This is a genomic window from Lawsonibacter sp. LCP25S3_E2, from assembly GCF_052117285.1.
Lineage (GTDB): Bacteria > Bacillota > Clostridia > Oscillospirales > Oscillospiraceae > Lawsonibacter.
In genome coordinates this window covers 56,317-111,429 of the sequence record NZ_JBQKJL010000005.1, presented here as the reverse complement: position 1 = coordinate 111,429, position 55,113 = coordinate 56,317, and the positions used below count along the sequence as shown (strand labels likewise).

Annotated in this window: 57 protein-coding genes and 1 pseudogene (2 of these 58 cut by a window edge); 35 read left to right on the top strand and 23 right to left on the bottom strand. The window is 58.5% G+C overall.

What is annotated here, in order from left to right; translation table 11 throughout:
- The 3 genes in view from ptsP to ACTQ3R_RS06415 are tightly spaced (at most 21 nt apart) and all read right to left on the bottom strand, a layout consistent with a single transcriptional unit that may run on beyond the window.
- Positions 1-1,107: the 5' portion of a phosphoenolpyruvate--protein phosphotransferase gene (ptsP, locus tag ACTQ3R_RS06425; RefSeq protein WP_441778319.1), read on the bottom strand. 507 nt of this gene lie to the left of the window's left edge; 1,107 of the gene's 1,614 nt are visible here — the first part of the coding sequence; the start codon lies at positions 1,105-1,107; its stop codon lies off the left edge, out of view.
- A gap of 21 nt (positions 1,108-1,128) precedes the next feature.
- Positions 1,129-1,386 (bottom strand): HPr family phosphocarrier protein, encoded by a 258-nt coding sequence (locus ACTQ3R_RS06420; RefSeq protein ID WP_441778318.1) that lies wholly within the window; start codon positions 1,384-1,386, stop codon positions 1,129-1,131.
- Positions 1,383-2,351 carry a carbohydrate kinase family protein gene (locus ACTQ3R_RS06415; RefSeq protein ID WP_441778317.1) on the bottom strand — a complete coding sequence of 323 codons (969 nt, stop codon included), beginning with the start codon at positions 2,349-2,351 and terminating at the stop codon, positions 1,383-1,385. The genes ACTQ3R_RS06420 and ACTQ3R_RS06415 overlap by 4 nt, the downstream gene beginning before the upstream one ends.
- Positions 2,352-2,532: 181 nt before the next feature.
- Between ACTQ3R_RS06415 and ACTQ3R_RS06410 the strand changes: the two genes are divergently transcribed.
- On the top strand, positions 2,533-4,083 hold the full coding sequence (locus tag ACTQ3R_RS06410; RefSeq protein ID WP_441778316.1) for a copper amine oxidase N-terminal domain-containing protein: 1,551 nt from the start codon (positions 2,533-2,535) through the stop codon (positions 4,081-4,083).
- 201 nt (positions 4,084-4,284) lie between these two features.
- Here ACTQ3R_RS06410 and ACTQ3R_RS06405 read toward each other — a convergent pair whose 3' ends face one another.
- From ACTQ3R_RS06405 to ACTQ3R_RS06385, 5 genes are all read right to left on the bottom strand, one after another.
- Positions 4,285-7,848 carry an S-layer homology domain-containing protein gene (locus ACTQ3R_RS06405; RefSeq protein ID WP_441778315.1) on the bottom strand — a complete coding sequence of 1,188 codons (3,564 nt, stop codon included), beginning with the start codon at positions 7,846-7,848 and terminating at the stop codon, positions 4,285-4,287.
- Between the two features lie 106 nt (positions 7,849-7,954).
- Complete coding sequence (locus tag ACTQ3R_RS06400; protein WP_441778314.1) at positions 7,955-8,236, bottom strand: hypothetical protein; 282 nt, start codon at positions 8,234-8,236, stop codon at positions 7,955-7,957.
- On the bottom strand, positions 8,233-9,156 hold the full coding sequence (locus ACTQ3R_RS06395) for a zinc-ribbon domain-containing protein (protein ID WP_441778313.1): 924 nt from the start codon (positions 9,154-9,156) through the stop codon (positions 8,233-8,235). Before ACTQ3R_RS06395 ends, ACTQ3R_RS06400 begins: the two co-directional genes overlap by 4 nt.
- A 281-nt stretch (positions 9,157-9,437) precedes the next feature.
- Positions 9,438-10,283 (bottom strand): tyrosine-type recombinase/integrase, encoded by an 846-nt coding sequence (locus ACTQ3R_RS06390; RefSeq protein ID WP_441778312.1) that lies wholly within the window; start codon positions 10,281-10,283, stop codon positions 9,438-9,440.
- A gap of 309 nt (positions 10,284-10,592) precedes the next feature.
- On the bottom strand, positions 10,593-11,303 hold the full coding sequence (locus ACTQ3R_RS06385) for a hypothetical protein (RefSeq protein ID WP_441778311.1): 711 nt from the start codon (positions 11,301-11,303) through the stop codon (positions 10,593-10,595).
- A 228-nt stretch (positions 11,304-11,531) separates the two neighbouring features.
- On the opposite strand from ACTQ3R_RS06385, the gene ACTQ3R_RS06380 reads away from it, so the two are divergent.
- The 20 genes and pseudogenes from ACTQ3R_RS06380 to ACTQ3R_RS06285 all read left to right on the top strand — a co-directional run bounded on the left by ACTQ3R_RS06380 (position 11,532) and on the right by ACTQ3R_RS06285 (position 25,017).
- Complete coding sequence (locus ACTQ3R_RS06380; protein ID WP_441778310.1) at positions 11,532-11,780, top strand: helix-turn-helix domain-containing protein; 249 nt, start codon at positions 11,532-11,534, stop codon at positions 11,778-11,780.
- An 18-nt stretch (positions 11,781-11,798) separates the two neighbouring features.
- A complete protein-coding gene (locus tag ACTQ3R_RS06375) occupies positions 11,799-12,158 on the top strand; it encodes a hypothetical protein (protein ID WP_441778309.1) in 360 nt (119 codons plus the stop codon).
- Between the two features lie 80 nt (positions 12,159-12,238).
- Complete coding sequence (locus ACTQ3R_RS06370; protein WP_441778308.1) at positions 12,239-12,451, top strand: hypothetical protein; 213 nt, start codon at positions 12,239-12,241, stop codon at positions 12,449-12,451.
- Between the two features lie 351 nt (positions 12,452-12,802).
- On the top strand, positions 12,803-13,030 hold the full coding sequence (locus tag ACTQ3R_RS06365) for a hypothetical protein (RefSeq protein ID WP_441778307.1): 228 nt from the start codon (positions 12,803-12,805) through the stop codon (positions 13,028-13,030).
- A gap of 1 nt (position 13,031) precedes the next feature.
- Positions 13,032-13,553: a hypothetical protein gene (locus ACTQ3R_RS06360; RefSeq protein ID WP_441778306.1), complete on the top strand. Its 522-nt coding sequence runs from the start codon at positions 13,032-13,034 to the stop codon at positions 13,551-13,553.
- Positions 13,550-13,687: a hypothetical protein gene (locus tag ACTQ3R_RS06355; RefSeq protein ID WP_441778305.1), complete on the top strand. Its 138-nt coding sequence runs from the start codon at positions 13,550-13,552 to the stop codon at positions 13,685-13,687. Before ACTQ3R_RS06360 ends, ACTQ3R_RS06355 begins: the two co-directional genes overlap by 4 nt.
- A gap of 12 nt (positions 13,688-13,699) precedes the next feature.
- Positions 13,700-14,362, top strand: coding sequence for a hypothetical protein (locus ACTQ3R_RS06350; RefSeq protein WP_441778304.1), 663 nt, complete (start codon positions 13,700-13,702; stop codon positions 14,360-14,362).
- Positions 14,359-14,580 (top strand): hypothetical protein, encoded by a 222-nt coding sequence (locus ACTQ3R_RS06345; RefSeq protein ID WP_441778303.1) that lies wholly within the window; start codon positions 14,359-14,361, stop codon positions 14,578-14,580. The genes ACTQ3R_RS06350 and ACTQ3R_RS06345 overlap by 4 nt, the downstream gene beginning before the upstream one ends.
- Positions 14,558-14,836 (top strand): hypothetical protein, encoded by a 279-nt coding sequence (locus tag ACTQ3R_RS06340; protein WP_441778302.1) that lies wholly within the window; start codon positions 14,558-14,560, stop codon positions 14,834-14,836. The genes ACTQ3R_RS06345 and ACTQ3R_RS06340 overlap by 23 nt, the downstream gene beginning before the upstream one ends.
- 2 nt (positions 14,837-14,838) lie before the next feature.
- Positions 14,839-15,306, top strand: coding sequence for a hypothetical protein (locus ACTQ3R_RS06335; protein WP_441778301.1), 468 nt, complete (start codon positions 14,839-14,841; stop codon positions 15,304-15,306).
- A pseudogene (locus ACTQ3R_RS06330) lies at positions 15,224-15,895 on the top strand (IS30 family transposase); the annotation flags it as partial. The gene ACTQ3R_RS06335 and the pseudogene ACTQ3R_RS06330, both read left to right, overlap by 83 nt.
- A 253-nt stretch (positions 15,896-16,148) precedes the next feature.
- On the top strand, positions 16,149-17,012 hold the full coding sequence (locus ACTQ3R_RS06325) for a class I SAM-dependent methyltransferase (protein ID WP_441778300.1): 864 nt from the start codon (positions 16,149-16,151) through the stop codon (positions 17,010-17,012).
- A gap of 20 nt (positions 17,013-17,032) precedes the next feature.
- Complete coding sequence (locus tag ACTQ3R_RS06320; protein ID WP_441778299.1) at positions 17,033-17,899, top strand: energy-coupling factor transporter ATPase; 867 nt, start codon at positions 17,033-17,035, stop codon at positions 17,897-17,899.
- Positions 17,889-18,140, top strand: coding sequence for a hypothetical protein (locus tag ACTQ3R_RS06315; RefSeq protein ID WP_441778298.1), 252 nt, complete (start codon positions 17,889-17,891; stop codon positions 18,138-18,140). The genes ACTQ3R_RS06320 and ACTQ3R_RS06315 overlap by 11 nt, the downstream gene beginning before the upstream one ends.
- An 86-nt stretch (positions 18,141-18,226) precedes the next feature.
- Positions 18,227-19,090 carry an energy-coupling factor transporter ATPase gene (locus ACTQ3R_RS06310; RefSeq protein WP_441778297.1) on the top strand — a complete coding sequence of 288 codons (864 nt, stop codon included), beginning with the start codon at positions 18,227-18,229 and terminating at the stop codon, positions 19,088-19,090.
- The gene (locus ACTQ3R_RS06305) at positions 19,091-19,900 is read left to right on the top strand and encodes an energy-coupling factor transporter transmembrane component T family protein (RefSeq protein WP_441778296.1); all 810 of its coding nucleotides are present in this window, start codon (positions 19,091-19,093) and stop codon (positions 19,898-19,900) included. It begins immediately after the preceding gene.
- A gap of 10 nt (positions 19,901-19,910) precedes the next feature.
- On the top strand, positions 19,911-20,663 hold the full coding sequence (truA, locus tag ACTQ3R_RS06300) for a tRNA pseudouridine(38-40) synthase TruA (protein WP_441778295.1): 753 nt from the start codon (positions 19,911-19,913) through the stop codon (positions 20,661-20,663).
- Positions 20,664-20,673: 10 nt separating this feature from the next.
- Positions 20,674-21,849 (top strand): DUF5711 family protein, encoded by a 1,176-nt coding sequence (locus tag ACTQ3R_RS06295; protein WP_441778294.1) that lies wholly within the window; start codon positions 20,674-20,676, stop codon positions 21,847-21,849.
- Between the two features lie 30 nt (positions 21,850-21,879).
- Positions 21,880-22,581: a CvpA family protein gene (locus ACTQ3R_RS06290; protein ID WP_441778293.1), complete on the top strand. Its 702-nt coding sequence runs from the start codon at positions 21,880-21,882 to the stop codon at positions 22,579-22,581.
- Positions 22,582-22,713: 132 nt separating this feature from the next.
- A complete protein-coding gene (locus tag ACTQ3R_RS06285; protein WP_441778292.1) occupies positions 22,714-25,017 on the top strand; it encodes an AAA family ATPase in 2,304 nt (767 codons plus the stop codon).
- A gap of 281 nt (positions 25,018-25,298) precedes the next feature.
- On the opposite strand, the gene rbr is transcribed toward ACTQ3R_RS06285, so the two are convergent.
- Positions 25,299-25,835 carry a rubrerythrin gene (gene rbr, locus ACTQ3R_RS06280; protein ID WP_441778291.1) on the bottom strand — a complete coding sequence of 179 codons (537 nt, stop codon included), beginning with the start codon at positions 25,833-25,835 and terminating at the stop codon, positions 25,299-25,301.
- A gap of 342 nt (positions 25,836-26,177) precedes the next feature.
- On the opposite strand from rbr, the gene ACTQ3R_RS06275 reads away from it, so the two are divergent.
- The 4 genes from ACTQ3R_RS06275 (at position 26,178) to ACTQ3R_RS06260 (ending at position 31,642) form a co-directional block, all read left to right on the top strand.
- Entirely contained in the window at positions 26,178-27,482 is a 1,305-nt protein-coding gene (locus ACTQ3R_RS06275) for an adenylosuccinate synthase (protein ID WP_441778290.1), read from the top strand.
- Between the two features lie 77 nt (positions 27,483-27,559).
- Entirely contained in the window at positions 27,560-29,422 is a 1,863-nt protein-coding gene (locus ACTQ3R_RS06270) for a S41 family peptidase (protein WP_441778289.1), read from the top strand.
- Between the two features lie 43 nt (positions 29,423-29,465).
- Positions 29,466-30,683 carry a CobW family GTP-binding protein gene (locus ACTQ3R_RS06265; protein ID WP_441778288.1) on the top strand — a complete coding sequence of 406 codons (1,218 nt, stop codon included), beginning with the start codon at positions 29,466-29,468 and terminating at the stop codon, positions 30,681-30,683.
- Between the two features lie 11 nt (positions 30,684-30,694).
- A complete protein-coding gene (locus ACTQ3R_RS06260; RefSeq protein ID WP_441778287.1) occupies positions 30,695-31,642 on the top strand; it encodes a TIGR03943 family putative permease subunit in 948 nt (315 codons plus the stop codon).
- 228 nt (positions 31,643-31,870) lie between these two features.
- On the opposite strand, the gene ACTQ3R_RS06255 is transcribed toward ACTQ3R_RS06260, so the two are convergent.
- Positions 31,871-33,250, bottom strand: a complete 1,380-nt coding sequence (locus tag ACTQ3R_RS06255) for a sodium-dependent transporter (protein WP_441778286.1) — start codon at positions 33,248-33,250, stop codon at positions 31,871-31,873.
- 191 nt (positions 33,251-33,441) lie between these two features.
- Between ACTQ3R_RS06255 and ACTQ3R_RS06250 the strand changes: the two genes are divergently transcribed.
- The 5 genes from ACTQ3R_RS06250 to ACTQ3R_RS06230 all read left to right on the top strand — a co-directional run bounded on the left by ACTQ3R_RS06250 (position 33,442) and on the right by ACTQ3R_RS06230 (position 37,910).
- Complete coding sequence (locus ACTQ3R_RS06250; protein ID WP_441778285.1) at positions 33,442-34,707, top strand: putative DNA modification/repair radical SAM protein; 1,266 nt, start codon at positions 33,442-33,444, stop codon at positions 34,705-34,707.
- A gap of 12 nt (positions 34,708-34,719) precedes the next feature.
- Positions 34,720-35,529 (top strand): TIGR03915 family putative DNA repair protein, encoded by an 810-nt coding sequence (locus tag ACTQ3R_RS06245; protein WP_441778284.1) that lies wholly within the window; start codon positions 34,720-34,722, stop codon positions 35,527-35,529.
- Between the two features lie 99 nt (positions 35,530-35,628).
- A complete protein-coding gene (locus ACTQ3R_RS06240) occupies positions 35,629-36,897 on the top strand; it encodes a helix-turn-helix domain-containing protein (protein WP_441778283.1) in 1,269 nt (422 codons plus the stop codon).
- 106 nt (positions 36,898-37,003) lie between these two features.
- Positions 37,004-37,459 (top strand): transcriptional regulator NrdR, encoded by a 456-nt coding sequence (gene nrdR, locus ACTQ3R_RS06235; RefSeq protein WP_441778282.1) that lies wholly within the window; start codon positions 37,004-37,006, stop codon positions 37,457-37,459.
- 1 nt (position 37,460) lies between these two features.
- A complete protein-coding gene (locus ACTQ3R_RS06230; protein WP_441778281.1) occupies positions 37,461-37,910 on the top strand; it encodes a YhcH/YjgK/YiaL family protein in 450 nt (149 codons plus the stop codon).
- 55 nt (positions 37,911-37,965) lie between these two features.
- Here ACTQ3R_RS06230 and gluQRS read toward each other — a convergent pair whose 3' ends face one another.
- From gluQRS to mltG, 4 genes are read right to left on the bottom strand one after another with little or no spacing between them, the layout of a single operon-like run.
- On the bottom strand, positions 37,966-38,892 hold the full coding sequence (gluQRS, locus tag ACTQ3R_RS06225; RefSeq protein WP_441778280.1) for a tRNA glutamyl-Q(34) synthetase GluQRS: 927 nt from the start codon (positions 38,890-38,892) through the stop codon (positions 37,966-37,968).
- Positions 38,893-38,911: 19 nt separating this feature from the next.
- Positions 38,912-39,292: a metallopeptidase family protein gene (locus ACTQ3R_RS06220; RefSeq protein WP_441778279.1), complete on the bottom strand. Its 381-nt coding sequence runs from the start codon at positions 39,290-39,292 to the stop codon at positions 38,912-38,914.
- Between the two features lie 12 nt (positions 39,293-39,304).
- On the bottom strand, positions 39,305-40,525 hold the full coding sequence (locus tag ACTQ3R_RS06215; RefSeq protein WP_441778278.1) for a peptidase U32 family protein: 1,221 nt from the start codon (positions 40,523-40,525) through the stop codon (positions 39,305-39,307).
- A gap of 57 nt (positions 40,526-40,582) precedes the next feature.
- Positions 40,583-41,761: an endolytic transglycosylase MltG gene (gene mltG / locus ACTQ3R_RS06210; RefSeq protein WP_441778277.1), complete on the bottom strand. Its 1,179-nt coding sequence runs from the start codon at positions 41,759-41,761 to the stop codon at positions 40,583-40,585.
- A 123-nt stretch (positions 41,762-41,884) separates the two neighbouring features.
- On the opposite strand from mltG, the gene ACTQ3R_RS06205 reads away from it, so the two are divergent.
- Positions 41,885-42,073 carry a hypothetical protein gene (locus tag ACTQ3R_RS06205; RefSeq protein WP_441778276.1) on the top strand — a complete coding sequence of 63 codons (189 nt, stop codon included), beginning with the start codon at positions 41,885-41,887 and terminating at the stop codon, positions 42,071-42,073.
- Between the two features lie 59 nt (positions 42,074-42,132).
- On the opposite strand, the gene ACTQ3R_RS06200 is transcribed toward ACTQ3R_RS06205, so the two are convergent.
- The 3 genes from ACTQ3R_RS06200 to ACTQ3R_RS06190 are packed head-to-tail and all read right to left on the bottom strand — an operon-like array spanning position 42,133 to position 44,002.
- Positions 42,133-42,708, bottom strand: coding sequence for a 5-formyltetrahydrofolate cyclo-ligase (locus tag ACTQ3R_RS06200; protein ID WP_441778275.1), 576 nt, complete (start codon positions 42,706-42,708; stop codon positions 42,133-42,135).
- The gene (locus ACTQ3R_RS06195) at positions 42,692-43,231 is read right to left on the bottom strand and encodes a DJ-1 family glyoxalase III (RefSeq protein WP_441778274.1); all 540 of its coding nucleotides are present in this window, start codon (positions 43,229-43,231) and stop codon (positions 42,692-42,694) included. Before ACTQ3R_RS06195 ends, ACTQ3R_RS06200 begins: the two co-directional genes overlap by 17 nt.
- Before the next feature lie 48 nt (positions 43,232-43,279).
- Complete coding sequence (locus ACTQ3R_RS06190) at positions 43,280-44,002, bottom strand: WecB/TagA/CpsF family glycosyltransferase (protein ID WP_441778273.1); 723 nt, start codon at positions 44,000-44,002, stop codon at positions 43,280-43,282.
- Positions 44,003-44,524: 522 nt separating this feature from the next.
- On the opposite strand from ACTQ3R_RS06190, the gene ACTQ3R_RS06185 reads away from it, so the two are divergent.
- The 4 genes from ACTQ3R_RS06185 to acrA all read left to right on the top strand — a co-directional run bounded on the left by ACTQ3R_RS06185 (position 44,525) and on the right by acrA (position 48,914).
- Positions 44,525-45,364, top strand: a complete 840-nt coding sequence (locus ACTQ3R_RS06185) for a 3-hydroxyacyl-CoA dehydrogenase family protein (RefSeq protein WP_441778272.1) — start codon at positions 44,525-44,527, stop codon at positions 45,362-45,364.
- Positions 45,365-45,820: 456 nt separating this feature from the next.
- The gene (locus tag ACTQ3R_RS06180; protein WP_441778271.1) at positions 45,821-46,963 is read left to right on the top strand and encodes an acyl-CoA dehydrogenase; all 1,143 of its coding nucleotides are present in this window, start codon (positions 45,821-45,823) and stop codon (positions 46,961-46,963) included.
- 18 nt (positions 46,964-46,981) lie between these two features.
- Entirely contained in the window at positions 46,982-47,782 is an 801-nt protein-coding gene (gene acrB, locus ACTQ3R_RS06175; protein WP_441778270.1) for an acryloyl-CoA reductase electron transfer subunit gamma, read from the top strand.
- Between the two features lie 19 nt (positions 47,783-47,801).
- Positions 47,802-48,914 (top strand): acryloyl-CoA reductase electron transfer subunit beta, encoded by a 1,113-nt coding sequence (gene acrA / locus ACTQ3R_RS06170; RefSeq protein ID WP_441778269.1) that lies wholly within the window; start codon positions 47,802-47,804, stop codon positions 48,912-48,914.
- Positions 48,915-49,289: 375 nt separating this feature from the next.
- Here acrA and ACTQ3R_RS06165 read toward each other — a convergent pair whose 3' ends face one another.
- From ACTQ3R_RS06165 to ACTQ3R_RS06140, 6 genes are all read right to left on the bottom strand, one after another.
- Entirely contained in the window at positions 49,290-50,066 is a 777-nt protein-coding gene (locus ACTQ3R_RS06165; RefSeq protein WP_441778268.1) for an enoyl-CoA hydratase/isomerase family protein, read from the bottom strand.
- 25 nt (positions 50,067-50,091) lie between these two features.
- Positions 50,092-50,946, bottom strand: a complete 855-nt coding sequence (locus tag ACTQ3R_RS06160; RefSeq protein ID WP_441778267.1) for a CoA-transferase subunit beta — start codon at positions 50,944-50,946, stop codon at positions 50,092-50,094.
- Position 50,947: 1 nt separating this feature from the next.
- Entirely contained in the window at positions 50,948-51,859 is a 912-nt protein-coding gene (locus ACTQ3R_RS06155) for a CoA transferase subunit A (RefSeq protein ID WP_441778266.1), read from the bottom strand.
- 23 nt (positions 51,860-51,882) lie between these two features.
- Positions 51,883-53,304, bottom strand: a complete 1,422-nt coding sequence (locus ACTQ3R_RS06150; RefSeq protein ID WP_441778265.1) for a TRAP transporter permease — start codon at positions 53,302-53,304, stop codon at positions 51,883-51,885.
- A gap of 36 nt (positions 53,305-53,340) precedes the next feature.
- Positions 53,341-54,963: a DUF4368 domain-containing protein gene (locus ACTQ3R_RS06145; protein WP_437793751.1), complete on the bottom strand. Its 1,623-nt coding sequence runs from the start codon at positions 54,961-54,963 to the stop codon at positions 53,341-53,343.
- 95 nt (positions 54,964-55,058) lie between these two features.
- On the bottom strand, positions 55,059-55,113 hold the 3' end of the coding sequence (locus ACTQ3R_RS06140) for a hypothetical protein (protein WP_032548367.1). Its footprint extends 143 nt past the window's final position; the window shows 55 of its 198 coding nt (coding positions 144-198); its start codon lies off the right edge, out of view — the gene reads right to left on this strand; its stop codon occupies positions 55,059-55,061.

Here is a 55,113-nt window from a genome sequence, read left to right as displayed (position 1 = left end):
CCGCAGCTGGAGCCGGAAGAGCTCCGGCTGCTTCAGCGACAAGCGAATTCCCCGCAGGCCCAGGGCCGGGTTTTCCCCCCGGCCAGCCTCCAGCCACGGGGGGCACTTATCCCCCCCGATGTCCAGGGTGCGGATGACCACCCGCCGCCCCTCCATAGCCTCCAGGGCCCGGCGGTAGAGAGCAATCTGCTCCTCCTCTCCCGGACACTGCTCCTTGTTCAGGCAGAGAAACTCCGTGCGGAACAGTCCCACCCCCTGGGCTCCTTCCCTTCGGGCCAGGGCAGCCTCCTCTGGAGCGGCAATATTGGCGCACACCGACACCACCCGGCCATCCCGTGTACAGGCGGGGCGGTCCCGAAAAGCCACCAGCTCTGTCTGGATTTTGCGCTGCGCCTGCGCCTTTTCCATCAAGCGGTCCCGAACCTTTTCTTCCGGAGTTACATACAGTTCTCCTGTCTCCCCATCCAGGGCGGCAAAAGCCCCCTCCCAGTCCATCTGGGGGACAAGCCCAACTACCGTGGGCAGGGCCATGGCCCGAGTCAGAATGGCGGCGTGGCTGTCGGAAGCCATACGCTCCACCACAAGGCCCAGCACCTTCTCCCGCTCCAGGGCAATGAGCTCCCCTGGAGCGATCTCTCCTGTACACAGGATGGCGGGCTTCCCCAGCTCCAGCCGTCCCAGGTTCCCAGACAGGGCCTCCCGCCATAGGCGGGACACCTCCTCCACATCGGCGGCCCGCTCCCGAAGATAGGGGTCCTCCAGCGCCCGGAAGGCGGCGGCAAAGGTTTCTCCGGCCTCCCGCACGCTGTCCTCAGCGCAGGCTCCCGCCCGGACGGCGCAGCGGACCGTCTCCAACAAATCCCGGTCCTCCAGCATCAGGGCGTGGAGGCGGAAGATATCCGCCTCCTCCTTCCCCAGTTTCTCCAAAGCGGCGGACTGCTGCCCGTTCACCCGGTCCAAAGCCCGCTGCCGCCCCAGCTCCAGCCGCTCCAGCTCCTCCGCCGGTGTGCCTTTCGGGGCGTTTTTTCTCGGTTTCTCAGCCTCCGGGAGCACATGGATGGGCCCCAAGGCCACGCCAGGGCACAGGGGTCTTCCCGCTAGCTTCATCCCGCTCCCCTCCTTACTGTGTCAGAGATGTTCTGCAAAATAAGCCTGCATAACCGCCAGGGCCCGCTCCTCGTCTCCGCCCTCGATGGTGACGGTGACGGTGTCCCCCTGGGCCACCCCTAGGGTCATCAGGGCCATGAGCCGGTCGGCTCCCACGCACCGGTCGTCCTTTCGGACGGTGACGGTACTGTCCAAAGCCTGGGCCGCCGTTACCAGATCGGCGGCAGGCCGGCCATGGAGGCCATTGGGACGGGTCACGGTGTAGGTAAATTTCTTCATGGCAATTCCTCCAGGTATTCCGCCTGGGCAGTCTGGTTCACTTCCTCCAAATTTGGCATGGCGGGGATCGCTCCGCTGCGGGAGCAGGTCAGGGCGGCGGCCCGATTGGCAAAGGCGAGGATCTCTCTCAGCTCCTCCCCCTTCAGTCCCTCCAGAGGGTGCTCCCCCCGGCGGCACAGGCGGGCCAGCAGGGCTCCCAGGAAGGTATCTCCCGCTCCGTTGGTGTCGGCCACCTTGGTCTTGACCCCAGAAACCAGAAAGCTCTCCCCCTGCCAGCGGCAGAAGACACCCTCCGCCCCCAGGGTCACCAGGACAAGGGAGATACCGCCCTCCTCCAGGCGGCGGGTCCCCTCCTCCAGATCTTCCGTCCCGGCGGCCAGGGGCAGCTCCTCCTGGGACAGCTTCAGAATATCTACCAGGGGCAGCACCATGGTGATCCACTGCTCCGCCTGGCTTCGGTCCTGCCAGATCTTTTCCCGGTAGTTGGGGTCAAAGCTCACCAGCACCCCTGCGCGGTGTGCGTGGCGGGCGGCAAAAATGGTGGCACTGCGGGCTCTGCAGGGAGTGAGGCTCACCGAGCCGAAGTGGAGAATTTTCCCCGCCTCCAGCTCCGTTTCTTTTACCTCGTCGGCGGACAGCTCTCCGTCCGCTCCCCGGAGGAAAGAGAAGCTGCGCTCCCCCGTCCCATCTACCGACACTACCGCCAGTGTGGTGGGGCTCTGGCCGGTGATCAGCCCCCGGTCATCCACACCGTTGTCCCGCAGCATCTGACGCAGCTGTTCTCCAAAGGCGTCCGGGCCCACCTTGCCAATAAAGGCCGTACGGGCCCCCAGCCGTGCTGCCGCCACTGCTACGTTGGCCGGGGCTCCTCCAGGGTTAGCGGCGTACAAGGGCACTCCCGCAGGGCTCTTCCCCGTCCAGGTCAGGTCAATGAGCGCCTCTCCAATGCTCGTAATGTCCCTCATATTCACTCCTCTTCTCCGCCAGATGTGGTGTGCATTTTCTGTGTTTTTCTACTATACCATACCCCAGAATAAAAATCTATCATTTTTCACAATACCTTCGTCCGAAATTGACATTTGTCTAAACTAAGTGTATAATATTTTTGCTGAAATTTTGCTGAATTCAGAAAGGAGTCTGCAAACCATGAAAAAGCTTTTACGGCTTTCCCTGTGCGCTGGCCTTCTGGCTGCCCTGCTGTGTGTGCCCTCCCTGGCCGCGGGCCAGATGCCCGAAAAGCAGGGGGAGTTTTATGTGATGATCAACGGGGAGTATGTCACCTTCACCGATGCGGTGCCCCAACTCCGGGAAAGCCGCTCCTGCCTGCCCTTTGCGGCTGTGTTTGAGCAGCTGGGCTTCCCCCAGGAGAGCATGACCTGGGATGCCGATACCCAGACGGTCACCGCAGTCAAGCCCGATGTGCTCTACTCCCCCTCCAACGGCGGGGAGCCTCAGCGCGGGGACCTCACCGTTCAGCTCACCATCGGTTCCAAAGAGATCAAATATTGGTACGAGAATGATCTCACCGCTGGCCCCGGCGGAGAGGTTACCCAGGTCACCAACGTCCTCCAGAGCGAGGTAGCCCCCTATCTCTCCGATGGCCGCACCTATATTCCCTTCGGTCTGCTGGCTGATGCGCTGGGCTATAACGTGGGCTGGGACAGCACGGTGGGCGCCGTCCTTATTGACGATGTCAACGCCATTCTGGCCGCCAACACTGAGACCTATGAGCTGATGGACCAGTATCAGGCCTATAACCGCACCTTCGTGGAGAAAAACCAGAAGGTTACCGGCAAGTACACTATGGACATGTCCATGGCCGAAACCGGCCCCAATGCCGCAAATGACCTCTCCTTCACCGTGAAGGGAGATTACGATATGGTCACCGCCGGTTCCACCGCCTTCCAGTTCAACACCGATATGACCGTGGACGCCTCCGTCCGGATGGATGGAATGGACATGTCCGCCATGCTGGCCTCCCCCGACGGCTCCCCCATGCTGCCCATGAATCTGGGCTTCGATATGCGGGGCGACATGGCCAACGGCACCTTCTACTTCAACCTGGACTCTCAGCAGCTGGCCGCTCTGACCGGGTGGAATTCCGAGACCTGGTACAAGCTGGATATGGCCGCCATTTACGATGAAATGTCTGCCGTGACCGGCATGAATTACCAGCAGCTCCTGGAGCTGTCCACCGCCTCTCTGGAGGAGGATTTCTCCCAGCTTATGCCCTCCATCCTGAACAATATGCCTCTGACCAGTGTGGATTTCACCGCAACGGACTATCTAGCCTTGCTGAACCTGATCTGCGGAGACAGCCACTTTAAGCAGGTGGGCACCCGCTATGAAAATACCTTCCTGAATGAGAGCGGCATCACCGGCACCTTCACCCTCTATACCAGCGCCGGTAAGGTCAATGGCTATGCCATCGAGCTGAAAGCCGATCCCGCCGTTGTGGGCGCGGAGATGACCCTGACCGCCGCCATGCAGGGCTCCAAGATGACTATGGATATGACTGTGGCCGCCTCTCAGGAGCAGGGTGCGGATCTTCCCCAGGTGGAGCTCTCCCTGAACCTGGCCATGGACGGCACCTACCAGTCCACCAGCACCCAGCCTCAGACTGCGCCCCCCGCCGGGGCCCCTGTGGCCGACCTGATGGAGATGTTCGGCGTTGTGGAAGCTCCCACCGCCGCCTGATCTACCCTCCAGTATACAAAAAAGTGCTGTCCCGAGGGACAGCACTTTTTACGCCCTTTCCATTGTCCGCCAGGCAGCGATAGGAGTATGTACGAAAACTGGATCAGCTATAAAAGCAGAGGGGCCGGAAAATTCCGGTCCCTCTGCTTTGCTGCAAGGCTGGTTCAAGCAGGCTATTTATTCCGCTGCCGCTTGCGCCGCTCAAGCAGCGGCCTTCCATATCTCTGTGCTGCCGTCTCTGACATAGGTGTGAGAATTGGCAGCCTCCACAATCGCAAAGTAGGCCCAGTGGCCATCGCTCAGATCGGTAAAGGCAACCAGCTCGTCACTGTTCCGGTGGACGAAACGCTCATCCGCACTGCGTCCCAGCATATTGTTTACAATCACCGACACCTCAGCGCGGGTAATCTTATTGTTGGGACAAAAGCTTCCGTCCGGATAACCGTTCATCCAGCCGTACTTGCTGGCCTGGGCCGCATACTGGTAGAACCAGTCGTTCCGGCTCACATCGGTAAAGGAACAGGAGACGCCGCTGCCGCCGTCGGCAAAGGCCAGAGCCACCACCGCAAATTCGGCACGGGTGATGGCACGGTCTGGCTGGAAGGTGCCGTCAGGGCAGCCGCCCAGCATACCCAGGCTGGCCAGTGTGTTGACCGCCTTGGCGTACCAGGCGTCAGCGGGTACATCAGCAAAGGTCTTGGTGATCTTCACGTCCTTGTCCAGCAGAAGGGCATAGAACATCTGGGCCACCTCGGCACGGGTCATGTTCCGGTCAGCGCCAAAGCTGTGGCCGGGATATCCGCTGAGATAGGCAGTGTGATGGACAGTATCCAGCCAGCGGGAAACACCGGTCGAACCGGCGGTGGTTTTTTCTTCTCCCCACTTAGCATAGAGTACTACAACAGGGTCATCCACCTTCACGTCGCCGCGGACGGGATCAGTCAGGCGGAAGTCCCAGTACCACCCCGCAAAGTTATACCCCTCACGGACAGGCACGGGCAGTTGCTCGTAGTCTTTGGTCCAAACATGGCTTTCCGACTCAACGGACAGATACTTGCCGCCGTTGGTCCGATAATGCAGTTCAAATTCACTCTGTGTGAAATCTCCACCGTCCGAACCACCATGGACGCTATCGCTGTTCTTGATCCACTGGGCATACAGATCCATGTCACCATTCAAGTGAATGGTGCTGCTGGGCATATACGCCGTGCCGGTGCCATCGGGATTAGTGTTCCAGCTGTCAAAGGTATAATCGAACCGGGTGAACAGGCCATCCTTTACTGTAACCACGGGTTCTGTGTAATAATAGGTGAGCGTATCCTCGGAACCATGGTTGGCATGATAGGTTAGTTTTACCGTGGGGACGGGGGGAACATCCTGGGTCTCCCATACCAGCACAAAGGGAGAGAACGAGCTGGTATCAAATTTTACATATTGGTCTCCCTTCACCGCAACAAGCTGGGCCGTTAAGAGGTCCGGGGCATTTTTGGAAAGCTCGTCCTCCAGCTTGCCGTAATTTCGGTCCAGGGCATCAAAGTGCACAACATAGAATGGCTGGTTCCGGTCAAAATCATCTGGGACCTTCCAGTAAATCGTAAGCTTGTCGTTCTCGCCCATAGTCAGGTAAGCGTTGCCGTTTTTGGTGTCCACCAGGTCTAGATACTGCTGTGCATAAGTATAGTCTCCGGCAGGAATTTTCTCTGCCATGTTGGTCTGGATATAATCCACCAGTACATGATCATCCAGAACATCGTCCACCAGCAGCCGCACACCCTCGGTATCATTTAGCTCCACATTGCTGCCATTGACATAATAGGTGACATCTCCGCAGGCCAGCGCGGCAATCCCGCCGCCGGGGAGGTCAGCCTCATCCCGGATAATTTTTGTTGTGGTGTCCCCGCTGGTTAACCCGCGGACCACCAGTGTGCCGGTGCCACGGGTGATGCCGCAGGAAACGGTCTTTCCGCCGCCAAGGTCGACCTCTGCGGTAATGTTGCCCGCCTCCAGGTCACCGGAGTAGATATTTATGGTGTATTCCTGATACTGCGCTTCCAGGTCGGGCGTGAATTCGTCGTTGATTGCGGCATCCCCTTCTGCGTCGGTGAATTGCAGACGAACCGGGATCCTTTGCCCGTTTTCATCCAAACCGGGCAGCATCCGATAGATATAGCGCTGCCGCTGGGTGCCTTCCACATTGCTGCTGTGGGCATCGGTACCGTAAAGCTCCAGTTTCCATTCTCTGGTCCTGCCTTTATCATCTTCATATGTGAATTTGAGGATATCAGACAAGTCCTCCGCATTGGGATTGCCGCCCAAGCTTGCATTGAGTTCGTCCGGCAGAGTGATATAATAGCCCGGTTCCGGCAGGCCGTTGGCTGTGGTGCTTTCGTTGCCGGCATTGTCCACCGCGCCGGTGTAGCCCTTGCCGCCGGTGTAGACAGTGATGTTGGCGGGTGTGATGGTGACATTGCCGTGCGATACTACGGAGAAGGAAGCGGCGACATCCGCTATGACGCCCGTCTGCTCCGTGGTAAAACGGAGGGTGTCCTGATAGGTACCGGCAGTCAGGTCCTGTTTCGGCGTCACTGTAACTGTGGCAGTTTCGTTTGGCGCAAGGGATGCCGTTGCATGGTTCCAGCCGGTACCCGGAGTGATCACAAAGTGCTCAGCGGTGGGCAGCGCTACATTCAGTGTACCCGTGCCGGTATTGGTCAGTGTCACGGTCTGCCCGGAAGGAGGCGTGTATCCCTCGTACAACTCTCCAAATGACAGGGTGGCGGGCGTCGCGGTCATGGTATAGGTCTTAATCAGATAGTCGGCGCTCGACACCGCGCTGTCCTTCATGCCGTCCTTAGCTGCGATGGCCTTGATGGTCATGGACTGATCTACCTGAATTGGGCCAGCATACACTGTACTGTCTGTCGTCGGAGTACTTCCGTCCGTCGTATAATAGATGGCTGCATCTTCTGTTGCGGTGGAAATTTCCACAGACTGTGGCTGCGCATATGTCCCGCCTGCCGGTGAGAAACTTGGAGCCTCTGCTTTGGGCATCGGATGAACGGTAATGTTAAATGTATCGCTGAAGCCGTCTTTTGACACTGTTATGGTGGTATCTCCTGCCGGGAGGGATGCACCATGAGCTGGGGAAGTGGAAATCCCCTTTTCCATAAAATCTTCAAACGCTACGTTTTCGGTGGTGCCATTACTATATGTCAAGGTTACGATCAGACCGTTCAAATCCAGTGTGTCTTGCTCAGTATACTCTGTTTTGATGGGTTTAGTATCTACCTGAATTCCAGTTAGGACCACCCGTGTCATTCGGACATGGATATCCATAGAAGCTTCGCCCAGACGCCGATCGCTGACGGGATTCGGGGACCAACCAGACATCTGATACTTTCTAATGATGACCCGATAACAGCTATTGTCCTCTTCCAGGCGCTCTCCCGTTTCCGTGTTGTTGCGCACGGTGATCTGCTTGTATTTTGAATTAAACCCTGAACGATCATAAACTGTTTCCTGATTAAACGGAGCCCCCCGTGTTTCCTGCACAACCCCGTTTACCACATCCTGAAACTCCCAGGTGTAATAGGTGGTCTCGCCCCAGCCAATAGAGCCGGGCGGATACTGTACCCCTTCAATATAGGGCTTGAGGTACACGCTTTCGTAGAGATCGGTATATGCATACAGCGTGCTCCTGTTTTCAAGTTCCGGCGCTTCCGGCTGTCCGCCTCCAAGTTCTTGCGTTTCTTGCCACCGCACCATGAAACCAACCCGCGGCATATCATCAGCAGCAAGAACCGATGTCGGAAACATGGAGAATGTCATAACAAACAACAGCAAACATGCCACTATCTTTTTTGTCAAAACCTCAGTCCTCCCAATTCAGATTTTTTGAGTTCTTCATACTCCGCCCAGATAAGATTTTTACCAGCTGCTCTCGGGCTGCCGTAGCAGTGGCCGCCGGCGGCGAATCGGTGAGATAGGTCAACACATCGTTCCACTCTCCCATATCCTCCTCTCGGGGTGTCAGCCGGCCAAGCCTTTGTGCCAAATACCGGTACTGCTCCGATGACAAAAAATGCAGATCAGATAAGTACTCGCACTTCATTTGAATGGACAGCAAATCCAGCAGAGATTGTTCCACCCTCACACCCCTATGGCCTCCTTTGCTTCTGCCAGCATGTTTTCGTAGCGTGCACGTCGTTTCCCGTTGACCATTCCGGCACAAACCGGACACCCGCGCTTCTGTTTTCCAGCTCGGGAATATATAGAAGCCTTCCAGATATGGCCCTCAGAGCAGATCCACCAAACCTTTTTATGGGACCCCGCTGTAACCATCTGAGGCGTCAGGGAACCGTTCAGCATGGGATGCCATTGGGCCGCGATTTTTGGCTGCGCCGTAGCCAGGTCGTTGAACCCGGCCAGGACCTTTTTCCCGGCACAGTAGGGACAGCCTGAGTTGCGCTTGGTCCGCATGCCCACCGCCGCCACATATTCGTGTCCCAGGGGGCAGATCCACCAAACCCGCCGTTTGCAGGCGGGTGTGACCTGGGACGGCAGCAGCGGTCCATTTTTTGTGGGATGCCACTGTCGGGCTATCTCCGGAAACTGAGAGGCCATGTCGTTTTCTCCCGGCAGGATCACCCGTCCGGCGCAGACCGGGCAGCCGGTCCCGTCCAATGTGCGGGACTGGATGGAAGCACACCACGCGTGCCCCTTCTCGCACCGCCACCAGACTTTTCGCTTAGTCCCGAAAGTCACCTCCTGGAACGTCAGCGTGCCGTTTTTTGTCGGGTGCCACTCCTGGGCTAGATTGGGAAACTGGCTGGCCAGATCATTGATGCCCAAAGCCACAGTACGGTTGGCACACACCGGGCAGCCGCAGCCGTCCACCCGTGAACGGATTTCCGCCTGCCACTCATGGCCCAGCCCACACCGCCACCAGACCTTTTTGGTGCTGCCGCAGGAAATGGTTTCAGGGGTAAAGGGAAGGTTCGTCTGTGCCACCCATTGATCCAACAATTCCTGCCGCCCTTCCCGAATGCAGAAGTCGTGCAGGCTTTCACGCATGGGCAGTCCCCCCTTCTATGCAGAATCGATATTCTGAATAGAGCTCTTCCCTTCCTTTCCGCTCCATGGAACACACGGGCATAAAAAATCGCCCGTCTTTCCTTTGGAAAGAGGGCGAACGGGCGTAGGAAGCCGGGCCGCACATGCAGACCATGCCTGCGGCCTATGTTTTTGCGCTCAAAATCGGGACGATGCCTTGTCTTTCGTGTTTACGCCTGCTATAATGGCGGTGTATCCTTTGGGTATGTAGTCAATATTGGGACAGAATATCGATTCTGTGACTACCACACAAGCCCCAGCCGATCAATCTCCCGCTGGTGTTCTGTGCCGGAGGTAACCAGATAGATGCGCGTGGTTTCGATGCTGCTGTGGCCCAACAGGTCGGCCAGTTTTGCAATGTCCCGGCAGGCCCGGTAAAAGACCGTGGCAAACAGATGCCGCAGGTTATGGGGGAATACTTTTCCCGGCTCCACCCCTGCGTGCTTGCACAGCCCTTTCAGCTCCGCCCAGATCTGCCGACGGCCAAGTTCCTTTCCGCTTTTGGTGCGAAAGATCGCGCCGGAAGCGGTTTTCTGTTTTTTTGCGTACTTCAGCAGCTTGCGGCGGAGCTTTCCAGGGAGCAAGATAGTACGGATCTTGCCTTTCAGCGCGATCTCCGCTTTGCCCTGCTGAACAGCTTCCACGGTGATATGCTGTACTTCGCTCACCCGGATACCGGTGGCTCCAATGGTTTCCACCAGAAGCCCCAGCCGTTCCCGCCCCAATTGGTAGGCCGTGTTCAGAAGACGCTGGTAGTCATCCTTTGTCAGCTCGCGGTCGGCATCCCGAAACAGGCGGCGCTGGATTTTAAGAAATTTTACCCGGCACTCCCGCAGATCGAGAAACTCCAGCAAGCCGTTCAGGGCCGAGAGCATAGCATTGATTGTAGTCGGGGCGTAGTTCTGGGACAAAAGGTGAGATTTCCACTCCGAGGTCCGCTCCTTGCTGATGTCACGGCCATCCAGCCAGCAGGCAAACGCCCGGATATCCCGCAGATATTTTTCCATGGTTGCGCCGCTCTTTTCCTCCATCTGAAGGTGATGGGCGTATGCCCGAACTTGTTGTTGTGTTAATGGATGATGTTTCATAGAGACCCTCCCATCAGAACTATATCGCTATTGTACAGGAAGTACAGGGACAGCAAAGCCCACAGCGGCAAATACCGCTGCGGGCTTTGTACGCCGTATGGATAGGTTTGCCACTGCCACAGGAAAGTTATACGCTTATCTGGTCCTTTCCGGGACGTGCGTCATATAAAAAATGAGGGCCTGTGGAGCACCACAGGCCCTCATTTCTTCCATACACGGCGTTGAGCCCCATAGGTTCACAATGTGAACCTATGGGGCTCAACGCTTTGGATGGTGCTTTTTTGCACTTTAATCTGTTTTTGGGGCCTCTTATTCCTCGATGGGCATAGGCGCCTCTACCTTAGTGTGGTCCTGCTGGGCGTAGGCCTGAACGATGGCCTCTAATGCCTGGCCCTGCTCCCCCATGATCTCCCCCGCCCGTTCCAGGCAGGCGTCGGCCTTGCGCAGCTCCTCGGCCGCGTGGGAGACGGTGGACTCCACCCGGCTGCACAGCTCCTCGTGCTCCCGGCGCACCCCCTGAAGCCACTGCTCTACCTGGCGGCGGACCTTCCTGGCGTCTCCTTCGGCCTTCTCCTGGATATCCTGGGCCCGGCGGTGGGCCTCCAGCTCCACTCCGGCGGTGCGCTCCTTGAGCTGGGTGTAGGCCTGGGCAGCGGGGGTGAGCTGCTCCAGCTGCTGCTGAAGGCGCTGGTTCTCTTCCCGTGCACTCTCCAGCTCCCTGGCACTCTGGCTGCACTGGGTACGGCTGGCGGACAGCTCCCGGTTGCTCTCCTCCAGGCGGTGCAGCAGACCCGCCTGCTCCTGGTGCAGGGCATCCAAAGACTGCTGGAGCTGTTCCACCTGGGCGCGCAGCTGCTCCCCCTCCCGGCGAAGCTCCTCCTCCCGGGCGGCGGCCTGGCTCAGCCGTCCCTCCAGGTCCTCCCGCTGCTGGGCGGCCTGGCGGGTGTGCTCCTCCAGATAAGTCAATACGTCCTGTCGATGAAAGCCGCCAAAGGCGGCGGTACGGAAGGGATGGTCCATGTGCTGCTCCTCTCTGAAAACAGCCCGGAAGGCTCCGGGCCGGCAACTTTGTCATTTTCTCAGGTATCTTATCACAACTTGCCGTCAATTACAATCCACTTCTCCCCCTTTCCCGGAAATTCCCCGGATTTTCACTGAATATTTAGAATAAATGCGAGAGAACTCGATGCGAGTTTTCCCGCATTTATTTTTTTGTCAAAAATCCTGTGGAAAAGGAGGGCGAGCGGTTTGAGCAAGAGACATTTAACACTGAAAGACCGCATGGAGCTGGAAGCGCTCTATGAAAAAGGACGCGGCGTTGAGCAGATTGCCGCGAAGCTGAAGGTCCATCGGTCTACCGTCTACAATGAATTGAAGCGAGGGGACACCGGAGAGATGGACAAGAACGGACGCATGGGGTACAGCGCGGAGCTGGCCCAGCGGACGGTCATCGAGAACTACCGCCGTAGGCGGACGAACAGGGCCAGCGCCGGGTAAAGAAAGAGAGGTATTCAAATGAAGGCCATGTACTGCGAGGTCGGAAAAAGCCAGGGATGTATCCGAGTGAACATCTATTCCGGGGCGGGGAAAATGGAGCGGATCGAGGAGCGGCGGGAGCGCCGGCGGACGCGGTATGTGGAGAAGCAGCGCAAGCTGGCGCGCGTCCGGGAAACTGCCGGAGCGTTTATCGGGCTTTTTGGATTCATCCTGCTGATGGGAATTGACGGGCAGGAAACCATGTCGGGAATCGCCGCGCTGGGTTGCGCCGGGCTGGCTTTGATGGTGCTGGGAGCATGGATGGGCCATGCGTTCTACGGGCAGGAGAAGCAAGCCGAATGGCTGCGCCGAATGCGGGAGCGGGGCGAGATCGAGTGACGGACGAGCGGGAGGACCTTCACCAGAGGGCGCGTGAACGGACGCGGGCGGAACGGTGGAACGCCCGCGGGAGGAGCCGGGTGGTACATCCGAAGTACGGCGAGGTGGTGGTTCCGCACAGCTCTAACCTGGCCGCTGTGATGAATGCGGCGGAATACTGGGGATGCGACTGGAGCGCGATCACAGATGCGAAAGTGTGGCTGGCTGGTCCGGGAGACGGGCCGGTGGTCGTGCCAAGGGAGTTTTTACGGGAAGGCGGAGCGGCATTCCAGCGTCGGGAATCGAACTGGTAATGGGACGGCCTTACGGCTGCGAAAGAAGGAACGACCAATGAGTAGGTGCAGAGCGTGCGGAGCACAGATCCTATGGCTGCGCATGGACGGAGGCGTGCAGCTTCCACTGGACCCAGTGCCGGTTTTTGTGACAGAAGGCGGAGAGGAACAATTCGTAAACGAAAAGGGCGAGATTTTCAATGGTACAGTCAGCGAGACGGACGAAGGGACGCCGGCGTTTGAAGTTCACTGGTACACGTGCCCGTATGCGAGACTGAATGAAAAACCATCAAGCACAACTGGATCGGCATTGCCGGGGAATCGAACTGACGATGGGTAGGTTTTACCACTATAAAAGGAAGGGTGACGAAAATGATCGCTGCGCTGACGGGGTATAAGGTCATCTACAAAGAAAGGGTTCTGCGGACGCTGGCCCTCATGTCTGTGGAGTTTGAGGACGGGGATTACCCGGATCTCGGGAAGGTCAGCAAGCCAAAGGCCATTGAGGTCCTTGCCATCAACGAGGACGGAAACATTGTGAGCATTATGGATGAAGCGTGGATGTTTCAGTTCATCCCCGAAATCGGAAAGAGAGGATAGTATGGGCAGTATCACGGTAAACGACATCCGGGAAGCGCTCCTGGATGAAAAAATCATCATTAAGCACAATGGGATCGACATTTACATCGAGTGCCCGGAGACCAAGGAGCAGCTGATTATTCCGATGACCCATGGATCGGTCGAGCGGAAGAACAGCCGAGTGGAGCGGATGTTCGGGAAAAAAGAGGACTGGCCCAAGCGGGACCCGGACGAGGGCCAGGGACCGTACAAGGGGTTCCTGCTGGTGGTGTGCGAGGAGTGCGGGGAGATCCGGGCGTTCTGCGCGAAGCGGGAGACTTACAGCTTCCGGTGCGACGAGTGCGGGCACGAAACGGCGCTGGAGAACCTGCGGCCCATGTATATGCACTGTAAGTGCGGAAAGAGTTTCCGATACCGGACCAACGCCACAACGGAGACCATCACCCACACCTGCATCGCGTGCAAGGCTCCGGTGGATATGGAGCTGAACCGGAAAGGAACGGCCTACGTGACCATCGGAACGAGAGGAGGCAAGGCGAGGTGAAGGAGTTTCTGGAGTTCCTTGCCGCGGCGCTGGGCGGCATTATCGGAACACTGGTGGTGGCAGCTTGGGCGGCGGCCCTGATCCTGGCGGGTCCGGCCCTGCTGAAGCTGTGCATTTCATACCTGTTCTTTTAGGGGGACAAGCCGATGAAGATTTCTAAGTTCGTAAAGCTGGTGAAGAACGCAGGGCGCTGCATCGTTGCAGATGTGGAGGATAGCGGAATTTGGCTGGGAAACGGGTACGGGTTCTACCGGGCCACAAACCTGCCAAAGATGTCGGGAAGAGAGCAGGTGCGAACGGTGCTGGACGTGCCGGAGAAGGCATGGGAGAAAGTGCACCTGGAGGAAGAAGAGTTTGAGAGCGTCCGAAATGTGATGGGAATGAACCTGTCGGACTACGACAAAGGTGAAAAGCGGGCGGAGAAAGTACGGGTTGTTGCGGCTCTGGATGGGGTGTGGGCGGCCTGCTGCCGGTGCAACGACGGAGAACTGATTTTCTACCGGGAGAGCCTGCTGTCTCCCATCATGGACGAGGTGGAAAACAGCGACTACATCATGTTCACAGTGCGGCGCATGACGAACGGGCAACGGTATCTTGCGGTACACGACGGGATGAACCTGCTGGCGGCAGTTATGCCCATGCAGGTGGTGAGCCAGGAATACCTCGCCTCCCTGGCGGAGTTCGAGGCGATGTGCACGGAACAGCTCTACCGGGAGCAGGCCCGGACGGGGGATGAACCTGACACGGCGGAACCGGAGGGAGACGACGGGGAGCAAATCGGAATGGAGGACGGAGTGATAGAGCAGTGAAGGATGAAACCGTGGAGGCAAGAGCGGTGAAGATCGCCGCAAAGGTCATGGTGGCGGACGGACTTTGCAGACATGAGGACCCGGAGCGAGAATGTAGCCGGGGTTATCTCGGGAGCGAGATGTGCGAAAGGTGCATCCGGGCGTGGCTAATGACGAAGGCGAGAGTGGAACTGGCGAGGGAGGCGAGAGAAAAACATGGAAATCGAGAGGGCTGTTGAGATCCTGGACCCGGAGCACCGGGAACGTTATGAGAGCATCGAGCCGGTAAACACAGCCTGCAGGATGGGAATGGAGGCCCTGCTACGGATGGTGCCGAAGCAGCCAAACCCGGGCGGAGACGAGCACATCCTGGCGTGCCCCTGTTGTGGGAGCGGAGAATACCTGCACAACGAGGACGGGAACGAGCAGCGGTTCTGCGGCCAGTGCGGGCAGGCCATTGAGTGGGACATGGGAACGAAGAAAGGAGTGCGATAGAAGTGAATGAATGGTACGAGAGGGCGAAACAGAAGCTGGAGGTGGAGCAGAAGGCCGGGAAATATGACCGGTATGCAGCTGCCATGAAGACGGCCGTACTGGAGGCGCTGGACGGATTCTGCCGGCAGGACGGGGAGTTTGCCCAGGCGGTGGTCCAGGGCGGAACCTTCGAGGACTGTATGAAGGCGGTGGCCAAGAACTGTGGGAACGCAATCTCCGACCTGGAGGCATTCCGCAGGGCGGTGCAGTTTTACTTCCCGGGAGCGGATGTACGGTTTCACATGAGCGTCAACCTATGCGCCAGCGTCGAGGACGAAGAAGAGCCCGCAACGACAATGCCGGAGCCGAAGGCAGAGCGCAAGATCCTCTCGCTGGATGATTTTCTGTATCAAAATGGGACTGTTCCTCCATATCACGCAGGTGGACTTGCCCCGCCGAGGGAAGCACAAGCACAGTTACAAAAAAGTTAAGGTGAAGAAGAACCAGGCCAGGGCAAGCGCCGGGGAAAGCATTGAGCGCAGGGATGACGAGGTGGTGGAGCGCAAGGTGTTCGGGCACTGGGAGATGGACACCGTTTACAGCAAGAAGAACACAACCTCAAAGGCGCTGCTGGTACTGACGGAACGGAAGACCCGGAAGGAGATCATCGTCCTAATCCCGAACAGAAAGACAGAAACAATCGTTCGGGCGCTGGACGCCCTGGAGCGGAAGTATGGGGCGGTGAACTTCAGGAAGATCTTCAAGAGCATCACCGTGGACAACGGATCGGAGTTCTCGGCGGCGGAGGAGATGGAGCGGAGCGTCATCAATAAGACTATACCGAGGACGAAGGTGTACTTCTGCCACCCGTATTCCTCCTGGGAGCGAGGAAGCAACGAGAACAACAACATTATGATTCGGAGAAAGCACCCAAAGGGCACTGACTTCTCGAAGGTGAGCGCGGCACAGATCAAGGCAACGGAGGACTGGATAAACAACTATCCGCGGAAGATACTGGGGTACACAAGCAGCGAGGCAGTTTTTAGAGAGTGCCTGCGGGAATTGGGGATCGTAGCGTAAAAGCAGGAGAGGAGGAAGAGCCGAAAAAATACTGGAAGTGGATAGGAAATGAAGGAGGCCAGCGATCAAGTGGGATCGGTGGCCTGGTTGGCGTGCGGTAAAAATAGACAAAATGAAACGGGAAAAACTGTTGCTTCTGCCTATTGAAATTTCGATTCCCCGGATTTTCCCCGGATTTCATTGACGCAGACGGTTAGGAATGATATACTAACTTGATTTCAAGCAACTTTTTGTGACAGGGAGGACAGCGTCCATGTGGTGCTCCGACAAGTGGAAGGATTATGAGCTCATTGACTGCGGCAGAGGGGAAAAGCTGGAGCGCTGGGGGAAGCAGCTGCTGGTGCGGCCTGACCCTCAGGCCATCTGGAATACCCCCAGGACCAATCCAGGCTGGAAGCACAACGCTGGGCGGTACGCCCGCTCCTCCACCGGGGGCGGCCAGTGGCAGAACAAGTCCATGCCCCAGCGCTGGACGGTGTCCTACGGCTCGCTCACCTTTAATATTAAGCCCATGAACTTCAAGCACACAGGCCTGTTCCCCGAGCAGGCCGCCAACTGGGACTTTGCCCAGGAGCAGATCAAAAACGCCGGGCGGCCCGTCAGCGTGCTGAACCTCTTTGCCTACACCGGCGGGGCCACCGTGGCCTGCGCCGCCGCAGGGGCCAGCGTGTGCCATGTGGACGCGGCGAAGGGCATGGTCCAGTGGGCCAGGGAAAACGCCAAGAGCTCCCATTTGGAGGACGCCCCCATCCGCTGGATCGTGGACGACTGCGGCAAGTTTGTGGAGCGGGAGATCCGCCGGGGCCGGCGCTATGACGCCATCATCATGGACCCGCCCTCCTACGGCCGGGGGCCCACCGGCGAGGTGTGGAAGCTGGAGGAGAACCTCTACCCCTTTGTGGAGCTGGTGAGCGGGGTGCTGTCCGACAACCCCCTGTTCATCATTCTGAACTCCTACACCACCGGCCTTGCCCCCAGCGTGGTCACCTACATTCTGGAGAGCATCATCACCAAAAAATTCGGCGGCCACACGGTCTCTGACGAGCTGGGCCTGCCGGTAAGCGAGACGGGCCTGGTCCTCCCCTGCGGAGCCACCGGGCGCTGGACGGCCAAATAAGGCCGGATGGAGGCAAGGATATGAGCAAACCCATCATTGAGGCAAAGGACCTGCGCTTCTCCTACCCCGCCGCCGAGGGGGTCACTCCGGTGGTGCTGGACGGGGTCAGCCTGTCCATTGAGGAGGGCACCTTCGTGGCCATTCTGGGCCACAACGGCTCGGGTAAATCCACCCTGGCCAAGCACTTCAATGCCATTCTTCTGCCTGCAGGAGGCAAGGTCTATGTCAGCGGTATGGACACCGCCGACGAAGGAAAGCTGCTGGACATCCGCCGCACTGTGGGCATGGTCTTTCAGAACCCGGACAACCAGATCGTGGCCAACGTGGTGGAGGAGGACGTGGCCTTTGCCCCGGAGAACCTGGGCGTTCCCCCGGAGGAGATCCGCCGCCGGGTGGACGACGCCCTGAAGGCGGTCAACATGTATGAGTTCCGGGAGCACGCCCCCCACCTGCTCTCCGGCGGCCAGAAGCAGCGCATCGCCATCGCCGGGGTCATCGCCATGCAGCCCCGGTGCATTGTTCTGGACGAGCCCACCGCTATGCTGGACCCCATCGGCCGGGCCGATGTGATCCGCACCATCAAGACCCTTAACCGGGAGCGGGGTGTCAGTGTAGTGCTTATCACCCACCACATGGACGAGGCCGCCCAGGCCGACCGGCTGGTGGTCATGGCTAAGGGCAAGGTCATCTCCGACGGCACCCCCAAGGAGGTTTTCTCCCAGGTGGAGCGGCTGCGGGAGGTGGGCCTCACCGTCCCCCAAACCACCCAGCTTTTATGGGAGCTGCGCCAGGCGGGGCTGAAGGTCCCTCTGGATGCCCTCAGCGATGAGGAGTGCGCCCTGGCTCTGCAGAAGCTGCTGACTGGGGAGACAACCCATGAAGTATAATCGTTTTTCTGAAGTTTATTGGGCCTTCCTGGCGGGACTGATTGCCGCGCTGGTCATCAACTACTTCGCCACACTGTTCTACTGGAACGAGGTAAGGATCTCCCTGGGACTGGACATTTTGGCTGGTCTGATCCTGGCATTTATTGTCTATCTCCGCACCCTTCGAAAGTATGTGGACGAGCTGGAACGTCGGATTGAAACTCTGGAGCACCAGTCCAAAACGATATCACGCTCAAATTAAAAAACATTTCGTAATTATTTTCTTCTATATTTCAGGGCGTGATCACTTTGACACGCACCACTCTATACCATAAGGACGGAAAGCCTATGGAACCAATTATTGAAACCAAGCACCTTACTCACACCTACTCCGCCGGAACCCCCTTTGAACGCACCGCCCTGGACTGTGTGGACTTTGCCGCCTATCCGGGAGAATATCTGGGCATCATCGGGCACACCGGCTCAGGAAAATCCACCCTCATCCAGCACCTGAACGGCCTTTTGAAGCCCACGGACGGGCAGGTCCTGTTCCAGGGCACGGACATCTGGTCGGACTCCAAAATCACCCGCCGCACCCGCTTCCAGGTGGGGCTGGTATTCCAATACCCGGAGTATCAGCTTTTTGAGGAGACGGTCTATAAGGACATCTCCTTCGGCCCGCGGAACATGGGCCTGAGCGAGAAGGAGATCGACCGGCGGGTCCGCTCGGCCGCTTACTTTGTGGGCCTGCGGGACGACCAGCTGGACAAATCTCCCTTTGAGCTCTCCGGCGGTCAAAAACGCCGGGTGGCCATCGCGGGCGTCATCGCCATGGAGCCGAGGGTGCTCATTTTGGACGAGCCCACCGCGGGCCTAGACCCGGAGGGGGTGGAGTCCATTCTGGGCAACATCCGGGACTACCACAAGGCCAACAACGCCACCATCATCCTGGTCTCCCACTCCATGGAGGACATGGCCCGGACGGTGGACCGGCTGGTGGTCATTGACGACGGACACATTCCCTTCCAGGGCGCACCCAGAGAGGTGTTCCAGCACGGAAGCGAGCTGGAGAAGATGGGCCTGGGCGTGCCCCAGCTCACCCGTGTGTTCCACCGGCTGCGGGACCTGGGCGTGGACATTGATCCATCTGTGTACACCGTGGAGCAGGCCAAGGCGGCCATTTTGGAAAAACTAGGGAAGGCGGTGAAGTAAATGGCACTGAAAGACATTACCCTGGGCCAGTACTTCCCCGGCTCCTCCCCCGTCCACAAGCTGGACCCCAGGACCAAGCTTATCGCGGTGCTGCTCTATATTGTAGCCCTGTTTTTGGCAAAGTGGTTTGTCACCTATGCCATTATGTTTGTGGTGCTGGCCGCTTCTGTGGCCATCTCCCGTGTGCCCCTCAAATCCCTGGTCAGCGGCATGAAGCCGGTGGTCTTTATTCTGGTCTTCACGGGTATTCTCAACCTCTTCTATACCCCCGGCGAGCATGTGCTGGCCCAGTTCTGGATCTTCACCATTACCCTGGAGGGCGTGTTCCAGGCGATTTTCATGGTCGTGCGGATTTTGATGCTCATTGCGGGCACCTTCCTGCTCACCTACACCACCTCCCCCATCATGCTCACCGACGGGCTGGAGTCCCTGCTGAATCCCTTAAAGGCCCTGAAGGTCCCTGTCCACGAGCTGGCCATGATGATGTCCATCGCCCTGCGGTTCATCCCCACCCTCATTGAGGAGACGGACAAGATCATGTCCGCCCAGCGGGCCCGTGGGGCCGACTTTGAAAGCGGCAACCTGTTCCAGCGGGCAAAGGCCCTGCTCCCTCTGCTGGTGCCCCTGTTCATCTCCGCTTTCCGCCGGGCCGACGAGCTGGCCACCGCTATGGAGTGCCGGTGCTACCACGGGGGCCAGGGGCGCACCCGCCTCAAGCAGCTGAAGTATCGGGGCCGGGACTATGTGACCCTGGTGCTCTTTATCGCCCTCACCGTGGGAGTGGGCGTGCTGGCTCACTTTGGACTGTAAGGGTGACAACATGGAACGCAACATTGCTCTGAAACTCATGTACAACGGCACCGCCTACCACGGCTGGCAGGTGCAGAAAAATGCTATATCTGTAGCCGAGACCCTGGAGAAGGCCCTGGAGACGGTGGTGGGCCACCGGGTGAAGTGCACCGGCGCCGGGCGCACCGATGCAGGGGTCCATGCGGAGACCTACATCGCCAACTTCCGCACCACTTCCCCCATCCCCTGCGACCGGCTCCCCCTGGCGGTGAACACCCGCCTGCCCAACGACATCGTGGTGGTCAAGGCCACCCAGGTTCCCGACTCCTTCAACGCCATCGGCTCCTGCCTGCGCAAGGAGTACACCTACCGCATCTATAATTCCCGTCTGGGCAACCCCTTCTATGTGGACCGGGCCTGGTTCTATCCCAAACACCTGGATGAGACCATCATGGCCCGTGCTGCGGCGGAGTTTGTGGGCACCCACGATTTCCGGGCGGTGCGCTCGGTGGGCACCGAGACCAAAACAACGGTCCGGACCGTCTATTATTTCGACGTTTCCCGCAGCGGAGATCTGATTGAATGTAAGGTGTGCGCCAACGGCTTTCTCTACAACATGGTCCGGGCCATGGTGGGCACCGTGGTCTATGCCGCCGAGGGAAAGCTTGCCCCGGAAGACATTCCCGCCATTCTGGCCTCGGGCAACCGCACGCTGGCCGGGCCCACCGTCCCGCCGGGCGGGCTCTATATGACGAAACTCTGGTATGATGAAGATGTTTTGTGAGTAAATTACTATGGCAGACAAACATACCGCCCCTGAGGGGGCCAAAAAACCAAATATTCTGGTGCGTATTCTGGCCCTGTTGGTGACGGCAGCCCTGGTGCTGGGGGCGCTGGTCCTGGTGGTCTACCGGGACCGGTTCAACCTGGACGCCCTGAAGCGCTACCTGGCCTACCGCACCATGGAGACCACGGAGACCGGCCAGGCCGTTCCCTTTAACCACGCAGGCGGAAACAAGATGTCCATCTCCCACCTGGGCGGCGGCATTCTCACCGCCTCGTCCACCGGCGCCCGGTACTACGCTCTGGACGGGACCCTCTACGCTGAGGAGGTCCTCCCCCTGGATAACCCGGTGCTCTGCGCCTCCTCCTCCACGGGGGTGGTGTACAACGCGGGCGGACAGTCCCTGTTCGTGTTCCAGAACGGCCAGGAGGTCTCAGACCTCAGTCTGGAGGAGGGAATCAACCTGCTCTCCGTGCGGCCCAACGACAGCGGCTGGCTGGCGGTCACCGCCCAGCAAAGCGGCTACAAGGGCGCGGTCACCGTCTATGACTCCCATCACCAGCCGGTCATCGGCATCAGCCTCTCCTCCACCTTTGTGGTGGACGCCGCCGTCTCCCCCGACTGCAAAACGGTGGCGGTGGTCACCATGGACCAGCGGGGAGGCAGTTTCTACAGCCGCCTGCTCTTCTACCCCGTGGACCAATCCGAGCCCAGCGCCCAGGCGGAGCTGGGAAACATTGTGTGTCTGGACCTGGACTATGAGTCCGGCCGGGTGTGGGTGCTGGGAGAGGACGCCCTGCTCATCGCCGACGACAAAGGGGAGGCGGTGCAGACCTATTCCTTCAGCCGTTCCTATTTAAAGGGCTGCGATTTGCAGGGAGACAACTTCGCCCTGCTGCTCACCGGTCCCTACCGGGCGGGCAGCGCCACCCAGGCGCTGATCCTTGACCGGGAGGGCCAGGTCGTCCAGACCCTGGATCTGTCCGGGCAGGTACTGGACTACTCTGCCGCAGGCAATTACTTCGCCCTGCTCACCGGCTCTGCCCTGACCATTTACACCAGCACCGGACAGGAGCCCTATGCCCTGCTCTCTGACCCCCAGGGGGCCCGTCATGTGGATTTGTCCCACGACGGCTCCGCCCTGATGGCCGACGCTCAGCAGGCCTGGCTCTATCTTCCCAACTAAAGCGTTTTACTGCATTCCCAGGAGGTACCCATGACTTATATTCTTTTTGACATCGCCATCGCCGCCATTCTTTTGTTCTTTTTGTGGCAGGGGTACAAGAAGGGCTTTGTGCTCACCCTGTGCGGCTTTTTAGCCGTCTTTGTGGCCTTTATCGGGGCCACCCTCATTTCCAACGCCCTGGCCAAGCCCGTGGCCCAGGCCATTGTTCCCATGATCGAAAGCGGCATCCACGAAACCCTGGAACAGTCCATGCAGGACTCCGTTCCCAGCACCTCCGCGGAGACTCCATCCGTCCTGCCTGAGGAGCTGCCCCTGTCCGACGTGCTGGAGGCTCTTCAGGATTCCCCCATCTTCCACAGCCTGGCCGAGGCCTTCCAGAAGGCGGTGGACGAGGGCATAGAGACAGTGGCCACCAACGCCGCCCAGGCGCTGGCGGAGTATATCGCCATCCAGATCGCCCGGACGATTCTGTTTATCCTGGCCTTTGCCGCCGTATTGGTGGCCTGGTTTCTCCTCAGCCACGCGCTGGACCTGGCCTTTAAGCTGCCGGTCCTGTCCACCCTCAACCACTGGACAGGGGCCGCGGTGGGCCTTATCAAGGGCGGGCTGCTCCTGTTCATCGCCGCCTGGCTTTTAAAGGGGAGCTTCATTCCCTCCCAGGCCATTGAAAACACCTTTCTGCTGAACTTTTTCTGCACGGTCAGTCCCTTCTCCCTGCTGGCCATGCTGTGAGAACGGGGCAGGACCGGGGAACTGGTAATTTCCGCGGTCTTGCCCTAATCTTGTTAATTTTCACACCCAGTTCACAATTAGGGTGTACCATACCCTCAAACGCAATGTTTCCCAGAGAGGAGTGAGGCTTTTATGCAGCCTACTATGTGCAGCCGCTGCAAAAAAAACGTGGCGGTGATCTTTATCACCAAGCTGGAGGGGGGCACCTCCAAAAACGAGGGACTGTGTCTGAAATGCGCCCGTGAGCTTGGTATTAAGCCCATTGACGACATGATGAAGAAGATGGGCATCACTGACGAGGAACTGGACAATCTTACCAACGAGATGATGTCCGCCTTCGGCGGGGCGGAGGGGATGGAGAGCCTGATGAACCCCACCTCCGAGGAGGACGAGGACGAGGGGCGCACCGCCACCTTCCCCTTCCTCAACCAGCTCTTTGGGGGTGCAGGCAACGCCCAGCCCCAGAAAAACGAAGGGGAAAACGCCCAGCCCCGGACGGAGAAGAGCGCCCCCAACAAGCAGCCCAAACGGAAGTTTTTGGACAGCTACTGCATCTCCCTGACCCGGAAGGCCAAGGACGGCCAGCTGGACCCCCTCATTGGCCGGGACCGGGAGCTGGAGCGGATGATCCAGGTCTTGAACCGCCGGCAGAAAAATAACCCCTGCCTCATCGGTGAGCCCGGTGTGGGCAAGACCGCCATTGCCGAAGGACTGGCCCAGCGCATTTACGAGGGCAATGTGCCCTACAAGCTCCAGGACAAGGAGGTCTATCTGCTGGACCTCACCGCTCTGGTGGCGGGCACTCAGTTCCGTGGCCAGTTTGAGAGCCGGATGAAGGGTCTCATTGAGGAGATCAAGAAGCTGGGCAACATCATCCTGGTCATTGACGAGGTCCACAACATCGTGGGGGCGGGAGACGCTGAGGGCTCCATGAATGCCGCCAACATCTTAAAGCCTGCCCTCAGCCGGGGAGAGCTCCAGGTCATCGGAGCCACTACCCTCAACGAATACCGCAAGCACATTGAGAAGGACACCGCCTTGGAGCGCCGCTTCCAGCCCGTCATCGTGGAGGAGCCCTCCATTGAGGACAGCGTGAAGATCATCGAGGGCATCGCCCCCTACTACTCCGCCTTCCACCAGGTGACCATCTCCCCCAAAATGTGCCGTCTGGCCGTGACCATGAGCGAGCGGTACATCACCGACCGCTATCTCCCCGACAAGGCCATCGACCTCATTGACGAGGCTTGTTCCAACGTCAACCTCCACAACCAGGATCTGGCCCGGCTGAGCCAGGTGGAAAAGGAGCTGGCCGACCTGAATAAGGAGAAGGAGGTCATGATGGCCGCCGCCACCGAGGATGCCTATAAGCGTCTGGCCGACATCAAAAGCATGGAGCTGCGGCTCCAGGACGAGCAGAAGGGCCTGGAGGCACACGCCCAGCGGGAGCTCACCGAGGAGAACCTGGCCAACGTCATCGAGCTGTGGACCAACATCCCCGCCAGCCGCATCCAGGAGCAGGAGTTCCAGCGCCTGGGCAAGCTGGAGGAGCGTCTGTCCGCCCACATCATCGGCCAGGAGGAGGCCGTCAAGGCCGTCTCCGCCGCCATCCGCCGGGGCCGGGCCGGGATCAGCCCCAAGCACAAGCCCGTGTCCTTCATCTTTGTGGGCTCCACCGGCGTGGGCAAGACGGAGCTGGTCAAGCGCCTGGCCGCCGACCTCTTCGACACCCCCGACGCTCTCATCCGTCTGGACATGTCCGAGTTTATGGAGAAGCACGCCGTCTCCCGGCTCATCGGTTCTCCTCCGGGGTATGTGGGCTATGACGAGGCGGGACAGCTGACGGAGAAAATCCGGAGAAAGCCCTACTCCGTGGTCCTCTTTGACGAAATTGAGAAGGCCCACCCGGATGTGCTGAACATCCTGCTCCAGATTTTGGACGACGGGCGCATCACCGATGCCCACGGCCGGGTGGTAAACTTTGAAAACACTGTCATCGTCATGACCTCCAACGCCGGAAGCGGCACCAAAACGGGCAGCGTAGGCTTTGGCCGCACCCTCACCGAGCAGTCTAAGGAGCGGGCCATGAAGGCCCTGCAGGACTTCCTCCGCCCGGAGTTTTTGAACCGGGTGGACGAGATCGTCTGCTTCAACCAGCTCACTGAGGAGAACTTCAAGGCCATCGCCGGCATCATGCTCCAGGAGCTGGCCGAAACACTCAAGGAGAAGGATATCACCTTCACCTGGGAGCAGTCCCTGCTGGACTACCTGGTGAAGAAGTCCTACTCGGCGGTGTACGGGGCCCGGAACCTGCGCCGGCTGCTCCAGAAAGAGCTGGAGGACGCCATCGCCCTGCGGCTCATCGAAAGCTACCAGTTCCCCCCCACCCACCTGAAGGCTCTGTCCGACGGGGAGAAGATCGAGCTGCTCTCTATGTAAACACAAGTAAAAATAAAGCACCGCCCGGTATAAAACCGGGCGGTGCTTTATTTACAAGCCCTCCGCAGGAGTTTCGCCGCCCGCAGGCGGCGAAATCAATTTTAATCTCGTCATTTCCGGCGACATGTGCGTCGGAAATGACACTTCTCACGCAAAATGGGCCGACTTTTCCGCAAGGAATCGAGGCTCTTTTGCGTGCAATCCCACTCGAAAAAGTGGCTGTGACACTTTTTCGATACAATTAAAAAAGGGACTTAAAAAGTCCCTTTTTTGAAGTATTCTTAGTAATTCTCGGCCTTGAGCTGGAAATAATCCTTGGGGTGGGCACACACGGGGCACACCTCGGGGGCCTGCTTGCCCACATGGATGTGGCCGCAGTTGCTGCACTGCCAGATCATGTCGCCGTCGCGGGAGAAGACCAGGCCGCCCTCCACATTGGCCAGCAGCTTCAGGTAGCGCTCCTCGTGCTCCTTCTCGATCTTGGCCACTTCCTCAAACAGGAAGGCAATGTGGTCAAAGCCCTCCTCCTTGGCCTCCTTGGCCATGGTGGCGTACATGTCGGTCCACTCGTAGTTCTCACCAGCGGCGGCAGCCTTCAGGTTCTCGGCGGTGGTGCCGATGCCCTCCAGCAGCTTGAACCAGATCTCGGCGTGCTCCTTCTCATTGGCAGCGGTCTCCTCAAAGATCTTGGAGATCTGGACATAGCCGTCCTTCTTGGCCTTGGAGGCGAAGTAGGTGTACTTGTTCCGGGCCTGGCTCTCCCCGGCAAAGGCGGTCCACAGGTTCTGCTCAGTCTTGCTTCCCTTCAGTTCAGGCATGATAAACTTCCTCGCTTTCCCAAATTTAATTTTCGCTTAACGCGAATTATTCTTAATAGTTACGATAAAAGTATAACAGTCTCTATTGGGTTTGTCAATGGAAAAACACAAATATCATTTCTTAATTTTTCTTAGTTTCCCCCAAAAAGCCCACCGCGTCCCCACAGCCGGGAAAGGGCACATTTACCCGGAGCAAACCCCGGCTTCGGCCCCTGTTTCGTGATTTTTTCAACGATTTCCCCCTTGCGCCCCATAGGAAAAAGCAGTATAATACCGCTGTTACATAGGGCCGGATAAGGCAAACCCAAAGGGTTGCGAATCCCGGTTCTCGGAGGTAACAATATGGTAAAAGCAATTGTAGGAGCCAACTGGGGCGATGAGGGCAAGGGCAAGATTACCGACATGCTGGCCCAACAGTCCGATGTGGTCATCCGCTTTCAGGGCGGCGCCAACGCGGGGCACACCATCATCAACGACTATGGCCGCTTCGCTCTGCACATTCTCCCCTCGGGCATCTTCTATCCCCATGTGACCAATGTTATCGGAAACGGGGTCGCGCTGGACGTATCCAAGTTGGTGGGAGAGCTGGAGAGCATTGTAAGCCAGGGAGTTCCCGCTCCTAAGCTCATCGTCTCCGACCGGGCACAGCTTTTGATGCCCTATCATGTGCTTCAGGATGCCTATGAGGAGGAGCGCCTGGGCGGCAAAGCCTTTGGCTCCACCAAAAGCGGCATCGCCCCCTTCTACTCCGACAAATACGCCAAAACCGGCATTCAGGTGTGTGACCTGTTTGACGAGAAGATCCTCCGGGAGCGGCTCTTTGCCGCTGTGGAGCTGAAAAACGTGCTCTTTGAGCACCTCTATCACAAGCCCCGCCTGGACGCCGAGGAGCTCATGGCCCAGATGCTCCAGCTGCGGGAGCGCATCCGCCCCTATGTGGGCGACACGGTGGCCTTTGTCCACCAGGCCCTGAAAGAGGACAAGACCCTCCTGCTGGAGGGACAGCTGGGCTCTATGAAGGACCCGGACCTGGGCATTTTCCCCATGACCACCTCCTCCCACACGCTGGCAGGATACGGCTGCGTGGGCGCCTCGGTGCCTCCTACCGCCATTGAAGACGTGATCTGCGTCACCAAGGCCTATTCCTCCTGTGTCGGTTCCCAGACGGAGCCCTTCGTCAGCGAGGTCACCGGCGATGCCGGGGACGAGCTGCGCCGCCGTGGCGGCGACAAGGGCGAGTTCGGCGCCACCACCGGCCGGCCCCGCCGGGTGGGCTGGTTTGACGCCGTGGCCACCAAATACGGCTGCATGGTTCAGGGCGCCACCCAGGTGGCCCTCACCTGCCTGGATGTGCTGGGTTATCTGGACGAGATTCCTGTCTGCACCGGCTATGAAATCGACGGCCAGGTCACCGACATGTTCCCCACCACCCCCAGCCTTCTGCGGGCAAAGCCCGTATTCACCACCCTGCCCGGCTGGAAGTGCGACATCCGCGGCTGCAAGAACTACGAGGACCTGCCCCAGCAGGCCCGTGACTATGTGGACTTTTTGGAGGCACACATCGGCTGCCCCATCACGTTCGTTTCCAGCGGTCCCAAGCGGGAGGAAATGACCTACCGCACCACCAAGTTATATCATCACGCCTGATTTGCCCGCGCCGGACGCCCCGCATGGCGTCCGGCGTGTCTCCCATAAGGGCATTTTCCATCGCAAAGGAGCACACTATGAAAAAATTTTTCTCTGCCCTGGCCGCCCTGGCGCTCACCGTGACCCTCTCCGCTCCCGCCGCCTCCGCGCTGGAGCTGGAGGACGCCAAAACGCTCCTGTCTCAGCTCTACTATAACGGGGTGCCGGAAGAGGTGCTGGAGCTGGACTCCCTGGATGAGATCCTGGCCGCACTGGGCGACCCCTACACCTATTACATGAATCCGGAGCAATATGAGTCCTTTTACCAGGCGGTCAACGGACAAGAGGTGGTGGGGATCGGCATCACCGTGGAGAACGCCTTTCACAACGGCTTTCTCATCCTCTCCGTTCTTCCCGACTCTCCCGCGCAGCAGGCAGGGCTTCAGGCCGGTGACCGGCTGATCGCCGTGGACGGTGTCCCCCTTACCGCCGATACAGACCCCCGCGTACCTATCAGCGGAGCGGCTGACACCTCGGTCACCGTCACTGTGGTCCGGGACAGCCAGGAGCTGAGCTTCACCATGATCCGCCAGGCGGTCAGCCTGCCCATTGTCACCTACGCCCTGGAGGACGGGGTGGCTGTCATTGACTGCGTCAGCTTTGGCACCACCACCTCGGAAACCTTTCAGAAGGCCCTGGAAGAGCTGGAGGACCAGACCGCCGTCTGGATCGTAGACCTGCGCGCCAACCCCGGCGGCGACAGTAAGTCCACCGCCGGCTCCGCTTCCTTCTTCACCGGGGGCGGGATCATGCTCTACTTCCGGGACGGGGCCGGAAACTATAACTACACCTACACCTCCCCCAACTACCCTGACCTGACCGACAAGCCGGTGATCGTCCTCACCAGCGAACACTCTGCCAGCGGCTCAGAGCTGTTCTCCGGCATCATCCGGGACTATCAGGCGGGCATTGCCCTGGGGCAGCGCACCTTTGGCAAGGGTACCGCCCAGATCGTTCTCACCAGCAAGAACACCGATATGCTCTCTGAGGGGGAAGCCCTGCGGATCACCATCTACCGCTTTTTCTCCCCCGAGGGTGTCACCAACCACATTGTGGGTGTGCTGCCCACCCTGGTGCTCTCCCCGGAGAACACAGAAACTGCCGCCCTCCTGCTGGGCTCGGACAAGCCCCAGCGCGCCGAAGGGTACGCTAAGCTGGAGCTGGCCGGCCAAACCTTCTACCTGGACCTGGCAAAGGCCGTTGAGCCCGAAAACCAGGCCGTCTTCACCGAGCTTCTGGAGGCTCTGCCCCCTGCCGCCGCACTCTCTCAGGGCTCCGGCACACAGGTTTGGACCACGGTGACCCCCGCCCAGATGGCCCAGAACCTTCAGCTTTCCTTTACCCCCCGCACCTTCTCCGACACACAGCTGAGCCTCTACACACGGGAGATCGACACCCTGGCCGCTTATGGGCTGCTCACCGGAGATGAGAACGGCGCTTTCCACCCCGGAGACATACTCACACGGGGCGACTTCTGCGCCATGGCTGCCCAGGCACTGGGCCTCTACGGTGGGAAGGAGATGACCTTCTCTGATGTGCCCCAGAACGCCGCCTATGCTCAGGCCATCTCCGACATGGCCTCCCTGGGCTTCCTGGCCGGCTATGAAGACGGCACCTTCCGTCCAGACCAGCCCCTGACCTATGAGCAGATGATCACTGCTCTTTCCGCCGCAGCCGTTTGGACGGATATGGACAGCTACAATCTCTCCCAGGCAGAGCTTGATATGGAGCAGTGGCTGGAGTATCAAGACTTTTCCGACTGGGCCCGTCCGGCCGCCCGGAACCTGGACCTGTTGGAGCTCCTTCTCGGGGATACTGCACCTGGCGACACCGTTACCAGGGAGCTGGCTGCCGGCACGCTCTGCCGTCTGATGGAGAAACTCGGCCTCATTTGGGATTAAAACAAATACAGTTTGTTATTTTTTGAAAGGATATGACAAAACCATGACCAAGATCGACATTATTTCCGGCTTCCTGGGGGCGGGCAAGACCACCCTGATCAAAAAGCTGCTGGACGAGGCATTCAAGGGGGAAAAGCTCGTCCTCATCGAAAACGAGTTCGGCGAGATCGGCATTGACGGCGGCTTTCTGAAGGACGCCGGGGTAGAGATCACCGAGATGAACTCCGGGTGCATCTGCTGCTCTCTGGTGGGCGACTTCGGCACCGCCCTGAAGAAGGTTTTAGCCGACTACGCCCCCGACCGGATCATCATCGAGCCCTCCGGCGTGGGCAAGCTCTCCGACGTGATCGCCGCCGTGGAGGGAGTGCAGAAGGACGAGCCCAACCTCCATCTCAACAGCTTTGTCACTGTAGTGGACGCCACTAAGGCCAAGGTGTATATGAAGAACTTCGGTGAGTTCTTCAACAACCAGGTGGAGCACGCCTGCGCCATTATCCTCTCCCGCACCCAGAACATGGCCCAGCCCAAGCTGGACGCCGCTGTCACTCTGCTCCGGAGCAAGAATGAGAAGGCCGCCATCCTCACCACCCCCTGGGACCAGCTCACCGGCAAACAGATTCTCTCCGCCATGGAGGGCGGCCACTCCCTGGCCCAGGAGCTGATGGAGGAGATCGAGCACGAACACCACCATCACGACCACGACGAGCATTGCGACTGCGGCTGCCATGACCACGACCATCACGAGCATCACCACGACCATGACCATGAGCACCACCATGACCATGACCATGACCATCATCACGAGCACGACCATGCGCATCACCATGACCACGACCATGGCTCCTGCTCCTGCGGCCACCACCACACTGAGGAGGAGCTGGCCGAGATCCACGCCCAGCTGGGCTGTGAGGGCGAGTGCCCCTCCTGCGAGCTGTGCGACAGCTGCATCCACTCCACCGCCCACCACCATCATCATGCCGACGAAGTGTTCACCTCCTGGGGCAGGGAGACGGCCCGGAAATATAGCCGGGAGGAGCTCCAGGAGATCCTGGCCTCTTTGGCCATGGGGGAGGACTACGGCTACATCCTCCGGGCCAAGGGTATGCTCCCCTGCGAGGACGGCGTGACCTGGCTCCACTTTGATCTGGTGCCCGAGGAGTTCCAGATCCGGGAGGGCGCCCCCGACTACACCGGGCGGCTGTGCGTCATCGGCTCTGAGCTCAAGGAGGAGCAGCTGGAGAAGCTGTTCCTGCTCTCGTGAGGTGAACGGACATGCCTGATTCCCGTATCCCTCTGTATCTCATTACCGGCTTTCTGGACAGCGGAAAGACCACCCTGCTCACCGACACCCTGAACATGGATTACTTCAACGACGGCCAGCGTACCGTTTTGCTCATGTGCGAGGACGGCGAGGAGGAATATGACCCCCAGCACCTGTCTCACCGCAACTGCCGCCTGGTCCCCATTGAAAGCCAGGAGCAGCTCACCACCGAATTTCTCCAGGAAGTGGACCGGCGCTTCCAGCCCGAGCGGGTTTTGCTGGAATACAACGGCATGTGGCCCATCGATATCCTGCGCAACCTGAAGCTGCCCAAGGGCTGGGGCCTCTACCAGGCCATCGACGTCATTGACGGCTCCACCTTTGAGATGTACCTGAAAAACATGCAGTCCATGTTTATCGATATGGTCACCGAGGCGGATATGGTCCTCTTCAACCGCTGCACCCCCGACATGCCCATGTCCGGGTGGAAGCGGTCCATCCGGGCGGTGAACCGCATGTGCGAGATCGTCTTTGAGGACGTGCAGGGAGAGGAGCTGGAGGTGGAGGACATCCTCCCCTACTCCCTGGAGGAGGACCACATCACCCTGGAGGACCCGGACTACGGCATCTGGTACCTGGACATCCAGGAGCACCCAGAGCGGTATGTGGGCAAGACCATCACCATGAAGGTCCAGGCCATGACCGGAATGAAGCTGCCCAAGGGCACCTTCGTCCCCGGCCGCAATGCCATGACCTGCTGTGCCGAGGATATCCGCTTCTTCGGCTTCCTGTGCAAGTACGACAAGTCCCGCTCTCTCAAGAAGGGGGAGTGGGTCACTGTCACGGCGGAGATCCGCTGGGAGGAGGCCAAGGTGTACGACGGGGAGGGCGTGGTGCTCTATGCCCAGTCCGTAGAGCCCGCCGAGCGGCCGGAGGACCCCCTGGTCTACTTTAGATAATCAAAACAAGCAGAAAAATCCCCATGCGCTGCGCGCATGGGGATTTTTTATGCCTTCCGCAGGAATTTGGCCGCCCGCAGGCGGCCAAAAAAATTGTAATCTTTTTTGGGGCGGCTCCGCCGACCCCAAAAACACTTCTCGCAAAAATTCCCCCGACAATTTTTATGAAATCGAGGGGGAATTTTTGTGCAGCTCTCCTTAAACCAGCAGCTAAGCTGCTGGTTTGAATTACCCAAAGAAAGAAATATAGCCCAGCACAAAGATGACCAGCACCACGATGGGCAGAATGTAGGTCACATAGAACCGGATGGACTTGGGGAAGCGCAGGCCCTGGCCGGCATTGGCCTCAGCCAGGAAGTTGTCCCAGCCCCAGCCCAGCTTGCTCACGCAGAACAGCAGATATACCAGCGAGCCCAGGGGCAGGATGTTTTGGGAGACCAGGAAGTCCTCCACCGTGGAGATGTCCATTCCCAGAATCCGCACGTTGGACCACACATTGGAGCCCAGCACACAGGGCGTGGATAGCACCAGCACGCCCACCAGGTTCACCAGCACGGCCTTCTTCCGGCTCCAGTTCCACTTGTCCATACAGAAGGAAATGAGGTTCTCAAACACGGCAATGATGGTGGACAGGGCAGCAAAGAACAGGAACACAAAGAACAGCCCGCCCCACAGCTGGCCCATGGGCATGTGGTTGAACACATTGGGCAGGGTAATAAACACCAGGGAAGCACCCGACTGGGGAGCTACCCCGTAGGCGGAACAGGCAGGGAAGATAATAAGGCCCGCCACAAAGGCCACGCTGGTGTCCAGCACGCCAATGCGCACCGCCTCGCCCATCAGCCGGTGCTCCTTGCCGATGTAGCTGCCGAAGATGGCAATGGCGCCAATGCCCAGGGACAGAGTGAAGTAGGCCTGTCCCATGGCGGCAAAGACCGCCTCACCCAGAATGAAGTTGCCCTCGGCATCATAAACCAGGTTGTGGAAATTGGGCTGGAGGTAGAACTTCAGCCCCTCGCCGGCCCCCTCCAGCAAAATGGAGTTGATAGCCAGCACCACCATCAGGCCCAGCAGGCAGAGCATCATCACCTTATTGACCCGTTCCACACCGTTGCGCAGGCCCTGGGCACACACCAGCATGCCAAGCACCACCACGATGACCATAAAGACTCCCATGATCACCGGGTCGGCCTGCATCTGGGTAAACTCTCCGGTGACCTGCTGGGCGTCCAGACCCATAAAGTCTCCCCGGAGGGTCTTGACGCAGTAGTACAGCAGCCACCCGGCAATGACGGTATAGAACATCATCAGCAGGTAGTTGCCCGCAAAGCCGATGTAGCTGTACCAGTGCCACTTGGTGCCCTTGGGCTCCAGCACGTGGAAGGACAGGGCCATGCTCTTCTGGCTGGCCCGGCCCACCGCCAGCTCCATGGACAGCACCGGCAGGCCCAGGGCTACCAGGAACAGCAGGTAGAGCAGCACAAAGGCTGCCCCGCCGTATTGACCGGTAATGTAAGGAAACCGCCATACGTTGCCCAGACCAATGGCGCACCCCGCCGAAATGAGCAGAAAGCCCAATCGGGAGGAAAAGCTCTCTCGTTTTTCCATGATATTCTCCTCTCTCCCGGACACCTCCGGGACATCCGGGGAGCTCTCCCCGGAAACAACTATCCTATTGTACCCGCCCAACCCCCTCAGGTCAACCCCTGGAGAAAAAAGGGGGAAATTTCCTCTTGACAGGGAAAGGTTTTTTTGTATAATGTGTAGTACAAGTGTTCTATTTCAGAGGAGGGGAGCCCATGGAGCTGCTGGACAAGCTGAATATCCTGGCCGATGCGGCCAAGTATGACGCCGCCTGTACCTCCAGCGGCATGGACCGCTCCGGGCGGCCAGGGACGGTGGGCAGCACCATGATGGCCGGCTGCTGCCACTCCTTCTCTGCCGATGGGCGATGCATCTCCCTGTTAAAGGTCCTGTTGACCAACTTCTGCATCTACGACTGCCAGTACTGCATAAACCGCCGCTCCAACGACCTGCCCCGTGCGGCTTTCACCCCCCGAGAACTGTGCGAGCTCACCATGGGCTTTTACCGGCGCAACTATATCGAGGGGCTGTTTCTCTCCTCGGCGGTCCTTCAAAATCCCGATTACACCACGGAGCAAATGATCGAGACCCTGCGCCTGCTCCGGGAGGAATACCGCTTTGGAGGCTACATCCACGCCAAGGCCATCCCTGGGGCCGATCCCCTGCTCACCCACCGCCTGGGGCTGCTGGCGGACCGGCTGAGCGTGAACATTGAGCTGCCCAGCGCCCAGAGTCTCGCCCTGCTGGCTCCCGACAAGAAAAAGGGGGCCATTCTGGCCCCCATGGGGCAGATCCGGGACGGGATCACGGTGTCAAAACAGGAGCTGAAGGTATACCGGCATGCCCCCCGCTTTGCCCCAGCGGGGCAGTCCACCCAGATGATCGTAGGGGCCACCGGGGAGAGCGACCGGCACATTCTCTCCCTCACCCAGGGACTTTATGATAAATACCATTTAAAGCGGGTCTTTTACTCCGCCTACATGCCTGTGTCCACCAGTCCTCTTCTCCCCGCCCCCCAGGGCTTCCAGCCGCCCCTTCTCCGGGAGCACCGGCTCTATCAGGCGGACTGGCTGCTGCGCTTTTACCACTTCCGGGCGGAGGAGATTTTAGACGAGGGCCGGCCCGACCTGGACCTTCGCATGGACCCCAAGTGCTGCTGGGCCCTGCGCCACCTGGAGTTTTTCCCGGTGGAGGTGAACCGGGCAGACTATGAGGCCCTGCTGCGGGTGCCGGGGATTGGTGTCCGCTCGGCCCGGCGGATTCTCACCGCCCGGCGGGTGGGCCCCCTCACCTTTGAGGGACTCAAGCGCCTGGGGGTGGTACTGAAGCGGGCCCAGTATTTTCTCACCTGTTCCGGCCGCCCCCTACGGGGCCTGAAGGTTACAGAGGATGGGCTGCTGCGCCATCTGCTGGCTCTGGAGGCCCCCGCCCTGGTCCCGGAGGAGCCGGTGCAGCTGTCCTTGTTTGATTCGGCGGTTTAGGAGGTGATCCACATGCCCTGGACTCAGGTATGCTGCTGCTACGATGGCAGCTTTCCCGGCTTTCTCACCTGCGTGTTCGAAAGCTATGTTCATAAAGAGGAGCCGGTGGAGTTCCGCACCCCGGAGTACCTCTCCTGCTCCCTCTATCCCCAGCGCACCGTCCAGACCCACTCCGCTCACGCCCAGCGGGTGTACCGCTCTCTGGACGGAAAGCTGGGCCGGGAGGGGCGGGAACTGTTTGTCCGGGGATTTCTCACCTGTCTTCCGGAAAAGGAGCTGTGGCTGTGGCGGTTTCTCCGTATGGGCTATGACCGGGGCCCCGCCTTTACCCGGAACCTTACCGATCCCATTGTGGACACAGTGCGCCGGGCCGTGCAGCATCTGAACAGTGAGGCCCACCAGTACAAGGGCTTTACCCGGTTTTCTGAGCTCCACGGTATTCTGGTAGGGGAGATCGAACCCAAAAACCGGGTGCTCCCCCTTTTGCGCCCCCACTTTCGGGGCCGCTACCCCGGCGAAAACCTGGTCCTCCACGACCGCACCCATCAGGAAGCCCTGTTCTCCCGTCCCAGGGAGTGGGCCATCCTGCCGGTGGAGGACTTCCGTCCCGGCCCCCCCGGAGAGGAGGAGCTTCAGTACCGGAAGCTGTGGCGCAGCTTCTATGACACCATTGCCATTGAGGGCCGCTATAATCCACAGTGCCGCATGACCCACATGCCCAAGCGCTACTGGGCCATGATGACCGAGTTCCAGAAGGATTGGGACACCGCCCTGCCCCAACTCCCCGACACCTCTTGCCCAAAAAAGGATCCTTTCGTATAATTTGAGTAATGTAACCTGCCGGTTTACAAAAAATACCTTCCGGTTGGTAGCGGATTTTGCCCGGACCTGTTACGTTTGAGGGGAAAGGAGACGGTTTTTATGACACTGGGACAGCGTATCGCTCAAAAGCGAAAGGAGCTGGGGCTCTCCCAGGAGGGCCTGGGAGAGCAGTTGGGGGTCTCCCGGCAGGCCATTTATAAATGGGAATCGGACGCCTCACTCCCGGAAGTGGAAAAGCTCATTGCCCTCAGCCGCCTGTTCTCCGTCACCGTAGGGTGGCTGCTGGGGGTGGAAGAGGAGCCACGCCCCGTCGGAGAGGAGGAGCTTACTCCCCAGCAGCTGGCCATGGTTCGGGAGATCACCCAGGGGTATCTCTCCGCCCAGCCCGGCAGTTTATCGCCCCGGCGGAAAAAGCAGCTGCTGGCCGGCCTTCTTGCGGGCGGCTGCTGTCTGGCCGGGGTCGTGCTTGCGCTGGCCATTCAGCTTAACCAGATCACCTACAAATATGACCTGCTCCAGCAGTCGGTCAGCAACGTCAACCAGAATGTGCAGGAGCAGATCCACTCTATCACCCGCCAGGTGGAGGACGCCCTGAAGGAGCAGTATGCGCTGACCTCCGACTGGAGCTGTGAATACCTCTCCACCGACCCAGAGGCTGGCACCGCCGCCTTCCACATCCAGGTCATTCCCAAACACTACACCCAGGACACCACCGCCCTATTTCTGGCCCAGGGGGACGGAAAAACTCTGGAAACCCCTGTGGAGCTGGGGACCGACCACACCTTCTCCGCACGGGTGGAGGCTCCCCTTTCCAACGAGATCACCTTCTCGGTGGTCTTCCTCACCGGGGAAGAGCGCATTGTCCAGCAGCTGGACACCTTCCACGATCTCTATGACCGCAGCTTTCCCGTCCTGGCCGTCCAACGTTCCTTCCTGACCCACGTGCGGGACGGCCTGCTCCCCGCCGGAAAAGACCGGCTTTCTTACTCTCTCCTGGACAACTACTCTGCAAATCAAACCGGCTATCTGCCCGTGCAGGAGGAGGACCTGTCCCTTCAGTTGGGGATGTTCCGAGACGGGGAGCCCTTCGTGTGGTACCAAGAAGGAGAGCGGCAGGTAACCACTACCGCCGGCCAGGTATATACCGAACACGGCTGGTTTGCTCCCCAAGACATTGCCCTGGAGCCCGGTCATGAGTACTATGATGCCATCCTCCTCACCGATTCCTGGGGACGGAAGCGGCTCTACCCCGGTAACTCCTATACCTACGACGACGGGCGGGGTGTCTGGACCTGGGACTCTGCCTACCGCGCCCCCGGTCCCTTCCCCACTGGCCTGGACTATCCGCTGTCCCAGGAAGAGGAATAATATCGCTATTTTCCTCCGGGGAAGCTCTCCAGGGGCTTGCCGTACCCTTCCATTTTGTGGTATAATTCGATAAATCAGAACGAAACCACAACAGGAGGTATCGGCCATGAAATGTCCCTACTGTTCCTATCTGGAGAGCAAGGTGGTGGACTCCCGTCCTGCCGACGAGGGAGCCAGCATCCGCCGCCGCCGGGAGTGCCTGGCCTGTCACAAGCGCTTTACCACCTATGAGACCATGGAGACCCTGCCCCTGATGGTGGTGAAAAAGGACGGCAGCCGTCAGAGCTTCGACCGCAACAAGGTCCTGGGCGGCCTCATCCGGGCCTGTGAGAAGCGGCCGGTGCCCTATCACGCCCTGGAGGAGCTGGTGGGGGAAATTGAACAGGTGCTCCAGAACCAGATGGAGCGTGAGATCCCCTCCACCCAGATCGGCGAGCTGGTAATGGAGCGGCTGAAAAAGCTGGACGAGGTGGCCTATGTGCGCTTCGCCTCCGTGTATCGTCAGTTTAAGGATATCAACACCTTTATGCACGAGCTCAATAAACTATTGGAGGACAAGTAATATGATCTATGACAGCTTAGCGCACATCGAATTCTACAAGGACATCCACCCCGGCGTATACAAGGGCCTGAAGCTCCTGGCCGAGACCGACTTCTCCCAGTTGGAGGACAAGCGGCATGAGGTGGACGGGGACGACCTGTTCTTCCTCCTGCAGTCCTATGAGACCAAGCCCGAAAATCTCACCCCCGAGACCCACCAGAAGTACATCGACATCCAGTGTCTCCTCTCCGGCGTGGAGGCCATCGGCATCGGCGCTCTGGAGGACATGACCGACACGGTCGAGGCCCGGCCCGAGGGGGATATCTGGTTCCACCACGGCCCGGCCGACTCCCATGTCATTCTTACCCCTGGGAAGTTTGCCGTCCTCTGGCCCGGCGATGCCCACGCCCCCTGTATCGCCGTAAACGGCCCCACCCCCTGCCGCAAAGTGGTCGTCAAGGTCAAGCTTTAAATCAAATATGCTGGAAAAGCCCCCACGGCCCAAGGCCGTGGGGGCTTTCTGTTTGTTATCGAAGGCTCCACACCAGATCTTCTTTGGGAAGCCTCTCCCAGGAAAACAGGGGAATGAGCGCTTGCGGAGAAATGGGCTCAGGCCGGTCTATGAGGCCCGCGGCGCAGGCCAGGGCCCCCACCAGCTCCGGGGCGGAATACCGCCGCTGGAGCTCACCCAGCTCCAGATCCCGGTCCCGTTTGGCCAGACGCCTCCCCTCCGTGGACAGGAGCAGAGGCAGGTGGCCATAGTCCGGGTGTTGGAATCCCAGGGCCTCCTGGAGCCACAGCTGCCGGGGTGTGGAGGAGAGCAGATCGCTCCCCCGCACCACCTGGGTGACCCCCATGGCGGCATCGTCCACCACCACTGCCAACTGGTAGGCATAGACTCCGTCGGACCGGCGGACAATGAAGTCCCCACAGTCCGTTTTTAAATCCTCACTGTAATTTCCATAGAACAAATCACAAAATGTAATGGTTTTTTCCGGCACAGAGGCCCGCCAGGCAGGGCGGCGGGTTTTCTCCAGCGTCTCCCGCTGCGCTGCCGTCAGCCTGGAACAGCGTCCGTCGTAGACGGAAAGGCCATCGGAGCGGTGGGGAGCAGAGGCTGCCAGGCGCTCGGCCCTGGTACAGTAGCAGGGGTAAAGGAGCCCCTGTTCCTCCAGAGCACGGAAGGCCTGGGCATAGGCCTTCGTCCGTTTGGACTGGTAGACGGGCTCCCCATCCCAGTCAAGGCCAAGCCACTCCAGATCCCGCATCACCTGGTCGCAGTACTCTTGCCGGCACCGGTCCGGGTCCAAGTCCTCCAGACGCAGGACCATCCGTCCTCCGGCGCTGCGGGCACTGAGCCAGGAGAGCAGGCAGGACCACAGGTTGCCCATGTGCATCCGCCCGCTGGGACTGGGGGCAAAGCGGCCAGTTGGTTTGGCTGCGTTGTGGGACATAGCGCTTTCCCTCCAATTCCTAACTCCTAATTTCCAACTCTCCCAGGGCCTGCTGCAAAAACTCCGCATCCTTGTCGTCCAGAGCATGGAGACCGGCAGTCTCCTCCAGGTGGTGGGTAAACTCATGGGCCACGGTGGCAAAGATCTCGTCCTTCCACATCTCCTCGTCCTCCTCGCCCAGGATCGCGGCAAAGGAGCCGTAGTAGAGAAGGATGTACCGGCCCAGCAGGTCGTGGACATACTCCCCCATGATGTACATCTCTCCAGGGGGAAACTCCGGGTCTAGAAGGGCCTGTTCTTCCAGCTGGATGCCTCCGTCCAGCCCCTCAAAAAAGGAGTCCGGGAATGCTCCGGCGATCTCCTCCAGCCAGTCTCCCATCTGTTCATAGGTGGGTGTCATTCCCGCTCCCCCTTACTGCGGGCTGAGATCAGCCTGCCGCCGCAGCAGGGACAGGGGCTGCACCTGCCGGGGCAGCTTCATACGGAAGGTCATCTGGGGCTTGCGCACCTCGGTGAGAGGGTTCCCCTCCCCGTCCCACAGGCCCTCCACCGTCAGCTTCTGGGGGCGCACGTCAGGGCCCACCAGCTCCAGCTCGGCCCCCAGGGCAAATTTGTTGTTGAGGGTGAGCAGGGCGTTGCCCTCTCCGTCACAGGACTGGACCTTCGCCACGATCTGCCAGTCCCGGACGTACCGGGAATTTTCTGTATATTGCCCCGGCTGGCCGAAGTAAAAGCCGGTGGAGTAGTGCCGGTGGCTGATGTGCTCCACTTCGTCCCGCCACACGGGATCCAGGGGCTGTCCCGCGATGGCGGCGTCAATGGCGTGGCGGTAGGCCCCGGTGACGATGGCAGCGTAGTAGGCGCTCTTGGCCCGGCCCTCCAGCTTCAGGGAGTCAAGGCCTGCGTCCATCAGCTCGGCCACATGGTCGATCATGCACATATCCCGTGAGTTCATGATGTAGGTCTCCCCGTTCTCCTCAAAAACGGGGAAATACTCCCCAGGGCGCTTCTCCTCCATCAGGGCATACTGATAGCGGCAGGGCTGGGCACACTCTCCCCGGTTGGAGTCCCGGCCGGTCATGTAGTTGGACAGCAGGCACCGCCCGGAGTAGCTCACGCACATGGCCCCATGGGCAAAGGCCTCGATCTCCAGCTCCTTGGGGGTCTTTTGGCGGATCTCCCGGATCTCGTCCAGGCTCAGCTCCCGTGCCAGGATGACCCGGCTGGCCCCCAAATCGTGCCAGGCACAGGCAGACTGGTAGTTGACAATGCTGGCCTGGGTGGAGATATGGCACTGGACGTGGGGAGCATAGCGCTTACAGAGAGCCAGGGTGCCCACATCGGCCAAAATGACGGCGTCCACCCCCACCGCCTCCAGATACTCCAGCCACTCCGGCAGCCTGGCCACCTCCTCATTACGGGGCATGGTATTGCAGGTGACGTGGACGCGCACACCGCGGCTGTGGCACAGCTCCACAGCGGTTCTCAGCTCCTCGGGGTCAAAGTTGCCGGCAAAGGAGCGCATGCCGAACATGTTCCCTGCCAAATACACCGCGTCCGCTCCATAGGCCAGGGCCATTTGAAGCCGCTCCATGTCCCCCGCCGGGGCCAAAAGCTCGATTTTTCTTCCCATATCGTTCTCTCCTAAAGAATGGGGCAGGGGACAACGCCCCCGCCCCGTGTGTTTGGTTTATCCGTTATACAGTTCCTGGGTAGCCAGGAAGGACTGCAGCTGATCGTAGGTCTTGAAGTAGTGATGCTTGCCGTCGTCCCCCAGGGCATAGTAGAAGTAGTCCGTGCTCTCGGGGTTGAGGGCGGCCTGGATAGCCTCCTTGCCTGGGTTGGCAATGGGGGCGGGGGGCAGTCCCTTATATTTGTAGGTGTTATAGGGGGAGTCGATGGCCTTGTCCGCCTCGGTGGGCTGCTTGCCTCCGTTGATATAGACCAGGGTGGCGTCGATCTGCAGATAGCCCTGGGTCCCCGCATTGGGGTTATTGAGGCGGTTATAGATGACCGAGGCAATCTTGGCCTGGTCCTCACCGTCGGTCTCACGCTCAATGAGGGAGGCGATGGTCAGGATCTCCCGCAGGGTATAGCCCGAGTCGGCCACCTGCTGACGCATGGTCTCGTCATAGATCTCATCAAAGCGCACCAGCATTTTATTGATAGCGTAGACGGTGTTGTGGGGAGTATAGAACTGGTAGGTATCCGGGTAGAGGAAGCCTTCCAGACGGTTGACATCGCCCAGGGGAATATCCTGGAGGAAATCAAAGGCATAGTCATAGTTGGCCGCCTGCTCATTGAGGTCCTCTACCGTGGCCACCCCCCGGTCCTCCATCAGCGCAAAGATCTGGGAGAGGTTCATGCCCTCGGTGATGGTGATGGACACCTCAGCCTTTGTGGCGGAGTTGGCACTCATACTGCTGAGCAGCGCCCGGTAGTCCATGTCGGTGTTCAGGGTGTAGGTACCCATGGTCACATTATCGTCCCCGCCGGTGATGCCGGCAAAGAGCTTGAAGAGCCATTTGTACTCGATGAGTCCCTCTTCCTTCAGGCGGTCGGCCACATCTCCAAAGGAATCCTCATTGGTGATGGTAATGGTGACCGTCTTCTCCTCCTTGTTCAGGGCCAGCACATCTCCGGCCAGGATCCAGCCTACGCAGGCCAGAAGGACAGAGGACCCGATGACCCCCGCGATATACAGCAGCACCAGGCTGGCGGTGCGTCCGGCGGAGGGTTTGCGTTTTCTGCGGCGCTGGGAGGAGGATCGGTGGGAAGCCTCCTCCCGGTACTCGCCCCTGTCCTCCCGGTGGGAGGTGGTGCGGGTGCTTCTGCGCTGGTGCGGTTCATAGTCTCGTTGCTGTGGCATTGGGTTCAGCTCCTAATGATTTTTTGCTCCGCCCCTGTCACCGGGGACAGGCCGGGGCCATAGAATGGTACAGAAGCGCGGGAAAACAAGTCCCGGCGCAAATGAAATGAGGTGAAATGCAATATGTGCTGTGGGAACAATGGTTGGGGCGGCAATGGCTCCTGGTGGATCATTCTTCTGATCATCCTCTTCTGCTGCTGCGGCGGCTGGAACAACAGCGGCTGCGGCAGCAACAGCTGTGGCTGCGGCAACAGCAACGGCTGCGGCAGCAGCCGGAACAGCGGCTGTGACGACGATTGCGGCTGCTGCTGATCGCTACACATCCACCTGGGCGGGGGAATTCTCTCCCGCCCACTTTTTATTCCCGTTTCTCAGAAGGAGAAGGTCTCCTCCTCGGTGATAAGCAGGTCCACCCGGCTGTCGTGAGCCTCGGTGGGCACCTGGTCCTGGAGAACGGCCTTCCGGCACAGGCCCACCCGGAAGCCAGAGAAATGCTCCAGCCACCGGTCGTAGTACCCTCCGCCAAAGCCCAGGCGGTAGCCCCGGCGGTCATAGCACACCGCAGGTACCAGGATGAGGTCGATGTCCTCCTTCTCCATCCGGGGGCAGTCCTCCCCCGGCTCGGAGATACCAAAGCCCACCTCAATCAGGGGCTTATCGGGGTCGTACAGGCGCACCTCCATCTGATGCTCCGGAAGCATACGGGGCAGGCCGATCTGCTTGCCCTGCTCCACCAGCCGGGCAATGAGCTTTTTGGTGTCGGGCTCCTTGCCGGCAATGCCCCAGAAGGCAAAGATGGTCTTGGCCGCTTTCACCTGGGGCAGGGCCAGAAACTGTTCAAACAGGGCCGCGTCCCCCTGGACAAGCTCCTGGGGGTCCATGGCGGACAGCTGCCGGCGTACATTCTTTCGCAGCTGCTTTTTTTCCTCGTCAATAGTGGATGCCATCTCGCACCTCTTTCGCTTTTTCTTCTCCCGCCAGGGCCTTCACCAGCTCCAGCCCAAAGTCAAAGGCGGAACCGGCCGCCCGGCCGGTGATAATTGGTCTGTCTACTACAACGCCGCGCTCCATTTGGGGCTCAGCGCCCTCCAGTTGGTCTTCCATACCGGGGTAGCACACCGCTTTCTTTCCCTGCAGAAACCCCCGTTTTGCCAGCAGGGTGGGGGCGGCACAGATGGCAGCCACCCACTTGTCTTGCTCCAGAAGCAGCTGGATGGTGTGGCCGATGCCGGAGAGCTTGCTCAGGTTCTTCACGCCCCCCAGGCCGCCGGGCAGAACGATCATTTCCGCCTTTGACAGGTCGATCTGCCCGAAGGTCAGATCTGCCTGGACACAGATGCCGTGGCTGCCCCGCACCAGGCCGGGCTCTACCGACACCAGGGCGGTCTCGATACCAGCCCGGCGCAGCAGATCCGCAGGCACAATGGCCTCAGACTCCTCAAAGCCTTCTGCCAGCATAATGTACACCATAGGAAAACCTCCTTTTCCAAACCCTCCCAGACGCGCAGCGCTCCGGGATTACTTACGCCGGATCTTTTCTCCGGCAGCTTTTACCAGAACCAGCGGGAGCTTTGCCATACGGCCAGCCCGCTGGGGCTCCCGCACCAGGCGGTAGGCCCACTCCATGCCCGCCTTCTGCCAGGCCTCTGGGGCCCGCTTCACATTGCCCGCGAACACATCCAGCACGCCCCCCAGGCCAATGGCCAGCCGGGCACCGGTGTGCTTGCCCCACCGGGCCATCCACTTCTCCTGCTTGGGCGCTCCCAGGCAGACAAAGAGCAAATCAGGCTGGGCAGCCGCCACCTTCAGCAGCACGCTCTGCTCATCCTTAAAATATCCGTCCTGGGTGCCGCACAGGACAATGTCCGGATAGCGCTCCAGAATCTTCTCCCCCGCCGCCTCGGCCACACCGGGCTTGGCACCCAGGAGAAACAGCCGGCCCTTGCGCTCGTTGAGGCAGGCGAGCATGTCCTCGCCAAACTCAATCCCCGCAACCCGGCATTTAAGAGGAGTACCCAGGATCTTAGCGGAATAGATCACACCGATGCCGTCGGGGAGCACCAGGTCCGCCTCATTCAGGACCCGCTTAAACTCCGGATCCTTCTCTGCGGCCAGGATAAACTCCGGATTTGGCGTGACCACATAGTGGAACTTATCCTCCTCCAGCAGCTGTGCTCCCCGCTGGGCAGCCTCTTCCCGTGTGAGATCGTCAAATTGGATGCCTAAAATCTCTCGTTTCACACTTACCTCCACGCGTCTTTCACGCTTACGCCCCCCTTCTGCTCGGTCCCCAAGGGCAGTTTTCCCGGCGGGACCGTCGCTCAAACAGAAGGCAGGATAATTTTGATTCCAATCCATTTTCGATTCTACCATGATTCGCCCAAAAAGTCTATGAATTTTCCGTGAAAGGTTTGGACTGTCCCCTGCCCGTTTTCTCCCTTTCTGCTCATTTTCCCTCTGTGCCGGAGAAATCAGGCTGCCCCTTGCCGGTCACTTTTGCAGGCCTTCTCTTTGCCCGCTTCAGCTTCGCTTGGACCTGTCCCTCGCCGCATTATAACAATTTAGATAGCAAAAGTATAATTATTTAATTATAATTTCTCAATTTTTTGGGCCTTCCGCGAAAAAAAATCTAGAAAAACGCCTTTTTGCCCTTGCTTCCAGATAGAAAAACAGTTATACTGTGGAGCAAGAGAGCGGAGCCGCGAAGCCTCCGGCCAGGGAACCAGAGCCCGCGGCAGAATTACCATATTAGGAGGAAACAGTATGAAAGTTGCAGTGTTCGGCGCCGGCACCATGGGCAGCGGCATCTCCCAGGTCTTTGCCGCCAAGGGCCACTCGGTCCTGATGTACGCCAGCAGCCTGGAATCCGCCCAGCGGCATAAGGATGCCCTGGCCAAGTCCCTCCAGAAGCGGGTAGACAAGGGCAAGATGACCCAGGAGGCCAAGGATGCCCTTATGGCCAATATCTCCGTGGAGGAGACTGCCGCCGCCGCCGATGCCGATCTGGTCATCGAGTGCGTCAAGGAGGATATGGACACCAAGAAGGCCCTGTTTAAGGAGCTGGATGAGCTGTGCAAGGAGGACACCATCTTCGCCTCCAACACCTCCTCCCTGCCCATCACCGACATGGCTCGTGGCCTGAAGCACCCCCTCATCGGTATGCACTTCTTTAACCCCGTGCCCTCCATGAAGCTGGTGGAGATCATCCGGGGCATTAACACCACCGATGAGACCTTCGAGTTCACCTACAACCTGGCCAAAGAGCTGGGCAAGGACCCCGTGGAGGTCAAGGAATCTCCGGGCTTCGTGGTCAACAAGCTGCTCATCCCCATGATCAACGACGCCATCGGCCTGGTGGAGACCGGTGCGGCCAGCGTGGAGGACATCGACAAGTCCATGCAGCTGGGCGCAAACCACCCCATGGGCCCCCTGGCTCTGGGCGACTTCATCGGTCTGGACGTATGTCTGGCCATCATGGAGACCCTGTACACCGAGTTTGGCGATTCCAAGTACCGCCCCACCTATCTGCTCAAGAAGATGGTCCGCGGCGGTCTGCTGGGCCGCAAGACCGGCAAGGGCTTCTACGACTACACCAAGAAGTAAATCCTGCTCTGTCAACGCCGCCGGAGGGTTTATCCCTCCGGCGGCGTTTTTCTTCCGCCCCCGCCAGCATTCCCCCTTCCCCCACCCCCTGGGCAACTCACATGGTTTTACATGAAATTATCCACATTTTCTCTTGATAAATTAAGGATTTCCTGCACTTTCCCCCTTGCATTTTAAGGGGAAGAATGATATACTTTGGTCAGTTTATTCGACACCCCTGCGTGTACAATAAATTCCGCAACGCCGGACAGGCCCGTGTTGCTCTTTTTTTACCCCACCTTTGTTAAAATTATAACGAAGATGGGGTTTCCATCGAGCCCAGGGATGTTCGGACATTCCCATGTATCGTTTTGCTCCGCCACGACAGTGCCGCATATGGTCTGGAAGGCCGGCCCTCCTCGCCGGCGGAAGCGCTCACGATATCAAGCTAGTAATTTATAGTAGGAGGACTGCAAAATGGATTTTCACCTGTCGAAAGAACAAGAGATGGTCCGCAAGATGTACCGCGAGTTCGCCGAGAACGAGGTCAAGCCTTTGGCCGAGGAGATCGACGAGGAAGAGCGCTTCCCCATGGAGACCGTGGAGAAGATGGGCAAGCTGGGCATGATGGGCATCTACTTCCCCAAGCAGTATGGCGGCGCCGGCGGCGATGTGCTGTCCTACGCCATGTGCGTGGAGGAGCTGGCCAAGGTCTGCGGCACCACCGCCGTTATCGTGTCCGCTCACACCTCTCTGTGCTGCGCCCCCATCTTTGAGCACGGCACCGAGGAGCAGAAGATGAAGTACCTGCCCGACCTGCTGTCCGGCAAGAAGATCGGCGCCTTCGGCCTGACCGAGCCCAACGCCGGTACCGACGCCTCTGGCCAGCAGACCACCGCCGTGCTGGAGGGCGATCACTACGTCCTCAACGGCTCCAAGTGCTTCATCACCAACGGCACTGTGGCCGACACCTTCGTGGTCTTCGCCATGACCGATCCCAAGCTGGGCAACCACGGCATCTCCGCCTTCATCGTGGAGAAGAGCTTCCCCGGCTTCTCCGTGGGCAAGCACGAGAAGAAGATGGGTATCCGCGGCTCCTCCACCTGTGACCTGATCTTTGAGGACTGCATCGTTCCCAAGGAGAACCTGCTGGGCCAGGAGGGCAAGGGCTTTAAGATCGCCATGATGACTCTGGACGGCGGCCGTATCGGCATTGCTGCTCAGGCTCTGGGTCTGGGCGAGGGCGCCATCAACGAGGCCATCAAGTACACCCAGGAGCGTATCCAGTTCAAGAAGCGCCTGAGCCAGTTCCAGAACACCCAGTTCCAGCTGGCCGATATGCACACCCGTATGCAGGCCGCCCAGTACCTGGTGTACGCCGCCGCTATGAAGAAGCAGAACCACGAGCCCTACTCCATGGACGCCGCTATGGCCAAGCTCTTTGCCGCTGAGGCCGCTTCCGATGTGACCCGCCGGGCCGTTCAGCTCTTCGGTGGCTACGGCTACACCCGTGAGTACCCCGTGGAGCGCATGATGCGCGACGCCAAGATCACCGAGATCTACGAGGGCACTTCCGAGGTCCAGCGCATGGTCATTTCCAGCCACCTGGGCGTGAAATAAGATAGGAGGCAGATTGAAATGAAAATCATTGTTTGTGTAAAGCAGGTCCCCGATACCTCCGGTAAGGTGGCCGTCAACCCCGACGGCACCCTGAACCGTGCCTCCATGGCCACCATCACCAACCCCGATGACCTGAACGCCGTTGAGGCCGCTCTGGTTCTGAAGGAGCAGACCGGCGCCGAGGTCATCGTGATCTCCATGGGCCCCCCGCCCGCCGAGGGTATGCTGCGCGAGGTCATGGCCCGCGGCGTAGACCGCGCCGTGCTGGTGTCCGGCCGTGAGTTCGGCGGCTCCGACACCTACGCCACCTCCCAGATCCTGGCCGCTGCCATCAACAAGATCGGCGTGGAGAAGGACGACATCGTGCTGTGCGGCCGTCAGGCCATCGACGGCGACACCGCCCAGGTCGGTCCCCAGATCGCTGAGAAGCTGGGCCTGCCCCAGGTCTCCTATGCCGCTGAGATCGCCAAGGAGGGCGACACCGTCACCGTTAAGCGTATGCTGGAGGACGGCTACATGACCATCAAGGTCAAGACCCCCTGCCTCATCACCTGCATCAAGGAGCTCAACGAGCCCCGCTATATGAGCGTCGGCGGCATTTTCGAGTGCTACGAGAAGCCCTACGAGATCTTTGACTACAACACCCTGAAGGACGATCCCCTCATCGATCCCACCACCATCGGTCTGAAGGGCTCCCCCACCAACATCTTCAAGTCCTTTACTCCCCCCCAGAAGGGCGTGGGCATGATGCTGGAGGGTGCCGACAAGGCCACCTGCGAGAAGCTGGCCGGCCTGCTGGCTGCCAAGCACCTGATCTGATAGAAGGGAGAGTAAAAAAATGTCTAACTACAACAGTGCTGCGATTGAAGAATTCAAGGGCGGCGTTTGGGTATTCTGCGAGCAGCGTCAGGGCACCATGATGCCCACCTCCTTCGAGCTGATCTCCGAGGGCCGCAAGCTGGCCGACGAGCTGGGCTCCAAGCTGTACGGCATTCTCCTGGGCCACAACATCGAGGGCATTGCCAAGGAGCTGGGCGGCTACGGCGCTGACGGCGTGTACGTCTGCGACCACCCCCTGCTGGAGAACTACACCACCGACGGCTACACCAAGGTCATCTGCGACGTGATCGAGGAGTACAAGCCCGAGGTCATGCTCATCGGCGCTACCAACATCGGCCGTGACCTGGGCCCCCGCTGCGCGGCCCGTCTGCACACCGGCCTGTGCGCTGACTGCACCCACCTGGACATCGACGTGCCCAAGTACAAGGAGTTCCTGCGCGCCTCCTCCACCCTGGCTCCCAACATGATCGACAACATCCCCGAGGAGGACCGGAACCTGAAGATGACCCGTCCTGCCTTCGGCGGCCACCTGATGGCCACCATCATCTGCCCCCGCTTCCGTCCCGCCATGGCCACCGTCCGTCCCGGCGTTATGAAGAAGAACGCCTTCGACCAGGCCAAGGCTGACGCCTGCGAGATCATCAAGCCCAACTTCTCCCTCACCGAGGCTGACATGCAGACCCAGGTGGTGGAGGTCGTGAAGGCCGCCAAGAAGCTGGTCGACCTGATCGGCGCCGACGTGGTCGTGTCCGTGGGCCGCGGCATCTCCAAGGACGTAGAGGGCGGCATCAAGCTGGCTGAGGAGCTGGCCGAGGTTCTGGGCGGCGTCGTGGGCGCTTCCCGTGCCGTGGTTGACTCCGGCTGGATGACTGCCGACCACCAGGTCGGCCAGACCGGCAAGACCGTGCACCCCAAGATCTATGTGGCTCTGGGTATCTCCGGCGCCATCCAGCACAAGGCTGGTATGCAGGATTCCGAGTGCATCATTGCCGTGAACAAGAACGAGAACGCCCCCATCTTCGAGATCGCCGACTACGGCATCTGCGGCGACCTGTTCAAGGTTGCCCCCATGCTCATCGAGGCCATCAAGGCCGCCAAGGCTGCCAAGTAAAAAGGGCTTTCCGGATGATTCAAAGCGCCCGTCCCAATTGGGACGGGCGCTTTTTTCCTGCCAGCACTTTGGCTGGCTCTCCTTCCCCCCATTTCCCACGGCTGCCCCGTCCTGCCGATTGGTGACCCGCACCAGTCCCCCTTCCGGGACTTCTTTGTACGGGAAAAGTCTGCCGGAAACCAAATAAACGTGCCACCAGTTCTCCCTTTGAAGAGATCTGGTGGCACGTTTCATGTGTGATTGAACGGGAACCCTGCTCGATTTACACAGAATTCACAGCTTTTCCGGGCCAGGTAACGGCCGCGGCGGGCGGCTCACCGTGCGTTTGCACGCGCAGCGGCTTTTCCGCCGTATCTCTGGTATACTTTCGGAGGTTTACCGGCCCGTCAGCGTCGCGGGAGTTTTGTCAAAAAACTGTTTGACCAGCTGCTTGTGGTCTTCCGTCTGAAAAGCGATTGCCTGCATATTATTTTCCAGCTCAAGGTAGGCGTCCAACGTTGTATGATAGCTGAACTGGGTCAGCTTCTTCATCATCCCGATGGCATAGGTAGGACGCTCCGCCAATTTCTGTGCCAGCTCCATAGCCGTATCATACAGCTGTTCCTTGTCCGTAACGTAATCTGCAACGCCCCACTGTTCCGCCTCGTCTGCTGTCAAGACCCGGCCATTGTACACCAGGTCCTTCGCCTTCCCCAAGCCAATTCTTCTGGGCAGAAAATACAGCGAACCCAGATCCGGAACCAGCCCCACATTGATGAAGCTGCAGCAAAATCGCGCTTCTTTCTCCGCCACAATAAAATCACTGGCCAAGGCAAGACTAAATCCAGCACCATATGCGCACCCCTGCACCGCCGCAACCACAGGCTTCTCCAATGCATAGAGGGCTTTGACCCACGCGGACGCTCCGCGCATCCTGTCACGGCCGTCCGGGCAGGAAGACTCCGAGCGCATGGAAGATAAATCCCCACCGGCTGAGAAATGCTTTCCATTGGAACGGATCATCACACTGCGAACCGTCGGGTCAAATTGTATGCGGGTAAACAGGTCCGCCAGACCTTCCTTGATCTCCTGCACCAGTGCATTTGCCTGTTTGGGGTTGTTCAGCGTAATAACCGCTACCTTGTCTTTGCGCTCATATTCCAGATATTCCATAGATGCCTCCTCGCCTTTTCCACAGTTAAAGATTTAACTCTATCGCTGTGTAATTGGCTTTCATCTTCTGATAATAGGCCTCAAACTCTGTATCCATGGTCTTTTTGCCCCCCAAAATCATTCCATCCTGATCGTAGTAATGGATGATGTCAATAACCTCTTGCGTAGGGGGCTCCAGGCACTCCAAATGGTCTGCGATTTTTAAATCCCACTCAAAATACGTCTTGATCTCCAGCGGATCTTCTCCCGGGAATACGGCAGATAGATACATCTCTTTGCTTTCGGGATCAAACAAGAAAATTCCTTTATCGGTTACCATCTTGGAGGGGCCTCCGCCCTTCAGTCCGGCTTTTTGTCTGCTGTCATATCCATGGAGATGCCCAGGAGCACTGATAAAATCGACCTTGTTTACAAACTTTCCTTTTACCAGCTTCATCATAATGATCGTCTCACCGCAAGAGCTGGCAATATCGTTGGCTCCTCCTGTCCCAGGCAAGCGCACCTTAGGCTTATCATACGTTCCATTGCCCAAAATCACATTCGTATTGATATTTCCGTAGCGATCTACCTGTGCGCCTCCAATGATCCCCTTATCAATAAATCCCGCCTGTGTATCCGAAAAAATTCTCCACATTTCGGTGGCAAAGATGGCATTTTCGGTGGTCGGATTATCCGAGATCGTAAGGGGAAGGCGACGGGATTTGGCCCCCACACCGCCGGCTTCATATACGAGGGTCGCATTGGGCGCATGTGTCTTAGCTGCAATCAGTCCTGCCATCATGGGGATGCCGATTCCCACAAATGCCACATCGTCATTATGTATTTCCTTCGCGCACACCGCCGCCATCATTTCCTGGGGAGAATAATGTTCCGCAAACATATCAGCACTCCCTTCCTGCCACGTTGACATTGTCCAATTCCATTTCTGCAAGCTTCTGCAGTCGATCCCGTCCCACTTTATCCAGATAGGCATCAAAATCAGGCACATCATACACCCATTCTTTAAGCCACTCTTCAAAGTGCTCCTGCGAATCATTGCGTTTCATAAATTCCCTGCGGAATGGCATGTCACACCAGTAGTACTCCGCTACGAAGAATGGATGAGAACAGTAGGGAACATGAATAACTGCATCGACACAATAGTGGGGAATGGCAGTCATATTGGGTGTTTTCCGGATCTCAACGGTATCCACCAGTTCCTCACACGTAACAATGACCTTCTTCGCTGCACGGGCCATATTCATGTCATTGACGGTAGCACCCAAAATTTTACAGTTTCCCTGCCGATCCGCCTGCTGCACATGAATAAACGCAACATCCGGACAAGCAGCGGGAACCAGCACCAGAGGCTCACCCTGGTATGGATCCTGAATCTGACGCAGCCTGGGGTTATACTGCAAAAAGTCAGACCCCAGCATAGAACGTGTGGGCAAAAAAGGCACATCCATGGCGCCCGCCAAAAAACGCAGGCTCGCACCGTAATTAGAATACTCCTCTACTTCCAGAGGGGCCGGGATCCCTTTCTCCACCGCTCTCCGGTAATTGACCGCGCCGCCCAAAGAACTGATCCAGCAGTAGGCCGTCTCCATCTTTTTCAGGCAGCCCGCTCCGATCAGCATGCAGGCGCTGTCCATCTTGGAATCTGTGATCAAGGTAAGATCTCGTTTTTTTCTGCGAATGATCTCATACACCACAGCCATCGGTTCCCGACCGCCAATGCCGCTCAAACTAATGCTCATGCCATTTTGCACATACTGGCTGACAGCTTCTTCAATTGTAGTCAATTTACTCATGTCGTTTCCTCCTGTCGTGACGGTCAAACACTCTGCGCAGCCCGTTTGCTCATGCGCCAGTTCAACGAAGACAGAAGGACAACCAGCACAATACCGGCAATATCAGTCAATCCACCCTGGCTGATCAACAGAAGCGCCGCGGCAAAGTAGCCAAATCGCAGCACAAACTGGACGGAAGTAAACTGATGGCCCACCAGCGAAACAGAAAGGGCATACGCACCAATCAGTGCGGTGATGATACACTGAATAATACTGATAATTCCGCCGGAAAGCAGCAGTCCCTCTCCATAGATAAACATAAACGGAACAATGTAGCCCGCAGCACCCAGTTTTACGGATTCAATACCCACTTTCATAGGATTACACTTGGCAACGCCGGCAGCCGCGAAGGAAGCCAGTGCGACCGGAGGTGTAATAGCCGACAGGCAAGCATAATAAAACGCAAACAGGTGCGCAGCCATTTTTGCCACGCCCATTTCAATAATGGCGGGAGCAATAAAGGTAGCTACAATAATATAGCATGCCGAAGTAGGCATACCCATGCCCATGATCATGGACACAAGCATGGTCAGCACCAAGAGGATCAGCAGGTGGCCACCAGACAGCTGCACCAGCATGCCAGAGAGCATCATTCCAAGACCAGTACGCATCAGGATTCCAATTACGATTCCCGCGCAGGCACATACCGCGGCCACTTCCAAGCCGCCCAGTGCGCCATCCACCAGTCCATTGATAAACTTCTTTAGGTTGATCCTAGTCCGCTTGGAGAACATGCTGCAAAGGATTACCGAGGCCACGCCCCAGAATGCGGACTTTTGCGGCGAATATCCGATCACGCCCAGGAAGAAGATCAGCACCAGCACAGGGATCAGCAGGAACCAGTTCTTCTGGAAACATTCTTTTACGTTGGGAAGCAGTTCCTTCGGCGTTCCAGTCAGCTTGGCCTTTCCCGCTTCAAAGTCCACCATGAAGAACAGGGCCACATAGTACAAAATTGCCGGGAAAATGGCCGCTACCACGACGCTCCAATAGCTGACGCCCACATAGTCCGCCATGATAAATGCTGCGGCACCCATAATAGGCGGCATAATCTGGCCGCCTGTTGACGCCACCGCTTCTACACCGGCTGCCACTTCCGACCGGTAACCGGTCTTTTTCATCATGGGGATGGTAAACGTACCCGTTGTCACTACGTTTGCCACCGCGCTGCCGCTGATCATTCCCATCAAGCCGCTGGATACTACCGCAGCTTTTGCAGGACCGCCCCGGAGATAGCCAAAGGCGCCGTCAGCCAGCTCAGTAAAAAAGTCTCCCGCGCCTGTGGCACGCAAAAACGATCCAAACAGAATAAACACCAAGATAAAGTTGGCCGCAGTTCCGGTGGGGGTACCGAAAATGCCTTCTTCCCCCATATACAGGCAAGAAACAATACTGCCGATATTCATTCCCCGGTATCACATACTTAAAGATATTGGTGTCATTCAATCAATTTTGCCGATGAAGCGGTAGAAGATTTCTACCTCCTGTTCCCGGCTTCCGTCCTCGTTCTTGACCGCCTCATGGACAAGGATTTTTTCAATCAGCGTGTTCAAGAGTTCAGCGGTGAGTTCCGTGGGATTGACGCACTCTTTCATCAAGGCAATCCATTTTTCTGCGTCTGCGGCACTCTGGCTTTCAGCGGCAATAGCAGATTGAAGCTGTTTAATCTTTTCTTCCAGTTCCGCCTGTTCGCTTTGGTACTTCCCGGACAGCATATTGAAGTTGTATTCTGTGATACGCCCCGCCGCCCAGTCCTCATACATCCGGGCAAACAGGGTATCGACCTCGGCTTTCCGCTTCTCCGCTTTTTTCAGTTCAGCAGCCTGTTTTTTTCTTGCGGCGGCCTGTCCTTTGTCATTGGCGTTCAGCAGCCGTTTCAAAAGCTGTTCTTCATCGTGCTGTACCAGCGCCGACCAGTATTGCAGACGGGAGAGGACATAGGCGTAAAGCACATCATAGCGGATGTAGTGCATGGAGCATTGGCGTGTGCCTTGCCCGTTCTTGCTACAATGGTAGTAGCCATAGGGCTTGCTGTTCTGTCTGTTCTCCCCGTAGGCCAGCGACCAGCCGCAGTCCGCACACTTTATCAGCCCCGCAAAAATCTGTGTCGTGCCATTCTTGCGCTCCCTCCGGCGGCTTGCGATCTGCTCCTGTACCTGCCGGAAAACCTGTTCGCTGATAATCGGCTCCTGCGTGTTCTCCACCCGCACCCATTCGCTTTGGGGCTTGCGTATCCTCCGCTTGTTCTTAAAGGAAATATTGGTCTCCCGGTAGTGGATGGTATGGCCGATGTAGGTTTCATCTTTCATAATGCTTTTGACCTGCGCTATCGTCCATGCGTAGCCTTTTTCCTCTGGTGCGCCAGCATAGATATTGGCGAAAGTCCCGTCACGCTGGAAGTTGATAAATCCCGGCGTCGGTACTTTTTCCGCAATCAATATCCTTGTAATGCTGGCCGCCCCTTTGCCGTGAATAGCAAGGTCAAAAATCTTCTCCACGATCCAGCGGGTTTCCTCGTCGATTATCAGCTTGTTCTTGATTTCCGGGTGCTTCTTGTACCCGAGGGGAGCATAGGCGCTGATACGCTGTCCGGCGGCAAACTTTGCCTTGAAAGCAGTTTTTACCTTGCGGCTGGTGTCCTTTGCGAACCATTCGTTGAACAGGTTTTTGAATGGCACAAAATCGGACAGTCCCTTTTCTGTGTCCTCATTCTCCGCAACGGCGATGTACCGCACCCGTTTTTCCGGGAACAGAAATTCCAGATAGTAGTCCATCATCACATGCTCCCGCCCGAAACGGGACAGGTCTTTGGTGACAATGCAGTTTACTTTTCCGGCTTCCACATCGTCCATCATGCGCTGGAAACTCGGACGCTCGAAGTTTGTCCCACTCCACCCATCGTCCACATATTCCCCGACCACATGAAGCCCCTGCTCCCTTGCGTACTGTTGCAGGATTGTCCGCTGCGTTTCAATGCTTACGCTGTCACCATAGCTTTCATCGTCACGGCTTAACCGCATATAAAGAGCCGTGTTGTAAATGGTAGTATTGTAAGGTTGTTTCACCGTAAAAATCCTCCTTCTAAAGAAACAACCCACGCTTACAATACTTTTGCTCTATGGCAATTATATCATAAGCGTGGGCGTGTATCAACGATGGGTCACGAAGAAGCTGCCCTTGCCGCCGTGTGCCGGACGACATCCACAATCAGATCG

Excerpts from the sequence above, each read along its gene's own strand:
- ACTQ3R_RS06420 (WP_441778318.1), bottom strand. The coding sequence starts at position 1,386 with ATGAAGAAATTTACCTACACCGTGACCCGTCCCAATGGCCTCCATGGC.
- ACTQ3R_RS06415 (WP_441778317.1), bottom strand. The coding sequence starts at position 2,351 with ATGAGGGACATTACGAGCATTGGAGAGGCGCTCATTGACCTGACCTGG.
- ACTQ3R_RS06410 (WP_441778316.1), top strand. The coding sequence starts at position 2,533 with ATGAAAAAGCTTTTACGGCTTTCCCTGTGCGCTGGCCTTCTGGCTGCC.
- ACTQ3R_RS06405 (WP_441778315.1), bottom strand. The coding sequence starts at position 7,848 with ATGGTGCGGTGGCAAGAAACGCAAGAACTTGGAGGCGGACAGCCGGAA.
- ACTQ3R_RS06395 (WP_441778313.1), bottom strand. The coding sequence starts at position 9,156 with ATGCGTGAAAGCCTGCACGACTTCTGCATTCGGGAAGGGCGGCAGGAA.
- ACTQ3R_RS06390 (WP_441778312.1), bottom strand. The coding sequence starts at position 10,283 with ATGAAACATCATCCATTAACACAACAACAAGTTCGGGCATACGCCCAT.
- ACTQ3R_RS06385 (WP_441778311.1), bottom strand. The coding sequence starts at position 11,303 with ATGGACCATCCCTTCCGTACCGCCGCCTTTGGCGGCTTTCATCGACAG.
- ACTQ3R_RS06375 (WP_441778309.1), top strand. The coding sequence starts at position 11,799 with ATGAAGGCCATGTACTGCGAGGTCGGAAAAAGCCAGGGATGTATCCGA.
- ACTQ3R_RS06365 (WP_441778307.1), top strand. The coding sequence starts at position 12,803 with ATGATCGCTGCGCTGACGGGGTATAAGGTCATCTACAAAGAAAGGGTT.
- ACTQ3R_RS06360 (WP_441778306.1), top strand. The coding sequence starts at position 13,032 with ATGGGCAGTATCACGGTAAACGACATCCGGGAAGCGCTCCTGGATGAA.
- ACTQ3R_RS06350 (WP_441778304.1), top strand. The coding sequence starts at position 13,700 with ATGAAGATTTCTAAGTTCGTAAAGCTGGTGAAGAACGCAGGGCGCTGC.
- ACTQ3R_RS06340 (WP_441778302.1), top strand. The coding sequence starts at position 14,558 with ATGGAAATCGAGAGGGCTGTTGAGATCCTGGACCCGGAGCACCGGGAA.
- ACTQ3R_RS06325 (WP_441778300.1), top strand. The coding sequence starts at position 16,149 with ATGTGGTGCTCCGACAAGTGGAAGGATTATGAGCTCATTGACTGCGGC.
- ACTQ3R_RS06320 (WP_441778299.1), top strand. The coding sequence starts at position 17,033 with ATGAGCAAACCCATCATTGAGGCAAAGGACCTGCGCTTCTCCTACCCC.
- ACTQ3R_RS06315 (WP_441778298.1), top strand. The coding sequence starts at position 17,889 with ATGAAGTATAATCGTTTTTCTGAAGTTTATTGGGCCTTCCTGGCGGGA.
- ACTQ3R_RS06310 (WP_441778297.1), top strand. The coding sequence starts at position 18,227 with ATGGAACCAATTATTGAAACCAAGCACCTTACTCACACCTACTCCGCC.
- ACTQ3R_RS06305 (WP_441778296.1), top strand. The coding sequence starts at position 19,091 with ATGGCACTGAAAGACATTACCCTGGGCCAGTACTTCCCCGGCTCCTCC.
- truA (WP_441778295.1), top strand. The coding sequence starts at position 19,911 with ATGGAACGCAACATTGCTCTGAAACTCATGTACAACGGCACCGCCTAC.
- ACTQ3R_RS06295 (WP_441778294.1), top strand. The coding sequence starts at position 20,674 with ATGGCAGACAAACATACCGCCCCTGAGGGGGCCAAAAAACCAAATATT.
- ACTQ3R_RS06290 (WP_441778293.1), top strand. The coding sequence starts at position 21,880 with ATGACTTATATTCTTTTTGACATCGCCATCGCCGCCATTCTTTTGTTC.
- ACTQ3R_RS06285 (WP_441778292.1), top strand. The coding sequence starts at position 22,714 with ATGCAGCCTACTATGTGCAGCCGCTGCAAAAAAAACGTGGCGGTGATC.
- rbr (WP_441778291.1), bottom strand. The coding sequence starts at position 25,835 with ATGCCTGAACTGAAGGGAAGCAAGACTGAGCAGAACCTGTGGACCGCC.
- ACTQ3R_RS06275 (WP_441778290.1), top strand. The coding sequence starts at position 26,178 with ATGGTAAAAGCAATTGTAGGAGCCAACTGGGGCGATGAGGGCAAGGGC.
- ACTQ3R_RS06270 (WP_441778289.1), top strand. The coding sequence starts at position 27,560 with ATGAAAAAATTTTTCTCTGCCCTGGCCGCCCTGGCGCTCACCGTGACC.
- ACTQ3R_RS06265 (WP_441778288.1), top strand. The coding sequence starts at position 29,466 with ATGACCAAGATCGACATTATTTCCGGCTTCCTGGGGGCGGGCAAGACC.
- ACTQ3R_RS06260 (WP_441778287.1), top strand. The coding sequence starts at position 30,695 with ATGCCTGATTCCCGTATCCCTCTGTATCTCATTACCGGCTTTCTGGAC.
- ACTQ3R_RS06255 (WP_441778286.1), bottom strand. The coding sequence starts at position 33,250 with ATGGAAAAACGAGAGAGCTTTTCCTCCCGATTGGGCTTTCTGCTCATT.
- ACTQ3R_RS06250 (WP_441778285.1), top strand. The coding sequence starts at position 33,442 with ATGGAGCTGCTGGACAAGCTGAATATCCTGGCCGATGCGGCCAAGTAT.
- ACTQ3R_RS06245 (WP_441778284.1), top strand. The coding sequence starts at position 34,720 with ATGCCCTGGACTCAGGTATGCTGCTGCTACGATGGCAGCTTTCCCGGC.
- ACTQ3R_RS06240 (WP_441778283.1), top strand. The coding sequence starts at position 35,629 with ATGACACTGGGACAGCGTATCGCTCAAAAGCGAAAGGAGCTGGGGCTC.
- nrdR (WP_441778282.1), top strand. The coding sequence starts at position 37,004 with ATGAAATGTCCCTACTGTTCCTATCTGGAGAGCAAGGTGGTGGACTCC.
- ACTQ3R_RS06230 (WP_441778281.1), top strand. The coding sequence starts at position 37,461 with ATGATCTATGACAGCTTAGCGCACATCGAATTCTACAAGGACATCCAC.
- gluQRS (WP_441778280.1), bottom strand. The coding sequence starts at position 38,892 with ATGTCCCACAACGCAGCCAAACCAACTGGCCGCTTTGCCCCCAGTCCC.
- ACTQ3R_RS06220 (WP_441778279.1), bottom strand. The coding sequence starts at position 39,292 with ATGACACCCACCTATGAACAGATGGGAGACTGGCTGGAGGAGATCGCC.
- ACTQ3R_RS06215 (WP_441778278.1), bottom strand. The coding sequence starts at position 40,525 with ATGGGAAGAAAAATCGAGCTTTTGGCCCCGGCGGGGGACATGGAGCGG.
- mltG (WP_441778277.1), bottom strand. The coding sequence starts at position 41,761 with ATGCCACAGCAACGAGACTATGAACCGCACCAGCGCAGAAGCACCCGC.
- ACTQ3R_RS06205 (WP_441778276.1), top strand. The coding sequence starts at position 41,885 with ATGTGCTGTGGGAACAATGGTTGGGGCGGCAATGGCTCCTGGTGGATC.
- ACTQ3R_RS06200 (WP_441778275.1), bottom strand. The coding sequence starts at position 42,708 with ATGGCATCCACTATTGACGAGGAAAAAAAGCAGCTGCGAAAGAATGTA.
- ACTQ3R_RS06195 (WP_441778274.1), bottom strand. The coding sequence starts at position 43,231 with ATGGTGTACATTATGCTGGCAGAAGGCTTTGAGGAGTCTGAGGCCATT.
- ACTQ3R_RS06185 (WP_441778272.1), top strand. The coding sequence starts at position 44,525 with ATGAAAGTTGCAGTGTTCGGCGCCGGCACCATGGGCAGCGGCATCTCC.
- ACTQ3R_RS06180 (WP_441778271.1), top strand. The coding sequence starts at position 45,821 with ATGGATTTTCACCTGTCGAAAGAACAAGAGATGGTCCGCAAGATGTAC.
- acrB (WP_441778270.1), top strand. The coding sequence starts at position 46,982 with ATGAAAATCATTGTTTGTGTAAAGCAGGTCCCCGATACCTCCGGTAAG.
- acrA (WP_441778269.1), top strand. The coding sequence starts at position 47,802 with ATGTCTAACTACAACAGTGCTGCGATTGAAGAATTCAAGGGCGGCGTT.
- ACTQ3R_RS06165 (WP_441778268.1), bottom strand. The coding sequence starts at position 50,066 with ATGGAATATCTGGAATATGAGCGCAAAGACAAGGTAGCGGTTATTACG.
- ACTQ3R_RS06160 (WP_441778267.1), bottom strand. The coding sequence starts at position 50,946 with ATGTTTGCGGAACATTATTCTCCCCAGGAAATGATGGCGGCGGTGTGC.
- ACTQ3R_RS06155 (WP_441778266.1), bottom strand. The coding sequence starts at position 51,859 with ATGAGTAAATTGACTACAATTGAAGAAGCTGTCAGCCAGTATGTGCAA.
- ACTQ3R_RS06150 (WP_441778265.1), bottom strand. The coding sequence starts at position 53,304 with ATGAATATCGGCAGTATTGTTTCTTGCCTGTATATGGGGGAAGAAGGC.